Annotated in this window: 47 protein-coding genes and 2 tRNA genes; all 49 read right to left on the reverse strand. The window is 39.0% G+C overall.

All coding sequences use genetic code 11. The features are described 5' to 3' along the window. The coding region (locus M0Q46_03535) for a hypothetical protein (GenBank protein MCK9582681.1) at positions 1-456 on the reverse strand (456 nt) is incomplete at its 3' end. Next, positions 437-2,071 (reverse strand): CTP synthase, encoded by a 1,635-nt coding sequence (locus M0Q46_03540; protein ID MCK9582682.1) that lies wholly within the window; start codon positions 2,069-2,071, stop codon positions 437-439. The genes M0Q46_03535 and M0Q46_03540, both read right to left, overlap by 20 nt. Further along, on the reverse strand, positions 2,058-2,792 hold the full coding sequence (kdsB, locus tag M0Q46_03545; protein ID MCK9582683.1) for a 3-deoxy-manno-octulosonate cytidylyltransferase: 735 nt from the start codon (positions 2,790-2,792) through the stop codon (positions 2,058-2,060). The genes M0Q46_03540 and kdsB overlap by 14 nt, the downstream gene beginning before the upstream one ends. Further along, a complete protein-coding gene (gene rfaE1, locus M0Q46_03550) occupies positions 2,782-3,774 on the reverse strand; it encodes a D-glycero-beta-D-manno-heptose-7-phosphate kinase (GenBank protein ID MCK9582684.1) in 993 nt (330 codons plus the stop codon). Before rfaE1 ends, kdsB begins: the two co-directional genes overlap by 11 nt. A gap of 136 nt (positions 3,775-3,910) precedes the next feature. Then, positions 3,911-6,013, reverse strand: a complete 2,103-nt coding sequence (locus M0Q46_03555) for a glutamine synthetase III (GenBank protein MCK9582685.1) — start codon at positions 6,011-6,013, stop codon at positions 3,911-3,913. A gap of 265 nt (positions 6,014-6,278) precedes the next feature. Further along, positions 6,279-7,712: an HAD-IIIA family hydrolase gene (locus M0Q46_03560; GenBank protein MCK9582686.1), complete on the reverse strand. Its 1,434-nt coding sequence runs from the start codon at positions 7,710-7,712 to the stop codon at positions 6,279-6,281. Beyond that, entirely contained in the window at positions 7,667-8,707 is a 1,041-nt protein-coding gene (gene lpxK, locus M0Q46_03565; protein MCK9582687.1) for a tetraacyldisaccharide 4'-kinase, read from the reverse strand. The genes M0Q46_03560 and lpxK overlap by 46 nt, the downstream gene beginning before the upstream one ends. Then, positions 8,704-9,420, reverse strand: a complete 717-nt coding sequence (locus tag M0Q46_03570; GenBank protein MCK9582688.1) for a PIG-L family deacetylase — start codon at positions 9,418-9,420, stop codon at positions 8,704-8,706. The genes lpxK and M0Q46_03570 overlap by 4 nt, the downstream gene beginning before the upstream one ends. Beyond that, complete coding sequence (locus tag M0Q46_03575) at positions 9,404-10,342, reverse strand: glycosyltransferase family 9 protein (protein ID MCK9582689.1); 939 nt, start codon at positions 10,340-10,342, stop codon at positions 9,404-9,406. Before M0Q46_03575 ends, M0Q46_03570 begins: the two co-directional genes overlap by 17 nt. A gap of 31 nt (positions 10,343-10,373) precedes the next feature. Then, positions 10,374-11,366 carry a glycosyltransferase family 9 protein gene (locus M0Q46_03580; GenBank protein ID MCK9582690.1) on the reverse strand — a complete coding sequence of 331 codons (993 nt, stop codon included), beginning with the start codon at positions 11,364-11,366 and terminating at the stop codon, positions 10,374-10,376. A 4-nt stretch (positions 11,367-11,370) separates the two neighbouring features. Then, positions 11,371-13,062, reverse strand: coding sequence for a lipopolysaccharide heptosyltransferase II (gene waaF / locus M0Q46_03585; protein ID MCK9582691.1), 1,692 nt, complete (start codon positions 13,060-13,062; stop codon positions 11,371-11,373). Next, positions 13,059-14,318, reverse strand: a complete 1,260-nt coding sequence (locus M0Q46_03590; GenBank protein ID MCK9582692.1) for a hypothetical protein — start codon at positions 14,316-14,318, stop codon at positions 13,059-13,061. Before M0Q46_03590 ends, waaF begins: the two co-directional genes overlap by 4 nt. Positions 14,319-14,348: 30 nt before the next feature. Further along, positions 14,349-14,924 carry a hypothetical protein gene (locus M0Q46_03595; protein ID MCK9582693.1) on the reverse strand — a complete coding sequence of 192 codons (576 nt, stop codon included), beginning with the start codon at positions 14,922-14,924 and terminating at the stop codon, positions 14,349-14,351. Next, positions 14,925-15,854, reverse strand: coding sequence for a protein translocase subunit SecF (secF, locus tag M0Q46_03600; protein ID MCK9582694.1), 930 nt, complete (start codon positions 15,852-15,854; stop codon positions 14,925-14,927). It abuts the gene before it with no gap. Between the two features lie 32 nt (positions 15,855-15,886). Continuing rightward, the gene (gene secD, locus M0Q46_03605; GenBank protein MCK9582695.1) at positions 15,887-17,302 is read right to left on the reverse strand and encodes a protein translocase subunit SecD; all 1,416 of its coding nucleotides are present in this window, start codon (positions 17,300-17,302) and stop codon (positions 15,887-15,889) included. A gap of 14 nt (positions 17,303-17,316) precedes the next feature. Beyond that, complete coding sequence (locus M0Q46_03610; protein ID MCK9582696.1) at positions 17,317-17,997, reverse strand: HD domain-containing protein; 681 nt, start codon at positions 17,995-17,997, stop codon at positions 17,317-17,319. A 20-nt stretch (positions 17,998-18,017) separates the two neighbouring features. Further along, complete coding sequence (yajC, locus tag M0Q46_03615; GenBank protein ID MCK9582697.1) at positions 18,018-18,398, reverse strand: preprotein translocase subunit YajC; 381 nt, start codon at positions 18,396-18,398, stop codon at positions 18,018-18,020. 19 nt (positions 18,399-18,417) lie between these two features. After that, positions 18,418-19,548: a tRNA guanosine(34) transglycosylase Tgt gene (tgt, locus tag M0Q46_03620; GenBank protein ID MCK9582698.1), complete on the reverse strand. Its 1,131-nt coding sequence runs from the start codon at positions 19,546-19,548 to the stop codon at positions 18,418-18,420. Continuing rightward, the gene (locus M0Q46_03625) at positions 19,548-20,207 is read right to left on the reverse strand and encodes an HD domain-containing protein (protein ID MCK9582699.1); all 660 of its coding nucleotides are present in this window, start codon (positions 20,205-20,207) and stop codon (positions 19,548-19,550) included. Before M0Q46_03625 ends, tgt begins: the two co-directional genes overlap by 1 nt. A gap of 39 nt (positions 20,208-20,246) precedes the next feature. Beyond that, a complete protein-coding gene (gene queA, locus M0Q46_03630; GenBank protein ID MCK9582700.1) occupies positions 20,247-21,299 on the reverse strand; it encodes a tRNA preQ1(34) S-adenosylmethionine ribosyltransferase-isomerase QueA in 1,053 nt (350 codons plus the stop codon). Further along, positions 21,296-22,456: a SpoIID/LytB domain-containing protein gene (locus M0Q46_03635; protein ID MCK9582701.1), complete on the reverse strand. Its 1,161-nt coding sequence runs from the start codon at positions 22,454-22,456 to the stop codon at positions 21,296-21,298. Before M0Q46_03635 ends, queA begins: the two co-directional genes overlap by 4 nt. A 1-nt stretch (position 22,457) precedes the next feature. Further along, entirely contained in the window at positions 22,458-22,988 is a 531-nt protein-coding gene (locus M0Q46_03640) for an epoxyqueuosine reductase QueH (protein ID MCK9582702.1), read from the reverse strand. Next, a complete protein-coding gene (gene ruvB, locus M0Q46_03645; GenBank protein MCK9582703.1) occupies positions 22,989-24,011 on the reverse strand; it encodes a Holliday junction branch migration DNA helicase RuvB in 1,023 nt (340 codons plus the stop codon). It abuts the gene before it with no gap. Positions 24,012-24,015: 4 nt separating this feature from the next. Further along, entirely contained in the window at positions 24,016-24,627 is a 612-nt protein-coding gene (locus M0Q46_03650; protein ID MCK9582704.1) for a Holliday junction branch migration protein RuvA, read from the reverse strand. Next, positions 24,621-25,106 carry a crossover junction endodeoxyribonuclease RuvC gene (gene ruvC / locus M0Q46_03655; protein ID MCK9582705.1) on the reverse strand — a complete coding sequence of 162 codons (486 nt, stop codon included), beginning with the start codon at positions 25,104-25,106 and terminating at the stop codon, positions 24,621-24,623. The genes M0Q46_03650 and ruvC overlap by 7 nt, the downstream gene beginning before the upstream one ends. A 9-nt stretch (positions 25,107-25,115) precedes the next feature. Then, positions 25,116-25,874, reverse strand: coding sequence for a YebC/PmpR family DNA-binding transcriptional regulator (locus M0Q46_03660; protein ID MCK9582706.1), 759 nt, complete (start codon positions 25,872-25,874; stop codon positions 25,116-25,118). Positions 25,875-26,055: 181 nt separating this feature from the next. Next, positions 26,056-28,434: an O-antigen ligase family protein gene (locus M0Q46_03665; GenBank protein ID MCK9582707.1), complete on the reverse strand. Its 2,379-nt coding sequence runs from the start codon at positions 28,432-28,434 to the stop codon at positions 26,056-26,058. A 5-nt stretch (positions 28,435-28,439) separates the two neighbouring features. Further along, positions 28,440-30,686, reverse strand: coding sequence for an O-antigen ligase family protein (locus M0Q46_03670; GenBank protein ID MCK9582708.1), 2,247 nt, complete (start codon positions 30,684-30,686; stop codon positions 28,440-28,442). Between the two features lie 13 nt (positions 30,687-30,699). After that, complete coding sequence (locus tag M0Q46_03675; protein MCK9582709.1) at positions 30,700-31,677, reverse strand: hypothetical protein; 978 nt, start codon at positions 31,675-31,677, stop codon at positions 30,700-30,702. 208 nt (positions 31,678-31,885) lie between these two features. Continuing rightward, a tRNA-Thr gene (locus tag M0Q46_03680) sits at positions 31,886-31,959 on the reverse strand. A 10-nt stretch (positions 31,960-31,969) separates the two neighbouring features. Next, a tRNA-Val gene (locus tag M0Q46_03685) sits at positions 31,970-32,041 on the reverse strand. Between the two features lie 32 nt (positions 32,042-32,073). Beyond that, on the reverse strand, positions 32,074-33,375 hold the full coding sequence (purB, locus tag M0Q46_03690; protein ID MCK9582710.1) for an adenylosuccinate lyase: 1,302 nt from the start codon (positions 33,373-33,375) through the stop codon (positions 32,074-32,076). Then, the gene (purN, locus tag M0Q46_03695; protein MCK9582711.1) at positions 33,372-33,962 is read right to left on the reverse strand and encodes a phosphoribosylglycinamide formyltransferase; all 591 of its coding nucleotides are present in this window, start codon (positions 33,960-33,962) and stop codon (positions 33,372-33,374) included. Before purN ends, purB begins: the two co-directional genes overlap by 4 nt. Before the next feature lie 6 nt (positions 33,963-33,968). Beyond that, positions 33,969-34,928 carry a phosphoribosylformylglycinamidine cyclo-ligase gene (purM, locus tag M0Q46_03700; GenBank protein MCK9582712.1) on the reverse strand — a complete coding sequence of 320 codons (960 nt, stop codon included), beginning with the start codon at positions 34,926-34,928 and terminating at the stop codon, positions 33,969-33,971. A 17-nt stretch (positions 34,929-34,945) separates the two neighbouring features. Next, positions 34,946-35,524, reverse strand: a complete 579-nt coding sequence (gene pyrE, locus M0Q46_03705) for an orotate phosphoribosyltransferase (GenBank protein MCK9582713.1) — start codon at positions 35,522-35,524, stop codon at positions 34,946-34,948. After that, positions 35,525-36,169 (reverse strand): orotidine-5'-phosphate decarboxylase, encoded by a 645-nt coding sequence (gene pyrF, locus M0Q46_03710; GenBank protein MCK9582714.1) that lies wholly within the window; start codon positions 36,167-36,169, stop codon positions 35,525-35,527. Next, a complete protein-coding gene (locus M0Q46_03715; GenBank protein MCK9582715.1) occupies positions 36,166-37,059 on the reverse strand; it encodes a dihydroorotate dehydrogenase in 894 nt (297 codons plus the stop codon). Before M0Q46_03715 ends, pyrF begins: the two co-directional genes overlap by 4 nt. A 51-nt stretch (positions 37,060-37,110) precedes the next feature. After that, a complete protein-coding gene (locus tag M0Q46_03720) occupies positions 37,111-37,746 on the reverse strand; it encodes a dihydroorotate dehydrogenase electron transfer subunit (protein MCK9582716.1) in 636 nt (211 codons plus the stop codon). Between the two features lie 104 nt (positions 37,747-37,850). Continuing rightward, positions 37,851-39,140, reverse strand: a complete 1,290-nt coding sequence (locus M0Q46_03725) for a dihydroorotase (GenBank protein ID MCK9582717.1) — start codon at positions 39,138-39,140, stop codon at positions 37,851-37,853. Continuing rightward, complete coding sequence (locus M0Q46_03730) at positions 39,137-40,105, reverse strand: aspartate carbamoyltransferase catalytic subunit (GenBank protein ID MCK9582718.1); 969 nt, start codon at positions 40,103-40,105, stop codon at positions 39,137-39,139. Before M0Q46_03730 ends, M0Q46_03725 begins: the two co-directional genes overlap by 4 nt. Position 40,106: 1 nt before the next feature. Then, entirely contained in the window at positions 40,107-40,637 is a 531-nt protein-coding gene (pyrR, locus tag M0Q46_03735; GenBank protein ID MCK9582719.1) for a bifunctional pyr operon transcriptional regulator/uracil phosphoribosyltransferase PyrR, read from the reverse strand. Further along, positions 40,638-41,168 carry a 5-(carboxyamino)imidazole ribonucleotide mutase gene (gene purE, locus M0Q46_03740; protein MCK9582720.1) on the reverse strand — a complete coding sequence of 177 codons (531 nt, stop codon included), beginning with the start codon at positions 41,166-41,168 and terminating at the stop codon, positions 40,638-40,640. Positions 41,169-41,178: 10 nt separating this feature from the next. After that, on the reverse strand, positions 41,179-42,450 hold the full coding sequence (purD, locus tag M0Q46_03745) for a phosphoribosylamine--glycine ligase (GenBank protein MCK9582721.1): 1,272 nt from the start codon (positions 42,448-42,450) through the stop codon (positions 41,179-41,181). 30 nt (positions 42,451-42,480) lie between these two features. Continuing rightward, the gene (gene purF, locus M0Q46_03750; GenBank protein ID MCK9582722.1) at positions 42,481-43,827 is read right to left on the reverse strand and encodes an amidophosphoribosyltransferase; all 1,347 of its coding nucleotides are present in this window, start codon (positions 43,825-43,827) and stop codon (positions 42,481-42,483) included. 53 nt (positions 43,828-43,880) lie between these two features. Beyond that, positions 43,881-44,663 (reverse strand): phosphoribosylformylglycinamidine synthase I, encoded by a 783-nt coding sequence (purQ, locus tag M0Q46_03755; protein ID MCK9582723.1) that lies wholly within the window; start codon positions 44,661-44,663, stop codon positions 43,881-43,883. Between the two features lie 2 nt (positions 44,664-44,665). After that, entirely contained in the window at positions 44,666-47,083 is a 2,418-nt protein-coding gene (gene purL / locus M0Q46_03760; protein MCK9582724.1) for a phosphoribosylformylglycinamidine synthase subunit PurL, read from the reverse strand. Then, positions 47,080-47,547: a phosphoribosylformylglycinamidine synthase subunit PurS gene (locus M0Q46_03765; protein ID MCK9582725.1), complete on the reverse strand. Its 468-nt coding sequence runs from the start codon at positions 47,545-47,547 to the stop codon at positions 47,080-47,082. The genes purL and M0Q46_03765 overlap by 4 nt, the downstream gene beginning before the upstream one ends. After that, positions 47,537-48,433, reverse strand: coding sequence for a phosphoribosylaminoimidazolesuccinocarboxamide synthase (locus M0Q46_03770; GenBank protein ID MCK9582726.1), 897 nt, complete (start codon positions 48,431-48,433; stop codon positions 47,537-47,539). Before M0Q46_03770 ends, M0Q46_03765 begins: the two co-directional genes overlap by 11 nt. Positions 48,434-48,451: 18 nt before the next feature. Then, positions 48,452-49,489 (reverse strand): inorganic phosphate transporter, encoded by a 1,038-nt coding sequence (locus M0Q46_03775; protein ID MCK9582727.1) that lies wholly within the window; start codon positions 49,487-49,489, stop codon positions 48,452-48,454. Positions 49,490-49,601 lie beyond the last annotated feature (112 nt).

The raw sequence follows: 49,601 nt of genomic DNA on the forward strand, positions 1-49,601 counted from the left end.
ATTACCAATTTCAAATGGAGAAAGAAATTGCCCCTTTTTTATATTTACAATTTTTTTAGTTTTTGCGGCTGCCACAAGCAAGTCGGTCTGCCTGCAGAGAAATGCAGGTATCTGCAAAATATCTGCGACCTCGCAGGCCATTTGTACATCTAAACTTGAGTGAACATCGGTTAATATTGGCAATGAAAATTCTTTTTTTATTTTGGCAAGAATTGCAAGGCCCTTTTTTATGCCAGGTCCCCTAAATGAAGTTATAGCTGTGCGGTTTGCTTTGTCATAAGATGCTTTAAAAACAAGCTGTATTTTATTGTCTTGCGCAATTTTTGCAATCTTTTCTGCAATAGATATGGCAAATTTTTCGCTTTCAATTACACACGGGCCGGCAATAAGCACTATTTTCCCATTATTTGAAAACTCAACTGAGCTGTTGGCTATTTTAACTATTTTGTTTATCATATTTTTTTTCTTTTTCCTGGCGGATTTTAAGCGAAGCCGCCACAAAATCATTAAATAACGGATGCGGCCTTAATGGCCTTGAGAGAAACTCTGGGTGAAACTGCACACCAACAAACCACGGATGATTTGCAATTTCCACAATTTCCACAAGCTTCCGTTGTGGGTTCACGCCAGCTATTCTTAAACCTTTTTTACACATTGCAATTTTGAATTTATTGTTAAACTCATACCTGTGACGATGCCTTTCAATAATATTGTCTTTCTTATACGCTCTGCGGGCAAATGTATCTTTGATGACCTCACACTTATAGCCACCAAGACGCATTGTACCACCCATATTCTTTACATTTTCCTGATCAGCCATTATATGTATAACAGGATACTTTGTTTTTTTGTCAAACTCAGATGAGTTGGCACTTTTCCATCCAAGAACATTTCTTGCAAACTCAATTACGGCACATTGCATACCTAAGCATATTCCAAAAAACGGGATGTTGTTTTCTCGCGCAATTTGAATTGCTCTTATTTTACCTTCAATTCCCCTATCACCAAAACCACCTGGCACAAGTATGCCATCAACTGATTTTAATGACTCTTCAGCGTTTTCACTTTCTGCATCTATGTAGCGAATTTCTACATGTGTATCATTACCAACCCCACCATGCTTAAGCGCTTCCCAAATACTTTTGTAGGCGTCTTTTAACTCTGTGTACTTTCCTGCAACAGCAATGGTTGTTTTATGTTTTGGGAAACGGCACTTATAAACCATATCTTCCCATACCTTAAGTTTGCTGCTTTTTGCCTTAAGCCCAAGATATTCAAGTATTAGACCATCTAAATTTTGCGCCTGAAGCAACAGAGGAACTTCGTAAATTGAAGAGCCTACATCGCGTTCGTCAAAAACCGCACGGGTTTCAACATTGCAAAAAAGAGATATTTTATTTTTTAAATCATTGGTGAGCGCTTTTTCCATTCTGCAGATAAGTATTGAGGGTTCAATGCCTATTTCACGCAGTTTCATAACGCTGTGCTGTGTGGGTTTTGTTTTCATTTCCTCTGCGGCGCGTATATATGGAACAAGTGTTACATGCACATAAAGCACATTTTCACGCCCGCAGTCTAAACGAAGCTGCCTAATGGACTCTAAAAATGGCAGAGATTCTATATCGCCTACTGTGCCGCCAACTTCAACAATTACAACATCGTATCCATCTGAAACAAGGTGAATTCTTCTTTTTATTTCATTTGTTATATGTGGCACAACTTGTACTGTTTTGCCAAGGTAATCGCCGCGACGTTCCGCGTTTAAAACACTTTCGTAAACTTTACCAGAAGTTACATTATTGGTACAGTGTGTTTCCTGATCTATAAAACGCTCATAATGCCCAAGGTCAAGATCGGTTTCCGCGCCATCAACAGTTACAAAAACTTCTCCGTGTTGATAGGGCGACATTGTTCCTGGGTCAACATTTAGGTATGGGTCAAGTTTTAGAATGTTTACCTTCAAACCCCTTGCCTTAAGCAATACACCAATTGATGCGGCCGTAATACCTTTACCAAGTGAAGAAACCACCCCGCCGGTTACAAAAATGTATTTTGTTTTATAGTTTGCCATTTAACATCCCCTCAACTTTTAATATATCTTCAGGCGTGTCAACGCCAATAGAATCAGATTTAACCAGAACTACTTTTATTTTATAACCATTCTCCAAAGCTCTTAACTGTTCAAGAGATTCTGCTTTTTCGTAAGATGACTGAGATAAAGTTGTAAATGAATCTAAAAAACTTTTTTTATACCCGTAAATTCCTTGATGTTTAAGATAATTTATTTTAACTCCATCCCTATTAAACGGAATAACACTTCTTGAAAAATACAATGCAAAACCCTTTTTATCTATCACAACCTTAACAGTGTTTGGGCTTACTATCTCATGCTCCAAAACAGGATACGCGGCAGTAACAATATCTGCCTCTTTATCACATGCAAGCTCAAATGCAACCTTGTCAATTGTTTTTGGGTCTATGAGCGGTTCGTCGCCCTGAATGTTTACAAATAGTTTTGCACCGCCTATTTTATTTGCCGCCTGAGATATTCTATCAGTTCCCGTTTTACACTTACTTGAGGTCATTACAACCTTTGCGCCAAAACCAAGCGCTTTATCGGCAATTCGTTTATCATCGGTTGCAATGTAAACATCGCTAAGCTGACGGCTTTTGATAACCTGCCGCCATACCCGCTCTATCAGCGTTTTACCGGCAATAAGCGCTAACGGCTTTGCTAGTAATCGGGTAGATGCATAACGCGCTGGAATAATGCCAATTACTCTATTTTTCATTGAATTCATTAATTACTTTTTTAAGTTCTTGCACGGATGTTGTTGCAGTTCCAACCTTTGCCACAACTAAACCTGCGGCAAAGTTTGCAACTTCAGCCGATTCAGCCAAAGATAATCCTGTTGCAAGCGCCAGAGTAAATGTGGCTATAACCGTATCGCCGGCACCAGTAACATCAAAAACCTCTCTTGCCCGGGTTGGGATGTGTGTTGTTTTATTGTTTGGTTCAAAAAGCGTCATTCCCTTTTCACTGCGTGTTATTAGAACACTTTCAGATTTCAATGTTTTAAGTATTTTCTTTCCTAGCTCAATAATATCCTTATCTTGCGATACTTCTTTATACCGCATTCCTGCTATAGCTTCGGCTGTGTTTGGAGTTATGCAACTTACTCCCTTGTAATAAAGGAAGTGTTCTATCTTTGGGTCAACAGTTATTGGAATTTTATTTTTTTTGGCAAGTGTTATGGCTTTTTTCAGAACCGGAGCATTTATTACGCCTTTACCGTAGTCAGATATTATTACAGCATCAACTTCTTTTAAAACACTTGTAATTTTAGAAATTATTTCGTCTATGATTTTGTTTGAGAAATTCCCCTTAACTTCTTTATCAACTCGCACAATTTGTTGGTGAGATGCGATTATTCTGGTTTTTACTATTGTTGGCCTTGCGCTATCTTGCACAAGATATTTTGTGGAAATTCCTCTTTGAGAGAGTTCTTCTTTTAATAAATGCCCGTCTTGGTCTGCGCCGTAAACGCCTATTACTGACACTTGCGCGCCAAAAGCTGTTATGTTATTTGCCACATTGCCGGCACCGCCAAGTGCTCCGCTTTCTCTTTTAACTTCAACAACAGGAACAGGAGCCTCAGGAGATATTCTTGATACCTTTCCCCAAACAAAGCGATCAAGCATTAAATCGCCTATTACAAGAATCTTCTTTTGTGCAAATTTGTTGATTGCGGCAAGCAGCTTCTTTTTATCCATAACAACCTCAAAATAATAATTTATTTTTAGATTCTACCAAATTCTCAGTAAATTTTCCATTTATAGAAATAAAAAGAAGAGGCCCCTCTTTTGTGTTAAAAAGAGGGGCCTCTAAAAGTACTTTATTGCACCCCACTTACATTATAAATAACATTTCTGCATAAGTTGGCATTGGCCAAAGTTCTCTTGGCATTACACCTTCCAATGCATCAACTATTCTGCGCAATTCAATCATACCATCAACCATTTTAAGCGCGTCATGGCCGCCGTTAGCTCTTTCAAGCTTTTTAAGTTCTGTAATACCATTTTCAAACAACTCGCTAACTTCTGACAGTAAAGATTGTGTGTTTTCTATATTTTGACCAACACTTTTCATATTTGCTACTGCAAGTGCCAACTCATTTTGATACTTAACAACAGCAGGTATAATAAGAGTTTTTACCATGTCAATAGAAACACCAGTTTCAAACTTTATTATTTTTTCATACTGCTCTTTGTAAATCTCATAGCGAGAGTGCAACTCGACTTTTGAAAGAACTTTATATTTCTCAAACAACTCTATAGCAGATGGTTTCGCAAACTCTTCTAAGGCTGCTGGTGTATTTTTTAGGTTTGGCAAACCGCGTTCTTCTGCCTCTTTATGCCAATCCTCCGTATAGTTATCCCCGTTGAACAAAACTCTCTTGTGATTCTTAACTATCTTTTGAAGTATCTTTTGCAAAGCTTGGTTAAAGTTGGCTCCTTTTGTATTTGCCGCTTCAAGCTCCGTGCAAAGCTCATCTAAAGATTCAGCCATTATTGTGTTTAACACGATATTTGAACCAGAGCAGCTTTGATTTGAACCAACAGCACGGAACTCAAACTTATTTCCAGTAAAAGCAAATGGAGAAGTTCTGTTGCGGTCGGTAACATCACGATCAAGTTTTGGTAATGCAGTTACACCAACTTCTAAAGTGCCGCCTTCTTTTGATGTTTTTGCACCACCTTTTTCTATTTGCTCAATGATATCGGTGAGCTGTTCTCCAAGAAATATAGAAATGATTGCAGGTGGGGCTTCATTTGCACCAAGACGGTGATCATTACCGGCAGTTGCAACAGTAGCACGCAGTAAACCTGCATTTTTATCTATAGCTCTTATAAGAGCACAAATAACTGCAAGGAACTTTGCGTTTTCATGCGGGTTATCACCTGGGGTAAGCCAGTTTTTGCCATCAGCTCCGCAAATTGACCAGTTATTGTGTTTGCCAGAACCATTTATACCCGCAAATGGCTTTTCGTGCAGGAGACAGACAAAACCGTGCTTGTCCGCAACTTGGCGAAGAGTTTCCATTGTTAACATATTATGGTCTATTGCGTGATTTTGTTCTTCAAATATCGGAGCAATTTCGAACTGGGCTGGTGCAACTTCATTGTGCCTTGTTTTTGAAGGTATACCAAGCTTCCAAAGTTCGCGGTCCAACTCTTCCATAAAAGCAAGCACACGCGGTTTTATTGCACCAAAATAGTGGTCTTCCATTTGCTGATGTTTGGCCGGCCTTGCACCAAAAAGCGTTCTGCCTGTTTGAATAAGGTCTAAACGTTGCAAATAAAACTCTTTGTCAATAAGGAAGTACTCTTGTTCCGGTCCAAGTGTTGCATATGGTCTGATACCTTGTGACTTTACACCAAAAAGTTTTCCAACACGCAATAACTGTTTTGAAAGAGCATCTATTGAACGAAGCAGTGGTGTTTTTTTATCTAATGCTTCACCATTGTAAGAATAAAAAGCTGTTGGTATGCAAAGTACTGCACCAGTCTCGCTTTCTTTTACGAATGCCGGGCTGGTTGGATCCCATGCTGTGTATCCACGAGCTTCAAATGTTGCACGCAATCCGCCAGAAGGAAAACTTGAAGCATCCGGCTCACCCTGAATAAGTTCTTTGCCGGAAAACTTCATAACAACCCCGCCTTCGCCATCGGTAGAAATAAATGAATCGTGTTTTTCTGCCGTGGTGCCGGTTAGTGGCTGAAACCAGTGAGTAAAGTGTGTTGCACCCTTTGCTACTGCCCATTTTCTCATAGCTACAGCGACTTCATCGGCAATTTTACAGTCTATTGTACGGCCTTCTTTAATTGTTGCGGATAAAGATGCAAAAGTTTTTGGTGAAAGGTACTTATGCATATTCTTTAAACCAAAAACATTTTCACCATAAAGCTTTTCAATACCAGTTTTGGTATTAACATTTTTTGACTTCTTCATTTTATTTTCTCCTTACCCATACAAGCGATGGGCTTATTGCACCCAAAAAAAGTAAGCGCGCTGAAGATTACAAACAATTTTTGCAGTAACAACCAAAAACCAAAAATAAATTCGCCTTTGAACCTACTTATTCAAAACATGTTCATCATTGAACTTGTCTGAGCGGTTTTTGTTTTAACTGCTATCTAAATTAACTTATATTGTACAAATTTTTGGTATTATACATTATTTAATTGTAAATTTAGCGTAAGTAACCTGTTAAAAATTAGTTTGAATATTTTTCAAGTATGGCATAAATGGAGCCAATGGCTATCTTTGAACGCAATAAAACCGGCATTTTTCTGCTATCGGCAGTAAGCCAAACCCAAAGTTTTCCCTTTGCCTGAAATATGCCGGCATTCTCACGCACAGCAGGTATAACTACAAAGCACTCAAACTCGCCCGCGGTAACTTTAACTTTCTCCTTTTTTACAACTTCAACAGTTAACGGCCATGCACTATTACCTGTGTGAGCATCAATACTATAACTTTTGCCAACTTCAAGTTCTTTGGTTCTTAGATAATAAAGAGCCGAAAGCACATCTTGCACCCAAAGCGGTATATTGCCAGCTTTATTGGGCTCCTCAATACATGAAAACTTTCCATTTGGCTGATCGTAAATTGTGGTTTCATTTTTCTTATAGCCACCCTCAGAGATATGTGAGGCGAATTTAAGAGTGCATAAACTTTGAGTGTCTATCCAAGACTCATTTGTATCGCGCACTTTAAAAAATGTGTCAAAAAATGGGGCAGTATTTGCCTCGGTATAAATATGATATGCTTCTCTTTTGCTAACTTCGTCTACACCCATTACCTGCATTTTTGCTGAGCCGACATTTATAAACTTCCAATTAACCGAAAATTCTAATTTTTCATTTGAGCCAAAAGCGCTGTTTTTCTCGGTGCGCCAAATAAACTCTGTCGGCGCAATCTGCGTACTTATAACTTCTTGATCAACTTGAATATTTTCTATTGGAGCAGGCGGTATGTAGAGTGTGTTGCCATATTTTATTGTATAGCTTTTAGTTGATACATCAATACCAAATGAAGTTAACACAAAAAATGTAATCAACAATATTACGATTGAGCAATCTTTAACAATCCACTTTGCAGCACTAAGAATATTTTTTGTTATTTTATCAGGCTTTTGGACGCTGTTTTTTGACAGGGTGTTTTTATGTCCGTATTTACCATGCCCGCTTAGCACTAAAACCCCCTTTCCACCCATATTTTTTGCAAGCATAAAATCGGCAGGATGATCACCAATAACATAGGATTTTTTTAGGTTTATTTTGTGCTCTCTTTGAGCCCTTTTAACCATTGCAGTTTTTGGTTTTCTGCAAGAGCAATTATCATCTGGCCCGTGAGAGCAGTAATAAATACCATCAACCCAAGTCCCTTTTTGGGACAGTTTTTTTTCTAAGCTATCATGAATTTGTAAAAGTTTTTTTTCGCTAAAATAGCCCCTTGCTATACCAGATTGATTTGTAACAATAAAAATTTTAAACCCTTTGGTACGCAAAAGTTTAATCGCCTCAATGGCACCCTTTATAAATTTCAGATCTGCTATGCGCCGCAGGTAGTTTTTTTCTTGAATTAATGTTCCGTCCCTGTCTAAAAAGACGGCGGGGCTTTTATTAACTGTAGCATTTCTAACCAAAGTTCTTCTCCTTGTATAAATTCAAGCTTGATGCGAACTTCATAAAATCTTTCGGCGGATTTAGGGTCTAACCTTGCCAGAGCATCTTTTAGCCGTACGGCATCTTTTGAAGTTGTAACTACAGGTATTCTATCTACCGAAGTTGTAAGAATATCTACAAGCTCGCGCACCTTATACCAGTGATGGTCCCTAAAAGCAAAACGTTTTGCCACACTCATTTCAATTCCATGAAGTGTATCTATAAATGAACGGTTTTCGGCAATGGCACAAAGCGCTATTGCCTGACGGCCAAAAAACTTTCCAACAGGATAAATTGTGCCATCTACCACTCTTTTTATATCTGAAACAACATACTTGCAAAGCGCAATAGGACAATTGGCATACTTGGAAATTGTTGATTGCAAGCGTGCGACTTCTTCTGGTTCAACCTTGTCACAATTATTTATTACTACAAAAGAAGCTCGCTTAAATGCTTTAAGCCCCTCTCTAAGAATTCCGGCCGGAATCAGAAATCCATTACCAAAGGGGTTTAGCGCATTAACACAAACTATATCTACATTGCGCTTTAGTGCCCAGTGTTGAAAACCATCGTCTAGAATAAAAACATCTACAGGGTAATTTTTTAGCGCATAATCCGCGCCGCGCCGTCTATTGGGACTTGAAATAACCAACGCACCTGGAACTTGGCAGGCAAGCATAAAGGGTTCATCACCGCAAGAATCAACAGAACAACTTGCATCTTTTGGATCCGCCACAAAGATTTTTAAAGAACTTGATTTTCTGCCGTATCCCCTGCTTAAAACTGCAGGTAACATACCACGCTCAAGAATGTCTTTTGCAATCCGAGCAACAACCGGCGTTTTGCCTGAGCCGCCCCATGTTATATTGCCAACACTTATTACAGTTTTTGGAAGTGCATGCGCTTTTCTAGTCTTTTTAAGTAGCCAACTTAACGCAGTATATATCAACGAAAATGGTACCAAAAGTATATTCATAATTTTCCAAAAATCCTTTCTTGCATTGTGGCATACTCTTTTATTGTTGCAACAAAGTAAACTTCTGCATTCGTTATGCCACGGCCTTTTACGCAAGCCCAATACTTACTAATTCCATCGGCCATGGCAATATAATCTCTATCTTTTAACTGGCTTTTATAACAACCTATTGCGGACATTTTGCTATCCCAGTGTTTTGAGCAATCAATTAAAACATTCGGGTAAACAGGCAACCAAACGCCATAAGCATAAACAATAAAATCATATTTTTTAGCAAGTTTTGCCAGAGCACTTGCAGCGGCTCTGTGGTCTGAGTGGTTATCTAACCAAAATGGGGCAAAAACCACCTCTGGTTTTTGCTGTTTTATAACGTTTTCTATTGAATCACTAATTGTTTTTTGAGTATGCAAGGTGTCGGCAGAATGCTTCAAACTTATAACCTCATCAACACCAATAATTTTGCAGGCATTACTAGCTTCTTGCGCACGCTCGGGCATATCGCTTGTAAGAAATAAAACACTCGCTTTTCCACCGGAAGATGTGTGCTTTGTAATAGCGCCACCGCAAGCGATGGACTCGTCATCTTGGTGCGGAGCTATTACAAGAACATTTTTTACTGGGGGCCCATCTTGCACTGAAAATGAATACTTTAACGCAGGCTGAATTTTTTCATAATAAGAAAACAATTTAGTGTTCCTAAAAAACTTCTGCATTGTGCCCCCGGGCAAGTTTTATCTCTTTTAAAACCCTATCTGGCAATATTTTACTTAATGTATCCGCCTTTATTATTGTATGTTTTTTAAGTGGCATTGGGCCAATTTGAGCAGGGTCTGTTGGCCCAAACAAAGCAACAACTTTTTTACACATAGCAGCCGCAAGGTGCATAGCGCCTGAATCTACCCCACAAAAAAGAAAAGATGCATTAATTAAGGCCGCAAGCGATAGCACACCTTCCTGCGCCCAAAAAGCGTAAGCACCCGAGAGTGCGGCAAGTTGTTGCAGTTTTTCTTTTTCCCAGCTTGCCCCAACAAAAACAACGGGACAACATTGTTCCAAAATTTCTTTTGCAAGCTCAACCCAGTTTTCATCTGACCACTTTTTTTTTGCACGCCGTTTACTTGCACCCGGCGATAAAACAACAAAGTTGCCCTCGATCAATTTATTTTGACTAAGCCAAAGTGTACAAGAACTTTTATTGCTTTGAGGAATTTTAATAAGACCTGTATAATCGGCTGAAATATTAACTAAACCGGCCCCTTGCGCAAGCCGTGCGTTATTGCTAAGCGAAGGTACGCCAAGCTTTTGAGCTTTTTTATTTAATAAAAATGAAACTGACGCGGTGTTAAAACCAATTTTTTCTTTTGCTTTGCTTAATGCACAATAAAATGCTGTCTCAAAGGACTCCGAAAAACAGATTGCCTTGGTAAAGTTTTCTTTTCTTATTTTTTTTATAAGCGATGCTTTAGCTAAAAAACCGGAACTTGGCTTTACAAGTACTTCATCTACAAAACCAGTTGCCTTAAGCAATTCATTTAGGTTATTTTTTGCAACGCTTACAATTTTTGCATTTGGCCACTGTTTTCTTGCGGCCATTAGTGTCGGCAAAGAAAATAGCAAATCGCCTAATTGGTTCATATGAAAAAAAATTATCTTATCAGTACTCATATTATTTTAACTCACAATTACTTTCAATTGCACTTATAACCTCATTAGCAGTTATGCTGTTAATGCACTTAAAATCTTTACACTTTGCTCTACCGCGACAAGGCGAACAGGGAAGCATTTTATGCAAGATTACCGCATTTTTTGCAATAGGTGCAGTTTCATTAACATCTGATGCTCCAAAAAGCATAACGACCTTAACTCCAAGCGCGCTTGCCAGGTGCACAGGCCCCGTGTCGCCACCAAACACTAAAGAGCATTCTTTCAACAAATAGGCAAGCTCTGCAATTGTTGTTTGACCTTGTAAATTTATCACTCTGTCATTATTCAAAGCTAATTTATTATCTAAACCAAGCAAAATAACTTTTGTATTTTGAAATTTATTAAGTATTGAGTTTATTACAACTTCATAATTTTTCAAAGCCCAATTTTTGCCAATTCCTCTTGCAGATGTTACAACACCAATAATCTTTTGCTCGTTATTGCTTTTCAATGACGAAAATTTTTCTTGGCATAATTTAACAGTACTTTGGCTTAACGAAAGGCTAAACTGCGGCTTAAAACTTTTTTCTGTTAGGAACCTGACTGTTTCCAAATTTCTAATTACAGCATTTAACCCGGATTTTGCGCTGTACGCAAACACTTCTTTTACTAAAATATATGAAAACTCTTTCATGCCAGGCACGCCTATAACTTTTTTTGCTCCGCTAAGACGCGCAAGTAAAGCAGTTCTGAAAAGTCCCTGCAGATCTATGGCAACATCAAAGTCCATTTTGCGCAATTGAGATGCCACTGAAAAAAAATCTTTTAACCCACCATTCCGTTTCCAAATTACTTTATTGTCAATGTTTGCAAATAGCTCCACTACAGGGACAAATTTATCAAAAACCACCCAGCATATAGAACAATTTGGAAACGCTTGCTTTAGAGCTGTTGCGACCGGATTTGCCTGAACAATGTCGCCAAACGAACTTGGCTTTATAATTAATATATTCATTTGATTACTCAAACTCACCTTTAAGCACTTTTTTAAGAGCACCAAAAACATCGTCAACTTCAATAAGCCGCATACATTCAATACTTTTACATTTTCTGTTGCGGCACGGCTGGCACGAGATGTTCTTTCTAACTATAATTACTTTTTTACCGTATGGGCCTGTTCTATTTGGATCAGTCGGGCCAATTATAGCAACACTTGGTGTGCCTAGCGCCCTTGCAATGTGCATAGGTCCTGCCTCATTGCCAACAAATGCGACTGCCTTTGAAAGAACCGCCACCAACTGCTTCAAAGAAAACAATCCTGTTGTATCAAAAATTTTTGTTTTAGAGATGGCAATTATTTTTTCATTTAACCCTTTTTCGCAAGCTCCACCCTCTTTGCCGCCAATAAGAACTACTTGTGCAATTGATCCATTGTTAATCTCATCGCAAAGCTTTGCAAAACGCTCTTTTGGCCACCTTCTGGAAAGCCAGCCGCCGCCGGCAAAAAGCGCAACGAAGGGCTTTGCTAAATCTACACCACAATTTTTCAAAATTTCAGATGCGCTTTTTAGTGCGTCTTCATTTATGTTAAGTTCATACTCTGCATTATTATCTAAAGGGCAATCTAAATATTTTGCAACCGCCAAGTGGCGCACAACACAGTGAGAGGATTCAACTTCTGGTTTTATCTCTTTTGAAAAAACCCACGAAAGCTCTTTCATACCCCTGGTAGACGATGACGCGAGCTTAAACTTTGCGCCTGCAAGGCAAACCAGAAGAGCTGATTTAAAAAGCCCGTGAAAATCGATACTTAAATCAAAATTTTCAGCCCTTAACAACTTACGAAAATTTAGCATATATCTTATTGAGGCTTCGCCTCTGTTGAAAACAAAAAGTTTGTCTATTGCACTATGGCCTTCGATTAACTGTGCGCACCGCTCATCAACGGCCCATGCAATATAAGCATTTGGATAACGCTTTCTAATAGCGCATACTGCAGGCAAAGCAAATATTACATCGCCAAGGCGGCTTGGTTGAACTATTAAAATTTTTGGCCTTGGGTGATTGCTTAAATATTTAACTAAATCATGGCTCCAAAACGCTTCGTGCGTAAACTTTGAAAGTTCATTAGTTCTTTTTTCAAGCTCTAAACTCAGCTCTTCTGCGCTGCTGTCTTTAGCTGTATTTATTGGCATTCCATATGCAATAACAGCTTGTGAAAAAGGCAATGGCAATTCGTACTTATCCCATGCCTTTTGAAAAATAAAGTTGCTTTTTGAATAACTGCTAACAGGTAAAAGAATAGAACCTGTTTTAATTGCGGCTAAAGCAGCACCTGGCTTTGCCTTATACTGCGGCCCTCTTGGGCCATCAAGTGCAAAAGCAGCAGCAACTCCTGTTTTTACTTTTCTAATTAATTCAACTAAGGCTTTTTGCCCCCCTTTTGACGATGACCCGCGCACAGCAGAGTAACCACACTTGTGCAATATATCTGCTTGTAGTTGGCCATCTTTTGATAAGCTGCTCATTATGACAATGCCCTGTTTTCTGTGACAAAAAAATGGAATAAACTGCTCACCATGCCAAAAACCAAATACAATTTTGTTTCCTGCGTTTCTTATGGAGCCATTTGCGTCAACTACGTTGATACGCAACGATCTGCCTAAAGTGTTTATTACAAACCAACCAATAAATGCAAGTATGTTTTTCATTTTGTTTTAGTTGCAAGCTTTATCAGCTCTACGGCTTTATTCAAAGCGCCTCGTTGCAAATTTACAACATTGCGTGCCAACTGTCCCATCTTTTTTCTTAACTGCAAATTCAAAGACAGCTCCACCATGGTCTTTGTAAGCTCCAAACTTCCTCTAACACGCAAGGCGCCGCCAGCATCTATTAATAAATTTGCTTCGGGCAAAAAGTTTTCCATAGATTCTCCAAATAAAACAGCAACACCGTATGCTGCCGGCTCTATGGGGTTTTGCCCTCCTTTTTTAATTAATGAACCACCAACAAAAGCCAAGTCGGCTATGGAATATAGCTTTTGCAGTTCGCCAAACTTATCAAGAACAATTACAGGATATGGCGTGGCGATTTGGGCAAAATTTACATTGCTATATTTAATAAATGAAAGACCATTTTTATTTAGCAGTTCATAAATTGTATTGAGGTTCTCAAGGTGTCTTGGCGCAAAAACAAGTTTTAAATTATTGTTTTCTTTTAAAGCCGCAAGCCATGCGTTTAAAAAGATTTCTTCTTCACCATCTCGCACACTACCGGCTACCAAAACCACATCTTGAGCGTTAAAACCAAGCTCTTCCTTTTTTAAAGAAAAAGTTGAAAAATCTCTGTCGTATTTAATGTTCCCTGAAATTGAAGTTTTTTCTTTTGGCACACCCAATGAAATAAACCGTTCGCTATCGCTTGGGTAACGCGCCTGCAGGAAATCTATTTTTTCAAGAACTTTACGCCAAAAAAACGCGGTTTTACTGTAAATTGGAAATGATTTTTCTGAAAGGCGGGCATTAACCAGCAAAACCCGTGCGCCAATTTTTTTTGCGGCAAATATTATGCCCGGCCATAGCTCTGTTTCAACTATTATAAGCGCGGACGGCTTTAATTTTTTAACAAAGTTGTTTGCGACAAATGTAAAATCGGCAGGAGCAAGAGAAATACTTGAACAAATGGAGTTATTAAGCGCATAATTTTTGCCGGATATTGTAAGCGTAGTCAAGTGAATTGAATAGTTGTTTAAAGATTTTAGCAACGGTTCCACAGCTCTAACTTCGCCAAGCGAAGAGCAATGCACCCAAAGAACCTCTTTACCTTGCGTTAAATTAAAGCTTGGCGCACAAAAGCGTTCTTTTATTTGCGCAAAAAATGAGCCGGCTTTAACTTTCGTACTCAAAAGAAGGAAAAAGGCGGCTGGAATAAAAAGAAGAAAAAGAATAAGGTTGTATAAAAAAAGCATTTAACCTGCAAAGCGCGCAACATTTAGCGCTTATTTATTTTTTCTTTTTTTGTTTTGGGTCCAAAAATATAAACCAAAGGAAGAAAACATTGGCACAACACCAGAATTTTGCGAAAAACTAACACCTATCTTTGCTACCGGCAACACCTGACAAAGCACCTCAATATCTGCAACATCCGCTATAATTACTTTTTGCGAAAGCTCACACTCTTCATCTTTTGCTTCATCGTTAATTAAACGACCGATGAAGTTTACACTTTGTTCAAGCGCCTCAACACCTACGCAATGTGTTATACCCAAAAGCATATTTTCATTTCTGTCTTGGGCAACTTTAACTTCACTTTCAAAATCACCGCCGATTGTAACGGCAAAAACAGTGGCAGCTATCCACTTATCGGGTGCGCTAAAAACAAGCTTTAAAGGCAGTTTATCTTTTTGAAATGTGCTGTATATTGAAGCAGGCGTTATTATTTTTTGCAAACGCTCGCTTTGTGTTTGTACCGCACTTTGCACCTGAAGCGTAACTTCAATTTTTGAGGTTTTTTTTAAAAGCCGCAAAATTTCTTTTTCACGTAAATTTATACGAAAATTTTTTATTTTATTCATTTACCTTTTGCTTTTGTATGAAAGTGCCGCCTTAGCTCTTTTTCTTTTTGAAATTTCCCACTCATAAATCATAGGGCTTGCAATAAATATTGTAGAATAAGAACCGATTGTAACACCTATTAAAAGCGCTAAAGAAAAATCGTGCAAAACTTCGCCTCCAAAGAAAAACAACACAATAACAACAAAAAAAACAGTTAAATTTGTTATTATTGATCTTGAAAGGGTTTCATTTACACTTATATCTATAACAGAACCTAAGTCTTCTTTTGGCTTTAGGCGTAAATTTTCTCTTATGCGGTCAAAAATAACTATGGTGTCATTAATGGAATAACCAGCAAGTGTTAAAAGAGCGGCAACAATTGTAAGGTTTATTTCTTTATTTAGTATTGAAAAAATACCAAAGGTAATAAATACATCATGAACAAGTGCAATCACACCAGCTGTACCCCAAACACCTGAGCTAAACCTAAAAGCAACATAAATAATTATGCCTAAAAACGAAAGTAATATAGCGAGCGTCGCCTGTTTAACGAGATGTTTCCCAACCGTTGCGCCGACAAACTCTGTGCGTTCAAGCGTAATTGTTCTATCTGGGAACTTTTGAGCCAAAATACCTTTAACTTTAGCGGCAAACTCATCGGGGTTTTGTTCGGTTTTCTTGGCTCTTAAAATAATAGAAGAAGTACCAGAGCTTTGCATATCTATACCAGAGATTCCGCTATCATTTAGAGTTTTTCTGACAATGTTAAAATCAATTGCTTTATCAAAAGAAAATTGCACCAAAATTCCACCCCTAAAATCAATACCGTAGTTTGGGCCGCCTCTTAAAATTAACGAAACAATGCCTGCAAGAATTAATAGAAGCGAAACTGCAAAAAAGAAATACCTCTTTGATATGAATCCTATGTTTGTTTTACCAATTAAATGCACTTTCCCCTCCCTCTAAGATTATTATTATTTGTTTAAATCTTTATGTCTGTCATTATGTTTTCAGCAAAAAGTACATCATATATAACTCTTGTAACTACTATTGAGGTGAACATACCAACTATTAAACCTATTGTTAAAGAAACAGCAAAACCTTTGATAGGCCCTGTGCCAAATTGAAACAAGCAAACAGAAGCGACAAGTGTTGTAACATTAGCATCTAAAATTGCTGAAAACGCCTTTTGATAACCAGCATCAACGGCGACTCTGGGCGTTTTTCCAGCAGCAAGCTCTTCCCTCATACGCTCCAAAATAAGCACATTGGCATCTACCGCCATGCCAAGCGTGAGCACAATACCGGCAATACCAGGCAATGTTAGCGTAAAGTGAAAATAAGCCATAACACCAAGCAAGAAAAGTAGGTTTAAAATAAGCGCGAAATTGGCTATTAAACCTGAAGTTCTATAATAGATGAACATAAACAATAAAACAACAAAAAGACCAACAAGACAAGATGTAAGACCTGCCTTTATTGAGTCATCACCCAGAGATGGCCCTACAGTGCGCTCTTCTATTATTCTAACTGGAGCGGGGAGGGCACCGGCACGAAGTACCATTGCTAAAAATCTTGCATCTTCTGAAGTGAAATTACCCTCTATTATTGCTTTGCCGTCAGGAATTTTTGAACGAATTACAGGAGCCGACTGAACAACACCGTCAAGCACTATTGCAAGCCGCTTCTCTATGCTTCTTTCTGTTACAGCGGCAAATATCTTTGCGCCATCGTTGTTAAACTCAATATTTACATATGGGTAACCATACTCGCCACCAAACTGCACCTTTGCGTTTACAAGATACGCGCCTGTTAACTCTGCTGAAGATTTAAGCAAGTAATAGCTATCTTCTTTACCTGCAAAAACCGCAAAACCGGCGGGAACCATTGAGGAAATTTCAGGATATTTATCTATATCAGCAATTGTTGCATTTTTTTCTCTAAGTTTGCTTACTATTTCGCTGACAACCGGGTCATCACTTACAAGGCGAAACTCAAGCAATGCGGTTTTGCCTATAAGCTCTTTTGCTCTTGATGGGTCTTTTATACCTGGTAATTGAACCACTATCCAACGGTCGCCCTGTTTTGTAATTAACGGCTCCGCAACACCAAACTGGTCAACTCTGTTTCTGATAATTTCAATGGCTCTGCTAACTGCATCACTAACATCTACATTTGCATCAAGCTTTGTGGCATCAAGCTCTAAAAGCAAGTGGCTTCCACCTCTTAGATCAAGACCTAAGTTTAGTGTTTTAAAAACCATCTTGTCGCGCATTTTCTCTTTTTGTTCCCTCTCTTGTGGAGTTAGTGTGTTCCACTCCCATGTAGGGTAGAGAAAGTAAATTGAAAGACCTACAAGCGCTACCGTCAACCAAAGCTTCCAGTTAATTTTTTGCATCTCTAAAACTCTCCTTAAAGTAATTTCTTTTGGTTTATTATTATTTCAAACACACAGTTTAAAAACTTTGCCGAACGACGGCATATTATCATTCTTGACATAAATATTTCAAAGTACTCCATAACCTGAGAAATTTTTGTATCTATAGTTAACTCAAGTGTAATTGCCATTCTTTTTTTATCTACATTAACAAAAGACCTCTCGGCGGCGAAGTTCACCCTGTCGTGTATATCAAAACTTATTAAATTTGGGTTTCTAACTCTTGTTTTATGAACATCTGACTTATCGGCAATTATTAGCGCTGCCGCTACAGGGTTTACAGGGTCGCCTATTTCTTCTTCATGGTTGCCAATCGCGGAAATTACAATAGCAATTTCTTCTGCGGTGGCGCCAAGCTCTTTTAATATGCGCATAGCTATCAAAGCCGAAGACTGGCCATGATCTTGCCTGTTTACCACATTACCCACATCGTGCAGATAACCGGCTATGCCGGCAAGTTCCTGTAAATGCTCGGGATAATCAAGGCACGAAAGTATATTGTGCGCAACACTAGCAACCAAGCCGACATGCCTAAAACCATGTTCGGTATATCCAATGGCACCAAGATATTCATTTGCCGCAGAAATAAAATTATTTACAAGCGGGTGTGCTTTTACTTTTTGGAGTGTTATGCCTGATTTTTCTGACAACACCATTAATCACTCTTTATCACAGATTATTTTATTTCGGCGCTTTGCTCAACTTGTGGTTCAACTATTACCGTGCTTACGGAGTTTTTTGATATTTCTATCTTTACACCTTCGGCAATTGTAACCTCAAATCTGTCAGTTTTCACCTGACTAATCGTGGCATATATACCGCCACTTGTTATTATCTTGTCATTTCTTTTTATTGAATTTAACATATTCTGATGTTCTTTTGCTTTTTTCTGAGATGGTCTGATAAGAAATAAATAGAAAATTGCAATGATAAGAACCATCGGCAAGAAATTTGCCACAATGTTTGAATTTGCGCCATCAGCCGCATATAGTGGCATACAAACGATACCTAACATAACAAGTGAAGCACTAACTTTTAGCAGGTTTGACTTTAACATACTTTCCTCCAGTAGTTTTTTATTTTTTGAAGTACTTTGCGTAAAACTCTTTTTTTTGTTCAAAAAAAGTGTCGTTTTCTATTGATTTCCTAATAACTTTTGCCAAGTTTACCATAAAATACAAGTTGTGTAAAGACATTAAACGAAGAGCAAGAAGCTCCTGAGCTTTAAATAAATGGTTTAAATATGCTCTTGAGTAATTTTTGCAAGCAAAGCAGGGACACTCGGGGTCTAATGGCCCAAAATCACTTTGAAACTCTGCATTTTTTATGTTTACCTTGCCACCACTTGTAAATGCCTGACCGTTTCTGCCGTTTCTTGTTGGCAAAACACAGTCAAACATATCTATGCCGCGTTCAATTGCTTCCCAGAGATCTTCTGGCATTCCAACACCCATTAAGTAGTGTGCTTTTTCTTCGGGCAACATTGGCACCGTTGCATCTAATGTCGCGTGCATCTCTTCTTTTGGCTCGCCTACCGATAGACCACCTATGGCATACCCGCTAAAACCAATATCAATTGTTTTTTGCGCGCTATATTTGCGCAGGTGTTTAAAAACCGAACCCTGCACAATGCCAAACAACATCTGCCTTTCATAACTGCTCGTAGTTTCTTCAAAGCGGTTTTTGCACCGCTCGGCCCAAAGTAAACTTAAGTCAACAGAATTTTTTGCGTACTCTTCTTTGCATGGGTACTCTACACACTCGTCAAAACACATTATTATATCCGCGCCAATTTTGCGCTGAATATCTACTGAGCTCTCAGGGCTTATAAAATGTTTTGAACCGTCAATATGTGATTGAAAATGCACACCTTCGTCTGTAATTTTCCTTAGCATTGCCAAACTAAAAAGTTGAAAACCGCCAGAATCGGTTAGCATTGGCTTTTGCCAACCAATGAACTTATGTATGCCACCAGCTTTTTTGATTAAATCAACACCTGGTTTTAGGTATATATGGTAAGAGTTTGCCAAAATAATTTGTGCGCCAAGGTCACTTAACTCCTGTTGTGATACCGACTTAACACTGCCCTGCGTGCCAACCGGCATAAAAACTGGAGTTTCTATTATACCTCTTGTAGTGTAAAGTGTGCCCGCGCGCGCAAGGCACTTTGAAGATTTTTTTATAATTGTAAAATTGCCCATTTGCATTAGTAAAATTTATCCTTGTTTATGTAAAGTTCAAAAGCGCAATTTAAAGCTGCGCTGGCCTTGATACAAAAATTTGTTCTCGGAAGAAATATCTCAAAGTAATCCATAACCGGACAGATATTAGTGTCTATTGTTAACTCAAGGGCTATTGTTTTTTTGTCTTTTTCCACTCTTAAAAAAGCATTGCGGCAGGCATAATTTACCCTGCTGTGCGTATCAAGCAACAACTGCTCGCTTACACGCACTCTGGTGCGGTGTACATCGGTTTTATCGGCAAGAATCAATGCGGCAGCAATGGCAGATACAGGGTTTGTGCTTTTGTCTTCGTGTGTACCTATGGCGGTTATTATTGGGAAAATATATTCGTATGGAAACTGCATTCTTTGAAGAATGTCTAAAACTATCATTGCACCAGTTTGAGCATGATCATTTGCCGATACTGCGTTGCCAATATCGTGCATATAAGCGGCAATTTTCGCAAGCAGTTGGTCTTGCTCGCTGTAACCAAGATACTTTAATACATTGCCGGCAATGTTTGCGCTTAACTTCGCATGGCGTAAACCGTGCTCTTTATATCCAATTGCGGCAAAGTTTTTATCGGCAGTGTTTAAGTAGGCACTTACTTCGTCATCTTTTTCAAACAATTCAAAATTTAACACTTAGTTATCGCCCCATAATATTTTTAGTTAAAATTCGGGTTAAACAATTAACATTGCATCGCCGTAAGAATAAAATCTGTATTTTTCTTCTATTGCCGATTTATATGCGGCTAAAAGCTTTTGCCTGCCCAAAAAGGCGCTTGCCAAAAACATAGGCGTTGAAGCCGGCAGGTGAAAGTTTGTTATCAACGCATCCGCACACTTAAACTTATAACCAGGAAATATAAAAAGATCCGTTTTTTTATTACCAGCAACTACTACACCTTGCTCATTGCAAAACGATTCAAGAGCTCTTGTTGCCGTAGTGCCGACTGAAAACACCCTGCCGCCGAGATTTTTAGAACTGTTTATTTCTTGCGCGCTTTGAGTGCTTATTTCAGCATACTCGGGCAACATTTTATGTTCTCTTACATTGTTAGTTACGACAGGTTTAAATGTTCCCCAGCCAACATGCAAAACTATCTCAACTACTTTTACACCATGTTGCTTTATTTCATCTATCAAAAGCTTTGTAAAGTGCAAGCCCGCAGTTGGCGCGGCAATTGAACCACACACAGAGGCATAGACAGTTTGGTACCTGTCCTTATCGCAGACATCAGTTGCAATTGCATCTTTTCTTTTTATATACGGCGGTAGCGGCATTTCACCAAAATTTTCAAGCATGTTAATGATATTTTCAGATTTAATTTCAAGCAGATACTCGCCATTTTCTGCTTTCCCAGCAACTTTTGCTTTCAACCCGCCATTAAAATGAAGTGTTTTGCCAACATCTATTGATGGCTTTAGAAGCGCCCTAAAAAAACCATCAGTACCTGCTGAAAAATCTAAAAAAAGAGCTTCTGCTTTGCCACCACTTTCTTTTTTACCTTTAAGCCTGGCAGGAAATACTTTTGTTTTGTTTAATACAAGGCAATCACCTTTTGAAAAATAATCTTTTATAGATGAAAAATGGCTGTGTTGTAACATTCCTGTAGTTTTATTTACAACAAGTAAACGCGAGTTATCACGCTTTTGTGCCGGCTTTTGCGCAATAAGCTGTGGCGGCAACAAATAATCATATGAATCAAGAATTAAATCTGCGGGATCTATCATTTTCTTTTTTCCAAATTTGTTCCCGGGTAGTAAAAATGCAATATCTCGCGGTAGTTATAGTTTTCTTTTGCCATAACTTTTGCCCCATCCTGCGACAAACCAACCCCATGTCCCCAGCCCTTGCCTCTAAACTCAAAAGCATCATCCATACGCACTATTTCATCAATCAATGTACTTTTTATTTGCCAAGGGCTTACAGCCATCCTAAACTTTGAGCCTTGAATAAGCAATATGCCGTTAGAATGATATATTTTTATATTTAACGCCCGGCCTGATGAATTTTTACCCTCTACTTTTATTTTTTCAATTGTTCCAACTTTATAGCCTGAAGAGTTAAGTTTATTTTCAAGCTCATCCTTTGATATCTTTGTTTCCCAAACTTTATAAGAACCGCCTTTTTTGGAAAACTTATCTGGTTTGCCTTTTAAATAGTTGGGAGGGTTTTTGACTGATGACCAAACATTACTTATGTTTTCAGTATATCCACCGCTATCTGCATGAAAAAAAGTATCGGCAAGTTTGCCATTAAATGTAAGAACTTCATTTGCCGTCTCATTAACAGCTTGGTCTGACTCAGGGGTGTGCGCGCTTTTTCCGCCATAAACTTGTGAGCCAACATCTGCGCTTAAATCGTACCCTTTCTTTGAGAAACTGCCTAGGTTTCTTAAAGCGTATGTGCGGCTTATAACTGCCTGCGCTTTAAGTGCCTCTATTGGCCAACCTTTGCCCATTTCTTTTGGCAAAACACCTTTTAAGTATTCATCAATTTCCAACTCGTTAATTAAAAGAATTTTGTTGTCGGTAACTTTAAACAACATTGTGCCTGTGTAATCCTTTGAATTAATTCCAATAGTCTGCGAATTATTTAATGTTTTCAAAAGAATAGATTTTTCAAAACTATACTCACCAAAAACAATTTTTTGACCTTTAAGTGAAACATCGTAGACACCGGCAGGCATTTTTTTGTTGCTAGGTCCAGAAGTGAGTTCGCAACTATCGTTAAGCTCTACTTTTATTGTTTTGTCCGTAGAAAATAAACCAACCCTTACATTTTGAGCGCAAAGTATACTAATTGCGCAAAAAAACGAGAATATAATTATTAACCCGGATTTTGCAATAAGGTTTTGTAAATATTGGATTAATGTTTTCTTTGCCATCTTATTTTGCACTTCCAAAACGCTCCGCGTAAGAAAATTCACAACCGCAATACTTTTGAATATAAAGCCCAAGAGAGCGCGCGTAATTTTTACCTTCATAAAACGCTGGCCGGAAATCTTTGTAGTAAAACTCAACATCATTTTCACTAGCAGCACAATTTGCCGCCTCTATTATCAAATCATGTTTTTGATACGGGCTTACAAGTAATGTGGTACTAAAATAATCAAAACCAAGCTGGCGCGCTTTTTGCGCTGTTTTATTTAAACGAAATTTATAACATGCAAAACATCTATTTTCACAACCAAGCACGAAACTTTTCCAATTCTCGTAACTTTGCTCTTTCTCGTAAATAACTGAAAAGTTTTGTGCTTTTGAGAACGCTTTGAGAGCACCCTTGCGGCTTTGATACTCTTGAGATGGGTAAATGTTTGGGTTAAACCAATATCCATTAAATTCACATTGGCCTTGCACCATAGTTAAAACACCGCTAAAACAGGGTGCGCAACACTGGTGAAATAACACTTTTTTCATTTAGAGTAGTTTTTCCTGCGAATTTTGCGGTGGGTTTAAACCAAGGTGTTTGTAAGCATTTGAGGTAACAACTCTACCCCTGGGAGTTCTTGCAAGGAAACCAGCTTTTATTAGATATGGTTCGTAAACATCAGTTACTGTGTCTACCTCTTCAGATACAGACACGGCAATGGTATCAACTCCAACAGGGCCGCCTGAAAACTTTTCAATTATTGCTTTTAATATGCGCCTGTCCATAAGGTCTAAACCAGCCGAGTCAACCTCTAAGCACTCAAGAGATGTTGCAGCAAGCTCTTGTGTAATTAGACCATTATTTTTCACCTCGGCAAAGTCGCGCACACGTTTTAACAAACGGTTTGCAATTCTTGGCGTGCCTCTTGAGCGCTTTGCAATTTCCGTAATTCCGCCACCTTGAATTTCAACTTTTAAAATACTGGCAGACCTTTTAATAATTGTGGCAAGCTCAGTATCGCTGTAAAACTCTAAATGGCTTACTATGCCAAAGCGGTCGCGCAATGGGCTTGAAAGCAAACCCGCCCTTGTTGTTGCACCAACTAAGGTAAACCTTGGAACTGGCAGTTTAATTGTTTTTGCCGATGGGCCTTGCCCGATTATTATGTCTAACTCAAAATCTTCCATGGCAGGGTATAAGGCCTCTTCTACTAGGTGGTTCATTCTGTGAATTTCATCTATAAAAAAAATATCACCTTCGCAGAGGTTTGTAAGAATTGCGGCAAGATCGCCAACACGCTCAAGCACTGGCCCAGATGTTGAACGCAGGTTTGAACCCATTTCCCGGGATATAATGTTTGCGAGGGTTGTTTTACCAAGGCCGGGAGGTGCATAAAAAAGACAATGATCAAGTGCCTGCCCCCTTTTTTTTGCAGCATCAATAAAAACTTTTAAGTTTGCTTTTAATTTATCTTGTCCAATAAACTCTTCAAGAGTTTGCGGGCGCAAAGAGTTTTCAAAATTTTTCTCTTCAATATCTATTGGTTCTTGGTTGATTATTTCATTTTCCATAGTTTTATAAGTTTTTAAGCGATAATTTTATTAGTTGTGCGGCAGTTAAATCTTTTGTAGTACTTTGCGTCATAAGTTTTTCAAGCACATCTCTTGATGCGGCCTCGCGGTATCCAAGCGCCACAAGCCCTGCCAGGGCCTCTGCCATAGGCCCACCTAAAAATGAATCTTCCCACTTTTCTTTTCCGCTGTAATTAAATTCGCCTATTTTATCTTTCAGCGCCGCTATAATTTTTTCAGCAGTTTTTTTTGTAAAACCAAAAACACTGCAAAGCATATTTACATCTTTGCGCACCACAGCTCTTTTAAAATCTGGCAGCGACTTAATAACTTTATCAAAATAATCTAACGCTTTTTTTGCGCCTGCACCAGGAACTTCTTCTTTTAGCAGCAAAAAAATACCGCGTTCTTCATCTGATGTAAAGCCGTATAGCTTTGTAGTGCCTGAATACATTGCAACCGATTCTACAACGAACAACTTAACTTCATGACCAACTGGCCCGAGCTTTTGCGAAACAGAAATAGGAACTAACAGTTCATAACCCACACCTGCGGCTTCAAGAACCACTTTGTCCAAACTTTTTTCCTCAATAATACCGTGTATATGATTTAACATTTTATTGCCTGTGAAGTGTTTAAGTGACAAATAGCCATTGCAAGCGCGTCTGCCGCGTCATCTGGTTTTGGAATTTGAGGCAAACCAAGCACAAGTTTAACCATATGCTGCATCTGGTTTTTATCTGCTGCCCCATATCCGGTAAGCGCAATTTTTATGTGTTTTGGATTGTACTCAAAAACAGGAACATTATGTTCTGCCGCGGCAAGCAAAATAACCCCTCGCGACTGCGCTACTGCGGCAACTGTTCTTGCCTGTTTTGAAAAAAACAACTCCTCTATAGCAATTACTTCCGGCTTATTTTTTTCTATTATATTGCACAGAGTTGTGTGAATTTCTTTAAGCCTTTGAGGTAATTTTTGCGATGGACTTGTAACAACACAACCGTAATCAAGCATTGACATTAATCCGCGGGGCGATTTTGAAACAACACCCCAGCCGGTCATGCTTAGGCCTGGGTCTACTCCAAGTACTATCATAGGCACTCATCACTTCTTATTTTCAATTGCTTCCAACTCTTCTTTTGTTATGTCAAAATTTGAGAAAACATTTTTTACATCTTCATGTTCTTCAAGGTTTTCCATAAGATTAAGCATATTTTTTGCATCTTTTCCGGTTACTTTAACATAGGTTTGTGGTAGCATAGATAACTCTGAAATGCTAATAGCGATGCCGGATTTTTCAACACCAGCTTTTACTTTTTCAAAATCTTGCGGGCTGGTAAAAATTTCATAAACTTCCGGATCATCGGTTGCGAAATCGTCTGCTCCAAGCTCTAAAGCGAGTGTCATAAGTTTTTCTTCATCTGCTTTATCTTTTTCAATAGATATATAACCCTTTTGAGAAAACATCCATCCTACACAACCATTTTCACCAAGGTTTCCGTTACTCTCTGAAAACATATTTCTTATTTCTGAAGCTGTACGGTTTTTATTATCAGTTGTTACTTCAACCATTATCGCAACACCGCCTGGCCCGTATCCTTCATACATTATTTCTTCATAGATAACACCAGGAATTTCCCCGGTGCCCCTTTGAATGGCCTTTTTTACATTGTCCGCAGGCATATTGGCTTCTTTTGCCAAATCAACAACCTTTCTTAGACGCGCATTATTCTCTATGCTTCCACCGCCAGAGCGGGCGGCCACAGAAATTTCTCTGATTATCCTTGTAAAAACCTTCCCGCGTTTTGCATCAATTATTGCTTTTTTGTGTTTTATTCCTGACCATTTTGAATGTCCTGACATCTTTGCTCCCTTTACTCACTTTTTATATAAATTTTATTTACTCATTTGATAAAATTATTTTTTAAGCTTCTATGTTTTGCGTTATTTATATATAATTATACCGCCTAAGTCAAAGTGAGCTAAAAGTATTATTATGAAATAATTATTTGACTTAAACATAAGTTTTGCAAAACCAAATTAACTACTTCCCATTGCCATTTGCGTTTTTAAGCATCTGCCTTATCCTATCTGCTTTTTCAACTGCATCTTTATTATTCGGGTTTGTTTTTACAACATTTTCTATTTCTTTTAGTGCTTCTTGAAAGTTGCCAATTTTTGCAAGAGCAACTGATAGGTTTGTTCTTGCAAGTTCGTTTGAAACATCCTTTGAAAGAAGTAATTTATATTGGCTAATTGCCTCTGAAACTTTACCCAATGTATAGTATATATTTGCAAGATAAAAACGCACTTTTAAACTTTCAGGAGAAGCACTTAAAAACTCCTCACACATTATTTTTGCCTGATCCCAATGTCCCAAATTAACGGCCTCTTCAATTTTCTTTATTTTTATGGCTCTGCTAATTGTTTCTTTGTCAGTCATACCTGCCTTTGCAAGCACACTTGAATAACTTGCCGATAACTGCTCATCATCCGGGTATTTGTTAATTAGTTCTTTTAGTGTTTCTGCAGCCTCTTTGTTGCGGCCCTGCCGTGTTAAAAAAACAGAGAGGTTTTGCAACGCCTGCTTTGAGCCATCAGAAATCAATGCATACTGTTTATACAGTTCAACACCAGCACTTTCATAAACTGGTGAAGAAATAAATATGCCGCCAAGAGCATTATAACCCTCAAAAAGCATTGGGTTTATACGCAAAGCGCTTGTATAGGCATTCATCGCTTCTTTGTCTTTGCCCTGTTGTTTAAACACTATTCCTTCATTGTAATATATTTCATCGTATCCAGCGTTTGCATTTAATGAGGCATTATACATTCCAAGTGCTTTTTCTTTTAAGCCAAGCATTGCATAAGTGTTTGCAAGCTCATAATTATTGTTTACATCAGTTTTTTGATACGAGTATGCTTTTTCAAGCAATGGCAGTGCCTGAGCAAAAGCGCCCCTTTGTGAGAACTGATAACCCTGAAAATAATTTATTTCACCAATAAAACCAGAAGCAAAGCGCAGCAATAATGATACGCAAAGAACTATAAAAATAATCAGCATAACTTTTTGCCAATTTTTATTTGTTTTCTCTTTTTTAAAATTCTCGGCTTTTGTTATTGAAGTTAAAAGCCCTGCATTCCACCAATAAAGAAACGCTGGCACGGCAAAATGTAGCGACACATTGAGCATATTATCTGCAAGCATACCAGCAAGAGATGAAAGAAGACCGATTGCAACAAATTTTTTCTGGCCTTGAGTATTTTTGATTATTGAAATACCAAACGAAAATAATGCAACAAGAAACCACAAATAAACCCCAAGCCCCAGAAAACCACTTTGCGATAAAATTTCTAAAAATTCATTGTGCGCGTTGTTTGCGTGTGTTCTAAATGTTTTATAGGCATCAATAAATAGATGTCTGCCCTGATAATATGGAAAGAAAAGCTCGAAACACCCAAAACCAACACCTAAAACAGGTTTTTCAACTGCCATGTTCCACGCACACGACCAAATAAGCTGACGCTGTGTTATGGAACCGTAATACTTGACATGTGAAGTTTTTGCCTCGGTTAAGCGGTCAAATATTGCCGAGCTATAAGCTGGGCCATTTCCCCTTGGCCAGAGAATGCCAACAACCAAAACTAATCCGAAAAACACTATTAGAAATTTTAGGTTCTTTTTGAACACTTCCCTTTCAAAGTAAATTAAAAGCATTACAAGTGTCACCATTGAAACCGCAAAACCAATCCAAGAAGAACGGGTAAGCGTACACAAAAGAGCACCTAAATAAATAATAGACAAAAGTAAATAAATAAGTTTGTTTGAGGTATCTTTTGATTTAAATATGTTTACAACCGCTATAGGTAAAACTAAAACGAGATACGATGAGAAGAAATTAGGGTTACCAAATGTAGAAACACACCGGTTACCAAATGGATTTAGCGTTTGAGACCAGAAAAGCTCTATGCCAAAATACTGCAGTATTCCATAGACAGATGCAAAAAATGCAACAAGAAAAACTGTGTTTTGTAAAAAATTTCGGTTTTTATCGGTTACAAAGTGCCTGGCCGCATAATAAACCAGAAACATATTTGAAAAAATAAATATCCAACGTTTAAGACCTTCATTTAATACCGATAAACCAATATTCGGCTGAGAATAATTGCAAATTAAAGAAACAAGCCAGCTTAAACTGATAACCGAGAAAAAAGTAATAAATGGCAGGTCAACGGGTGTTTTTTGAAACTCAAGATTGTTTTTTTTGATAGCTTCACTGGCACGCAAGGCCCACAACAAAAGCACTATAGCTTCCAGTAAAATTATCTGAAAGTAATAGGGGTTGCGCGTTAATGCAGTAAAAAAAATAAGCGGAGGAACTGCAATTAAAGCAAAAAGTAGTGCAGAGTATATTGCCTGCATTTTAATCACTTAAGCCCAAAAACCTTTTTTACATCCGGGTCATCGGGGTTAGCTTTCCTTAACTCTTCCCATAGCGCGCGGGCGCTGGCCATATCACCTGAGTTTGCATAAAGTATTGCCAAATTTTTTGTTATGTTTAAATGTCCGGGCACAAGTTCAAGGCCCTTTTTGTAATACTCTTTTGCTTTTGGTGCATTACCTGTACCAAACATTAAATTACCTAAATACATATAAGTTTCGGCATACTCTGCCAACCTTCTTTTGCTCCAGTTTTCTACCCATGCGTTGTGTGGCGGAGCTTTTAATTTTTCAGGGTAGTTTATGTGCTCAAGATATGCTTCTTCGGCTTTTTTGACATCACCAAGCTGCAAGTAGATATAAGCAATTCTGTAATAATTCACAGAGAATATCGGGTCTATTTCTTTATAACGATTTAATTCGTAAAGTGCTTTATTGTAAAGCTCTTTAAGTTTATTTTGATGTTCCTGCATTGCAACGGTATCCCCTTTTGCGCGAGCTTCTTCTACCCTTCGTTTTTCGTCTTCGGCCCACTTAATATAAATTAACCCTGCCTGATGGCGCGACTGCACATAGTTTGGCGCAAGTTTCCAGACATCTTCGTACTTTTTAATGGCGTTGTTGCCGTCTTCTGCGACCCAGCGGTCGTTATAGACATTGCCCATAAAGTAGTGTGCCATAATAAAAGATGGGTTTTCCTTTACCACTGTACTATAACTTGCCAAAGCTTTGTCCCACTGGCCTTGTTTTGAGTAGAAAATACCAAGGTTATGTTTCATATCTGCGTCAAAATAACCGTAAAATATCTTAACAAAAAAAGCCACTGCTATAATTATAATTATCTGAACAACCCTGCGGGCAGAAAGAGGTAGAAGAGTTTTTGGGTTTGGCGACGGTGGCGGTGTTTTAGCACTTAGAGGATTGTGAATACACAAACTGCCAATGATGCCTATTAACAACCACAAGAAAATGCCCGATGAAACAAAACGCAAAGAAACACACACCATATTATGCGAAAGCTGTGCTATTAAAGAAGAAAGAATACCAAGCTGATAATATGCCCGGATATCTAAATATTTTTTTAGCGGGTCCTGTTCGCTGAAAGCTCTGAGGTTTTTAAAAGATATAAAAAGAAATGTTCCAAGCAGCCAAAGGAAAATACCAAAACCAATGTAGCCCTCATCATACCAAACCTCAAGGTACTCATCCTCTGGGTGGTCGCTTTCAGTGTTATGCTTGGCTTCTATAAAGAATATCTGAGGCCTTCTAAAGGCAGGATAAGTAACATAATAAGAGCCGATCCCCGTGCCAATCCATGGGTTTGTATTTATCATTTCCCATGTAGAAATCCATGTAAAAATTCTAAATGAACCACTGTCAGTGCGTTCTCTTAGGTTTTCCTTTATACCAAAATAGGCTACAGCCATTGAAACAATCATAGCTCCTATAATTACATACTTCAGCCATTTCTTTTTTGTCCTTAAGAAAAAAATAACCAATAAAAACGCAAAAGCAACAAGGCCTACGGCAAAACCAAGCCATGCACCCTTTGAGCCGGTTTGTACAACGCAAAAAGCCGTCATAAACCATAAAAATAAATATATGGGCTGGCGTCTTCTAAAGAACATAGCAAGAATTATCGGACTCATAACTACGAGGAAGTCGCCAAAAAAGTTTGGGTTTCCAAATGTTGAAAATATTCTAGTGCCAAATGCCATACGCCAAACAAACGGGTCAAGACCTTTTTCAAGCCCTGCAAAATATTTTGCATCCAAATACTGAATAATGCCGTAAAATGTGGCAACAAATGTTGCCCAAAATAAAACCTTAAACAAAATCGAAAACTTCTGGTCGCTGTCAAACTCCTTTATTACAATCAAGGCAATAAAAATGTAAATAATACGCTTCACAAGCTCATTCCAGCTTGCGTAAAAGAAATACGAGTGCGAAAAAGAAAACACCCCTGAAAGCAAGAAAGCAACCAAAGGCAATATAATTATAAGGTTCTTATTTACAAACTCCAAAAAATCTTCTTCAAGCAGTTTTATCATCCACACACCTATAAAAATAGTACCAAGAATTTGTACTAGTGTTATTTTAATTTGGGCCGAATCGTATGTACGAAGGTAAAACGCGATTGACACCAAAAAATAAAAAAAAGGCAAACCCCACGCGAGAACTTTTTCACTAACCAACCTAATTAAAGCTGAAATTTTTTCTTCCGCGATAGCCATCTTAATTGCTCCGTTAATAAATTATTTTATTTTTAGTTTGCGCGATATACTTTCTATCTTTTAGCGCATCTATGTTTTCTTTTCCAAAATTGAACGATAATGCTAAGCGGTGAGTTTGCCCCAAATCGCCATTACTAAGCCATGCGTAATCAAAACTAACTTGCCCAATATATACACCAAAACCGGCGCTTAGGCCGTTTATACCGTCTATTTTGTTATTGTTAAGCAAGTATCTGTAACCACCGCGCAGCCAAAACGCATCATCTGCCTTAATTTCTAAGGAAACCTTTGCCTCGTTATTTCCATCAATGCACATTGCACTGCCTGCCGAAAGCCACATTGGCTCATCTACCTGTGAAGCATAGTTTAAGTATAGGGTTGAGGGCAAATCAAAGCCCTTAAGCGCCGGGCCAATATCACTAAAGCCAAAATTAAGTTGAGAGTTTGTATTTTTGGGGTAATAAAATAAAGAACCGCTAAGTGATGTGCCACATGTTGAATTTGAATCTATAACTTCATTAATACCCTTTAGTGCAAAACCAAAGCTAAACTCACTTGATGTTGCATATCCGTATGCTGCCTGCACATAGGCATCATAAAAATCAAAAGATGAAAGTTCTTTATAATTGCTTGCAGCTGTCGGGTCATAAACAACTTTAGTAAGCCCCTGAGTACTAAGATGCGCAAGGCTAAGAGAGTAACCAGAATTTTTACCAAAATAATTGGAAAAACTAAAAATACCAAAACCAAGTTCTTGCGCCAACATAGAGTAATCGGCACTGATTTTTATTTTTTTTTGCCATGGCAAGAATGCAGGGCTGGAAAATGGCAAAACATTAGAAACATAATAATCCATGCCTGCAAGCGCAGCGGAACGGGTATTACTTGGAAGCTTAAGGAATGAAAAAACAGTCGTACCACTTGTGGCGCCGTAAGCGCTTAACGCAGTAGAAACGAGAAATACAACTAAGATTATTTTTTTAACCCGCATTTTGCAATAGGTTTGTACGGTGTTGGACCCCGAAGGGGAAGAACCGAGACGAAAGAGACGGAGACAGTTTTGACGCAAAAACCGCAGATAATGGTGATTCCATTGGCAAGGGTTTTGCGGAAAAAAATGTCCCGTATCTTTTGACGAATTCCAAATTTTATTGCAAAATTCAGGTTTAATCAAGGTTTCCCCAAGGTAAATTAACCAAAGCCAAGGAAGGGATTTGAACCCTCGACCTGCAGTTTACGAAACTGCTGCTCTAGCCAGCTGAGCTACCTTGGCAAAAAAAATATGGGCAATGCAGGGCTCGAACCTGCGGCCCCTTCCTTGTAAGGGAAGTGCTCTTCCGCTGAGCTAATTGCCCGTACTATCTTTTTGGGTTTTTGATTATACAAATTAGGAATGTTTTTTCAAAGTTCTTTTGAAAATATAATCAACATTTGCAAGGTGTTTTTCAAGCGAAAAACACTTTTTTATTTCATCTTTTGTTAGTAGCTTTGTTATTTGTGTGTCGCTTGCAACCACATCGGCCAAGGATTTTTTTGACTCTCTTGCCTCAAAAGCCGCTCGTTGCATTATTTTATACGCATCTTCCCTGCTTTTGCCTTTATCTACAATTGCAAGCAAAAGTGCCCCTGAAAAAATAGTGTCTTCAGATTTTTTTAGATTTGAAAGCATGTTCTGCGGATACACTCTTAAGTCGGAAAGCATATAATTTGTTCTATACAACATATAATCAAGAGCTATTGCGGCATCTGGCAAGATAATCCTTTCTGCCGATGAATGGCTTATGTCTCTTTCATGCCAAAGCGCTATATTTTCAAGACCTGTTGCAACATAGCCTCTCAGCAGGCGTGCCAAACCGCAGATGTTTTCTGAAATTATCGGGTTACGCTTGTGCGGCATTGCGGACGATCCTTTCTGACCTTCACTAAATGGCTCTTCAGCCTCAAGCACTTCGGTTCTTTGTAAGTGGCGAATTTCAAGTGCAATCCTTTCAAGCAAACTGCCAACAATGGCTATACGGCAAAGGTAAACAGCATGCCTGTCGCGCGGAACAATCTGTGTAGAAACTGGTTCTGCCTTTAAGCCCATTTTTTTGCAAACATACTCTTCAACTTTTGGATTTAAGTGAGCAAATGTTCCAACAGCGCCGGAAATTTTACCATAAGATACATAATCTTTTGTTGTTTCTATAATTGAACGCGCCCTGAGCATTTGTGAGTACCAACCAAGTACCTTTAAACCAAAAGTTGTTGGTTCTGCGTGTACGCCGTGCGTTCTGCCCATTGTAGGAGTAAATTTATATTTGATTGCAAGTTTTTTTGTTGTGGCCGTTAAAGCGTCAATTCCTTTCAGTAAAAGGTCGCAGCTCTTTGCAAGTTGCACCCCAAGTGCCGTGTCAAGCACATCAGAAGAAGTCATGCCAAGGTGCAAAAACCTCGCCTTTGGCCCAACACTTTGCGCTATTTGAGTAAGAAAAGAAATAACATCGTGTTTAACGGTTTTTTCAATTTCGGCAATTTTGTTTACATCTATTTTTGCCTTGCGACGAATTTCTTTTACGACACTCATCGGCACAATAGAATCTTTTGCCATTGCCTCTGCCGCAAGCAGTTCAACTTCAAGCATAATTTTAAATCTGTTTTCATCTGACCAAATGGCGGACATTTCAGGCCTGCTGTAGCGGGGAATCATTTATCCTCCAGAATAATTTTTATAGCTTTTGGGTATAAATCATGTTCTACTTTTAAAACTCTTTGCGCCAATGTCTGCGGCGTGTCATTTACAAGCACCGGCACTTCAATTTGTGCTACTATTTTGCCGTGATCGTAGTGTTCATCTACCAAATGCACAGTTGCGCCACTTTTGCTTTCTTTTGCCGCAATTACCGCCTCATGCACAAGGCGGCCATGCATTCCTTTGCCTCCGAACTTAGGCAAGAGGGCCGGGTGAATATTTAAAATTTTGCCTTTAAACACATTTATTAAATTTGTTTCAATTTTTTGCATAAAGCCGGCAAGACACACTAAATCAACTTTATACTTCATCAGTTCCTGTAAAATGGCATCAGAAAACTCAAGAGAAGTTGTAAACTTTTTCCTGTCTACAAAAACTCCGGCTATGTTATTGTTTTTTGCTCTTTGTAATGCATAAGCATCGGATTTATTTGATATTACAACATAAACCTGAGCAATGTCTTTTAAAACTCCATTTTTACAAGCTTCTATTATTGCCTCTAAATTACTGCCGCCACCGGAGACAAGCACACCTATTCTTTTCATTATTTTTTATAAAAGCTCCACGCTTTTTTTGCCGGAGACAACTTTCCCAATTATCTTTGAACCTTTTAAATATTTGCAAACTTGTGCAGCTTTATCAGCTTTTACAATTACAACCATACCAATTCCCATATTGAGCGTACGGTAAATATCTTTTTGCGGCACATTGCCTTTCTGCTCTACAAGTTTAAATATTGCCGGTACTTTCCATGATTTTTTATCTATTACAACTTTACAATTTTGTGGAAGTATTCTTTCTATTTTATCGTAAAAGCTGCCGCCGGTTATATGCGCAATTCCACTTACTGTTTTGGCACCGCCAAACTTGCTAAGCAAACCAAGAATTTCTTTTACATATATTTTTGTTGGAGCAAATAAAGCTTTGGAGTGTTTTTTTAACTCGGCTTCCGAAAATACTTTTCTTATTAAAGAATATCCATTAGAGTGCGGTCCTGATGAAGGCATCCCAAGCAGCACATCACCCGGTTTTATGTTTTTACCGCTTATCTCTTTGCCTTTTTCCACAACACCAACACAAAAGCCGGCAAGGTCGTACTCGCCATCTTTGTAAAAACCAGGCATTTCGGCTGTTTCACCACCGATTAGCGCGCAAGCTGAAATATCACAACCCTTTTTTATACCTAAAATAACCTGCTCGCTAAGGTTTACATCAAGCTTACCGCAGGCAAAATAATCAAGAAAAAATAATGGTTTTGCACCAACACAAATAATATCATTAACATTCATTGCCACAAGGTCAATACCAACTGTATTATGTTTGTTAAGCAAAAATGCAATTTTAAGTTTTGTTCCAACGCCGTCAGTTGAACTGACAAGGTTGTACTTTGTTTTCTCAAGCGGAAACAAACCGCCAAAGCCGCCAATTTTCGGGAGTTTCTTTTTAATTCTTTTCACAAGTTCGTTGCCGGCATCAATATTTACACCAGATTGTTTGTAGGTTATCTGCATTTTTTCCTCAAATAAAATTATTTTCTACTTCCGGGTTTTATAGGTGTGTTACCAGCTTTGCACATAGGACAATCTTCCGCCTTGTAACTTTTTACATCTAAACTTAGCAAAGATACTAACGGCACTCCAAAATTAACCTTGCCGCCGCTACGGTCAACCAAAGAGGCACAGCATACAACAATACCGCCAAGCCCAGAAACAACTTCAATAACTTCTCTTGTGGAAAGACCTGTTGTAACTACATCTTCTACTACAAGAACTCTCTCGTCTTTTGCAATAGAAAAACCACGCCTCAAAACAAGTTTACCTTCCACTCGCTCGCAAAATATGGCTCTTTTATTTAATGCTCTGCCCATCTCTTGACCTATTACAATGCCTCCAAGCGCAGGAGAGATAACCAAGTCAATATCTTCTTTTATTGCCGCTTTAATTTTTTGCGCGATGCCTTGCGCAAGCACAGAGGCATCAGCCGGGTGCTGGAGTATTAAAGCCGATTGAAAATAAGTATCTGAATGCAAACCACTAGAAAGTAAAAAATGCCCGGAAAGTAGTGCGTTTTTTTCTTCAAATAATTTTTTAACTTTTATAGCGTCCACTTATTCCCCCAATTCTTTTGCAATTTTTTCTGCGGCAAAAGCAGGGTTTTGAGCTTCTATTATTGGCCTGCCAACAACTATAAAATCTGCACCGGCACTAATTGCCGCCGATGGCGTTGCAACTCTTACTTGATCATCTTTTTTGTCGTCTGAAAATCTAATACCCGGTGTAACCACTTCAAAAGTTTTGCCGCAACAATTTTTTATTGCCGCAATCTCAAGCGGTGACGCTATTACGCCATCTACACCCGCACTCTTTGCAAGGCAAGCCCTTGCAATAACTTCTTGAGGGTCACTTGCCTGACTTGTAAGCACGGTTACTGCCCAAAGCTTTGGCCTGCCCTCAACTGATGCGGCCTCTTTTAGCATATCAATCCCGCCACAAGAGTGCAGTGTTAAACTATAAACCCCAAGCTCTTTTGCCGATTGAACCGAACGGCGAACCGTCGCAGGAATATCGTGAAACTTAAGATCTAAAAATACTTTTTTATTTAACGAGTGAATCCCATCAATTATTTTATGTCCTGAGTTTAAAAATAAAATCGGACCAACTTTAAAAACATCTACAAAATTAGAGAGTTCTTTAACCATTGCTATGACCTTGTCGTATTCATAAATATCAAGAGCCACAATCAGCTTTTTCATACTTTTACCTGCCCAATTATCTCTTTTACAGAACGAATTTTATTTATTTTTAAATATGTCTCAATTCCGTCTGAAATATCTGCGGCGGCGCTTGGGTTTATAAAAGTTGCACTACCAACACAGACAGCACTCGCACCCGCAAGCATAAACTCTATGGCATCTTCACCGCTCATTATTCCACCGCCGCCAATTATTGGAGCATGAGTTTCCTTATAAACTTCCCAAACCGCCCGTATGGCAAGTGGTTTAATTGCAGGGCCCGATAATCCGCCTGTAATTGTTGATAGTTTTGGCTTGCGGGTTTTAATATCAATTGCCATGGCCGGGAATGTATTTACAAGCGATATTACGCTTGCACCCGCATTCATTGCGTTTGCGGCAACTCCAGCAATATCTGAAAGCTGTGGAGAAAGTTTTACAATAATTGGCACGCAAGATAACTTAGCGCACTTACGCACAATCTCTCGCACCAAATTTTCATCTTGGCATATAATCTTTTTTTTGAGATTCGGGCATGATAGGTTTAACTCTATTGCGGAAAGCCAGCTTATGCGTTTTAGGCGCGATACAATTTCAACATAATCATTTGCACTTTTGCCGGCAACACTTACAATTACCGGAATCCTTAGTTTTTTTAGCTCCGGCAATTTTTCTGAAATAAACTTATCTATGCCAATATTTTGAAGACCTATCGTATTTAAAAGACCACTTGTGCATTCAGCTATGCGTGGCAGCGGGTTGCCTTCCCTTGGTTCAAGCGTAACCGTCTTAGTTATTATGCCACCAAGTTTTTTGTAGTCAAGCAGATCACTCAGCTCACTTCCGTAACCGAAAGTTCCTGATGCAACTAAAACTGGCCCTTTTAATTTAACTGTTCCAACATTTATCATCTTAATTTAGCAACCTTTTTGTGTTTCTGATACTATCTGTGGATATAATTATCAATATAATCCTTGGATTATACTGCTAATTTCAAACACCGGGCCGTCGGCGCAAACGCGCTTGTACTCGCCATTTATTTTAACTACGCACCCTTGGCAAACACCAGTACCACAGGCCATTTTTTCTTCAAGTGAGGCATACCCGTTTACTCTATTTTTTTTGCAAATTTCTGCAACTTTACTAATCATGGCATTGGGTCCACAAGTAAACACAATTGGGTTTTTATAATCGGTTAACATTTCCATAAATATGTCCGTCACAAAACCTTTTGTTCCAACCGAGCCATTTTCTGTAGCTACAAACACTTCACATCCAATTTTTTTAAAGAAATCAATTTGTATTATATCTTTTGCCGTTTTTGTTCCATAAAAAACTATGCTTTTTGTTTTAAGTTTTGAGGCAAGAAAAGAAAGTGACGCAACCCCAGTGCCGCCAGCTACAAGTATTGGAGTTTTGCCTTTCATATTGGAAAATAAATAAGCATTGCCAAGCGGGCCAAGCACACTAAGTTTTTGACCCACTTTAAGTTCTGCGAGAGAATTTGTGCCAGCACCAACAATTCTGTAGATAAACTCTACTGCTCCATCATTTGCAAGCGAAACGCTTAATGGCCGGCGTAAAAAAACCCCGGGCACTTTTATCTGACAAAATTGTCCGGGAAGACATTGCCGGGATAACTCTTTTGCATCAAAAACTATTTTCCAATATCCCTGAGCGATACAGCTATTGCGCCGTATGGTTAATAAATAATCCCTTCTTTGTGTGACCAGACTATCTTACCCCCAACTATAGTGTATGCGGCAACTCCCTTTAATTTTTTGCCCAAATAAGGGGAGTTGGAACTTTTTGATATAAAGCTGTTTGCGATAAAAACCTTTGAAGGGTCGATTATTGTTATATCAGCCCTTTTACCTTTAGATAATGAACCCCTATCAGTTAAAGCAAATATCTTTGCCGGGTTAGCTGTGAACTTTGCAATTAATTGTTTTAACGAAAGTATTTTTTTATCAACAAGGTACATTAACGACAACGAAAGCATTGTTTCTAATCCTATTATTCCAAAAGGCGCAATGTCAAACTCGCGGCTTTTTTCTTCCCGGCTATGTGGCGCGTGGTCTGAAGCTATACAATCAATTGTGCCATCTGCAAGCCCTGCCTTAATTGCCACTACATCTGCCGCGGTACGAAGCGGCGGGTTCATTTTTGTACTTGTGCTATAACCTTTTACGGCTTCATCTGTTAAAGAAAAATAATGAGGGCATGTTTCTGCCGTAACATTTATTTTTTTCTTTTTTGCCTGCCGAACAATGTCAACAGAGCCGGCGGTAGATATGTGAGCCACATGCAAATACCCACCTGTAAGTTGAGCAAGCATAACATCGCGGCTGACCATTATCTCTTCGGCCTGAGGCGGTATGCCGCGCAAGCCAAGCAACGTTGATGTGAAACCCTCATTCATCACGCCATTCTTTGCCAAATTTTTATCTTCACAATGAGCAATTACCGGTAAGTTAAACATTTTTGCGTATTCAAGCGCCCTGCGCATAACAAGTGAGTTTGAAACCGGGCTGCCATCATCTGAAATTGCAACAACACCGGCCTTTTTTAGAACACCTATTTCGGCAAGTTCTTCGCCGGCAGAACCGCGCGTTATACAACCAATCGGATGAACATTTACAAGCCCTTCTTTTTGAGCTTTTAATAAAATAAACTCAACCGCGGGTGCATTATCAAGCGCCGGCTTTGTGTTTGGCATACAAAGAACTGTCGTAAAACCGCCCTTTGCCGCCGCACAAGTACCGGTCGCGATTGTTTCTGCTTCTTCCCTGCCGGGTTCCCTTAAATGCGTGTGAACATCTATTAATCCAGGCGCAACTATAAGGTTTGTAGCATCTATTATTTTATCTGCAATAACTTTTATGTTTTTTGCAACCGCGACTATTTTGCCGTCTTCAATTAACACATCGGCTTGTTTGTCAAAGTTGTTTGCCGGGTCTATTACGCGGCCACCTTTTATTAGTGTCTTCATTGTGCCGCCTCCAAAACTGATGCCTTGCCATTTTGTTTTTTGCTTCCAAGCAGGTATAAAATTGCCATACGCACCGCTATGCCGTTTGTCACCTGTTCCCTTATTACTGCATTTGGGCTATCTGCGACTTCTGAGGAAATTTCTATGCCTCTATTCATTGGGCCAGGGTGCATTATAAGCACATCGGGCTTTGCCATACGCAAGCGTTGGGCATTCATTTGGTAAAGTTCAACATACTCGTGTATTGACGGGAACATATTTTCCTGCTGACGCTCAAGCTGTATTCTTAAAATGTTTACTACATCAACACCTTCCAATGCTTCATCTATGTTGTAGAACACTTTTACTCCAAGCTTTTCTATACCTTTTGGGATAAGTGTCGGTGGGCCTGCTACACTCACTTTTGCCCCAAGCTTAGTGAGTGCCCAAATATTTGACTTTGCCACTCTACTGTGCAAAATATCACCCACCAGTAGTACAGTCAAGCCCTCAATTTTATTTTTTTTATCACGCATTGTGTAAGCATCAAGTAACCCTTGAGAAGGGTGTTCGTGAAAACCGTCACCGGCATTTATTATTGAAGCGTTTAGGTTTTTGGCAAGTATCGCAGGCGCACCCGCCAAATTGTGCCTGATTATTATTATATCGGCCTTCATTGCCTCCATAGTTTTGCCCGTATCTATAAGGCTTTCCCCTTTTACTACGCTTGATGAGGATACAGCTATGCTTACAACATCGGCTGAGAGGCGTTTTGAGGCGATTTCAAAAGATGTGCGGGTTCTGGTGGATGGTTCGTAAAACAGGTTTACTACAGTTTTACCTCTAAGGGCGGGAACTTTTTTGATGGAACGGGTGAAGAGGTTTTTAAATGGTTTGGCGGTGTTTAAAATTAATTCAATTTCGCTTTTGTCTAAAAATTCAATACCAAGTAAATCTTTGCTTTTTAACCCAGAGATTTTTTCCATTTTAATCCTTTAAAAGAATTACTCTGTCGGCTCCGTCAAGCTCGCTAACTTCAAGCTTAACCTTGTCAGTTGGTTTTGTAACAATTGCCATACCAATAAAGTCGGGTGCTATGGGTAACTCCCTGTTACCTCGATCAACCAATACCGCAAGTGCTATGCTTTTGGGCCTGCCAAAATCCATTATGCCATCAAGCGCGGCACGTACAGTTCTGCCTGTAAAGAGAACATCGTCAACCAGGATTATTTTTTTATCTGAAACCTCAAATGGCAGGTCGGTTTCTTTTATAGCCCGTGTGGCCGATGTTGTGGCAACATCATCACGGTAAAGTGTTGTATCTATAAACCCAAAAGGGATTTTTGTTTTATTTGTGGTATTTAACAACTCAGCGATTCGTTTTGCCAGGTACTTGCCTCTTGTTTGAATACCTACAATCGCCAGCAAGCTTAGGTCTTTGTTTGCTTTTGCAATTTGCACGGCAAGAGCTTTAAGAATTTTTGTAATTTCGGTTTTGCCAGCAATTATTTTTTCCATTTATTTTGTGTTTTGTTCAACAAACTTTGCTATGCCAACTTTTTGTAATTTTGCATTTTTTTCGTTTACGTTATTGGCCAATTTTTTTCTGTATAAAATAAGCTTTTGCAGAATTTCGTTATCTTTAATGGCAAGTATTTGCGCGGCAAGAATGCCGGCATTTACAGCACCTGCTTTACCTATGGCTACGGTTGCAACCGGAATACCCTGAGGCATTTGAACTATTGAAAACAGCGCGTCTTGTCCGCCAAGCGCTTTGCTTTCAATTGGCAACCCTATTACGGGTTTTAATGTTTTTGAGGCAACCACACCGGGCAACGCCGCAGCCATACCTGCCGCAGCAATAAATACATCAGCACCGGCATTTTCACAATCTTTCACATACTTTATTACTTTATCGGGTGTTCTATGCGCTGAAGCCACAGCTATGCTGTATGCAATGCTTAATTCTTCCAAAATTTTTGTAGTGTTAACAATTATTGGCAGGTCTGAGTCGGAACCAACTACTATTGCAACTTTTATTTTCTTCATATTTTCACCCTTACAGCGCTTTTTTTGCTATGTCTTTTCTGTAATGCATACCTTCAAAACTAATTTTTTCTACTGCTTCATAAACTTTTTTTATAGCACTTTTTATGTTCTCAGCTATGGCCGTTACCCCAAGAACCCTGCCACCTGAGGTTAGCAAAACGCCATTTGCTTCTTTTGTTCCGGCATGAAAGATTAGAATGTCATCTTGTTTTGATGCATTATCAAGGCCATTAATTACCCGGCCTGTTGTGTACTCACCCGGGTAACCAGCGCTTGATAGTACAACACATACTACCGATTTATTATACCAATCTATGTTTATTTTGTCTAATTGATTTTCATTGATTTTCTGGGCTATTTCAACAAAATCTGTTTTTAATAATGGCAATAGTGCCTGTGTTTCCGGGTCGCCAAAACGACAGTTAAACTCAAGAACCGATGGCTCAGAATTATTTATCATCAAGCCAATGTATAAAACACCTTTATAATTTATGCCATCTTTGCGCAAACCGTCAAGCACAGGTTTTATAATTAATCTTTCAGTTTTTTTCTTTAACTCATTTGTGAAAATCGGTGCAGGGCAATACGCCCCCATACCGCCTGTGTTTGGGCCCTGGTCATTGTCAAAAACTCTTTTGTGGTCTTGAGAAGCGGGCATTATAGAGTAGTTTTTGCCATCGGTGAATATTAAAACCGATACCTCTTCCCCATTTAAGAATTCCTCTATTACAATTTCTTTACCTGCTACGCCAAAAGCTTTGCCACTTAAAAACTCTCCTGCAATCTCTTTTGCATTCTTTGAGTTTTCACATATTACAACACCCTTACCGGCGGCAAGGCCGCTCGCTTTTATAACAATTTTGTCGCTTTCCGGAAAACTATCTAAAAAAACTTCCGCATTTTCTATATTTGTAAACACACCATATTTTGCGGTGGGCACTTTATATTTTTGCATAAAGTTTTTTGAAAATGCCTTGCTGCCTTCAAACATTGCCGCAGCTTTATTTGCCCCAAAAACTTTTAAGCCTAAGCTTTCAAAATAATCGGTAAGACCATTTACCAAAGGGACTTCAGGCCCTACAACGGTTAAGCCGATATTGTTTTCCTTCGCAAAATTGCCAAGAGCATAAAAATTGTCGGTTTTTATATCTACGCATTGAGCAATTTTTGCAATACCCGGATTACCTGGAATACAAAAAATTTTATCCACTTTTTTGCTTTGGTTTATTTTCCAGACAAGAGCATGCTCCCTTGCTCCGGAACCTATTACCAACACTTTCATATGAGATCCTTTATTTTGGGTTATGGCTGATTACTTCACCTTGTATTTACCGGTGAAGCATGCTGTGCAGAAGTCATGCGAGGGCATCTTTGTGGCATTTAACAAACCCTCAACGCTAAGATAGTGAAGTGAGTTTACATTAAGATATTTTCTTGTTTCTTCAATTGTTTTTTGTGCCGCTATAAGCTGGTCTTTATCTGGTGTGTCTATTCCGTAGTAGCAAGGCCCTATTATTGGCGGAGAACTTATTGCCAGGTGCACTTGCTTTGCGCCCGCATCACGAATCATTTTTACAAGTTTGCGCATTGTTGTGCCACGCACTATAGAGTCGTCTACAACTACAACACTTTTTCCCTTTAATATATCGCGCACGGGGTTGTACTTTATTTTTGCTCCAAAATCGCGAATATGCTGGCTTGGTTCTATAAATGTTCTGCCTATGTAATGATTTCTTATTAAACCCAACTCAAAAGGAACTCCTGATTCTTTGCTAAAGCCGATGGCAGCACTTTTTGCCGAGTCGGGTACTGGTATGACTATATCGGCTTTAAAACCTTTCGCAAGCCACTCTCTTGCAAGCACCGCGCCTAATTCTCTGCGCACTGTGTGAACACTTTTGCCAAAAATTGTGCTGTCTGGCCTTGAAAAATATATAAACTCAAATATACAAAGTGCTTTTTGCGAAACGGTTTTTGCAAACTTTATTGAATGCAGGCCATCTTTATCAATAACAAGCATTTCGCCCGGCTCAATATCGCGAACATACTTTGCACCAATTAAATCAAAAGCACAGGTTTCCGATGCCACAACCCAGCCGTTGCCAAACTTTCCAAGGCAAAGAGGCCTAAAACCCCAAGGGTCGCGAACCGCCACAAGCTTTTGCGGTGTCATAAAAAGCATTGAGTAAGCACCGCGAACCTTTGTTAAAGCATACTCTATGGCCTTTTCAAATGGTTTGTCGTTTGCGTGAGCAATTAAATGTAACACGACTTCGCTGTCTGATGTGGACTGAAATATAGAACCCTTTGCTTCAAGCTTAACTCTCCATTCATCGGCATTTACAAGGTTGCCGTTATGAGCAAGGGCAAGTTGGCCTTTTGCATATTTAATCAAAAGCGGTTGGCCGTTTTTTATTGAACTAACTCCAGTGGTGGAATAACGCACATGGCCTATTGCCATTCTTCCACGTAACTTTCCAAGATTGTCGGCATTAAAAATAGCCGCAACCTCTCCCATTTGCACCTCGGAGCTTATGCTTTCGCCATCACTTACAGCTATACCGGCACTTTCCTGTCCGCGATGCTGAATTGCATAAAGGCCAAGATAGGCTATTTTTGATGCTTCTGGATGGTTAAATACGCCAAATATTCCGCACATAGAGTTTTTGTTATTACTTAAATTTTCACTAATTGCAACCACGCGGCTAAGTATTATTTTACATAATTTACGGCATTTATGAAAATTTGCAAGCCATCGCCATGCCCGCCTTTGGCACCAACGCCTTTTCTGGAAGGGTGCTGAATTTTCCAAATGTATCTTTCAGGGTGAGGCATAAGGCCAAAAACATTGCCTTTTTTATTGCATATACCGGCAATGGCATTTTGTGAACCATTTGGGTTAAGCGGGAATTTATCTGTTGGTGCTACACCGTCGCTATACCTTAAAACCACCTGATTATTTTTTTCAAGTTCTTCAAGTGTAAGTTTGTTTGCAGCAACAAACTTGCCTTCACCGTGGGCTACAGGCAATTCAATAAATTCGGGCAGATCTTTTGTCCAGATGCAGAGGGTTTTCTTTTGCGCTTTTTGCAGTTTTACCCAACGGCACTCAAACTTATCAGAATCGTTAAAAGTAAGTGTGGTGCTTTGCGAAAATGTTTTTTCATCTGGCAACAGTCCCATTTTAACAAGCACTTGAAAACCATTACAGATACCGATTATTGGTTTACCCAAAAAAGCAAACTCTCTTATTTGCGCCCCCAGTTTATTTTTTACTTCATTTGCAAGAATTTTACCGGAGGCAATATCATCGCCGTAGGAAAACCCACCTGGTATGGCTAACAGCTGATAGTTGCTAAGTTTTTCCTTGCCAGAAATCAGGTCATTTATATGCACCCTCACAGTAGTTGAGCCGGCAAGTTCAAATGCCATTTTCGTTTCGTAATCACAGTTTGTTCCGGCGGTTCTAATTATAAGTGTCCTTGGTTTTGCCATAATTACCACTTTATTCCTTCGCTCCAAACTTTGTAAAGCATTCCAATATTTTCTTTTATTAATATCGTGCCATCGCGTTTCTGCCTAAAGATAAAATCTGAGGTTTTGCTAACTTCACCAAGATGAACAACACTCAAATCCTTAAAATGTTTCTCAAACGCTTTAATTTTTCCTTTATCCACTTCAACAATAAAACGGCTGTTTGATTCTGAAAATAAAGTCGACTCTATGCCAAGCCCTTGACTAAGCAAACAAGATATATCGGCGTTTACACCTTTTTTGCCTGCAAAAGCCATTTCAGCTAACGCAACCGCCAATCCGCCCTCACTGCAATCGTGGCAGGATGCAAGCATACCCTTTGAAGTTGACTCAAAAACTCTTTTCATAATCGCAAGCGATTTTTTTGCGTCAACTTTTGGCAACATACCGCCTTTTATGCCGTTTTCTTTGTAATAATGCGAGCCACCAAGTTCATCTTTTGTTTCACCTATTAAATAAATTGCATTTCCAACACATTTTAAATCCATAGTTAGAGTTTTACGCACATCTTCAACTATTGCAATTGCCGATATAAGCAATGATGGCGGGATGGAATAATGCTTGTCGCCAACCTTATATTCGTTATGCAATGAATCTTTGCCAGATATAAATGGAGCACCATATAGCTTTGAAAAATCGTAGCATGCCTGCGCCGCACGAACAAGAGAACCAAGCACTTCTTTTTTATACGGGTTCCCCCAGCAAAAGTTATCAAGTATGGCTACCTTTTGTGGGTTTGCCCCAACGCAAACCGCATTTCTAAGTGCCTCATCTATTGCAGAAGCCGCCATCCAGTATGAGTCAATCTTTCCAAACTCAGGGTTCATACCGTTTGAAATTGCTATGCCGCGATGCTTTGCGGCACTTTCAATACCGTCAATTGTGTACGGCCAAATTACAGCGGCATCGCCCGGGCCTTGCTTTGTTATATCTGATCCATGCAAAGGTTTAACAACGCTTTGCCCTTGAACCTCATGGTCATACTGTCTTATTATCCAATCTCGCGAACAGATGTTTAAAGAAGCAAGCAGTTTTTTTAAATCGGCACCGTAGTTTTTATTTTTATCATTTCTTGCTTTTAGTGCTTTTTCTTCTTTTACCTGCCAAAAAGCAATGTTTGTTTGTTTTGGTACACCCTTGTGCAAAAACTTCATCGACATATCGCAAACAAGTTCATTTTTATAAATTAACTTCAGGCATTTATCGTTTGTAAACTCTCCAATAAAATTGGCCTCAACATTTTCAGCCCTAAACACCTCTAATATTTTCTCTTTATTTTTTTTAGGAACAGAAAGCACCATTCTTTCCTGTGCTTCTGAAACCCAAATTTCCCACGGGCGAAGACCGGCGTATTTAAGAGGCACTTTGTCTAAATAAACCTTAACTCCACACTCTTCGCCCAGTTCACCAACCGCGCTAGAAAGACCTCCAGCACCGCAGTCAGTAACGGCACTATAAAGTTCTAAATCGCGCGCTTTTAACATTGTATCCATAACTTTCTTTTCAACAATGGGGTTGCCTATTTGCACGGCGGTAACATCGGAATCTTGATCAAGCTTAATTGAAGAAAATGTTGCGCCATGTATGCCATCTCTACCCGTTCTACCGCCAACAACAAGCACAAGCTCACCAGGGCTTACTTTTTTAAACACATATTTTTTTGGAATTATGCCAACTGTACCGCAATAAACAAGTGGGTTTGATGTATAACCATTGTCAAAATAAACAGCACCGTTTACTGTCGGTATGCCCATTCTGTTGCCATAATCGCGCACACCGGAGATAACACCTTTTGCAATTCTTTTTGGGTGCAGCATACCTTTTGGCAGTTTTGACCACGGATAATCCGGCCGGCCAAAACAAAAAACATCTGTGTTGGCAAGCGGCTTTGCGCCAAGGCCTACGCCTAAAATATCGCGTATTACACCTCCAACTCCGGTTGCGGCACCACCGTATGGTTCAAGCGCAGATGGGTGATTGTGAGTTTCAACTTTAAAAGCAACTCCAAAATTTTTATCAAACTCTATTACGCCTGCGTTATCTTTAAAAACAGAAATACACCATTTATAATTTAACTCATTTGTCGCCTTAAATACAGTTTCTTTGAGCAGGTTTTTGTATCTCTTTTTCTTTATTTTTCCACCACTTACCTCGGTGTAATCAACCGTTCCTGCAAGCGTTTTGTGTTTACAATGCTCACTCCATGTTTGCGCGAGTGTTTCAAGCTCTACATCGGTTGGGTTTCTTTTTTTAGAAGCAAAGTACGTCTTTATCGCCTTCATTTCTTCAAGTGAGAGTGAAAGGCAGTTTTTTTTGCTCAATGCCATAAGTTGTTTATCTGAAGCTTCCAAGAGGTTAACTATCGTTTTGTTTTCGTTCATACAAACTCGTATCTGTGGATTATGGTGTTTGCAAGCAGTCGCTCGCATATTAGTTTAATTGTTGGCTCTTTAACTTCTAATGAAAAAACATATTTATGACCGGTTTTTACTGTTATGTTTTTTTCTATGCCAAGGTCTTTTATAGCTTTTGCAACACTTTGCGCAACCGTATCGGTTACGCCGGATTTTAGCCAAATTTCAAGGCCGTTTACTTTTGCCGATTTTTGAGCAATAGGCTGCTCATAAGTTATTTTGTACTCTTGTGTTACCGGGTCTATTAACAACTCCGAAACACATTTGCGCACTTCATGTTGGCTGATATCACCTTCAAGCGCATACAGCTGAGTGTAACTTACATTTTTTGGCGTATGGCTTAAACCTATTTCCGCTGTAGCGTGGCGCACTGCGGCACCATGTTTATCGGTAAATCCTTTTTTATTGCGTATCTCAATTTTACATTTCATTTTTAAATTTATTCCCTGTTATTTTTTCATACGCTTCTATGTATTTTGAACGCGTTTTGCTTACCACTTCTTCGGGCAAAGAGGGCACCGGCGGCTGTTTATTCCACTTAATGCTTTCTAAATAGTCACGCACAAACTGCTTGTCTAAACTATCTTGAGCAAAACCCTCGCGATATTTTTCTCTTTCCCAGAAACGCGAAGAATCTGGGGTGAGAATTTCATCTATTATTATTACCGTGCCATCAACTATGCCAAACTCAAACTTTGTATCGGCAATAATTATACCGCGTTCTTGTGCATAAGCACTTGCTTTTGCGTAAACAAGAAGTGAAAGCTCTTTTATTTTTGCGGCAAGCTCAGGGCCAATGCGACGAACAGTTTCATCAAAAGTGATATTTTCGTCGTGTTTGCCACCTTCTTCTTTGCTTGATGGGGTGAATATTGGGTTGGGTAGTTTTGAAGATTCTTTTAAACCACTTGGCAACTTTATACCGCAAACTGTGCCACTATTTTTATACTCTTTCCATCCAGAGCCGGCAAGATAGCCGCGCACTATGCACTCAACATCAATTCTTTTTGCACGCTTGACAAGCATAGAACGGTCACGCAACTCTTGTATTTTTTTAAGCTTTGTTGGAAATTGTTCAAAATCGCCTGTAATTAAGTGGTTTGGAACTACGCTTTGCAATAAATCAAACCAAAAAAGTGAAAGCTTGTGCAATATCTTACCCTTATCGGGTATTGTAGTCGGTAAAACATAATCAAAAGCGGATATTCTATCGGATGCAACAATGAGGAAGTCCTTATCAAACTCGTAAAGCTCACGCACCTTGCCGCGATGAAATAGCTTTAAGCCAATATTTGTATTTTGCAAATTGCCACTCATCTTATATAACCTTTTAAATCATTTAAATATCAAAAGTATTAGGCGCACAAATATAGCGCTAATTATTGCAACTACCGGCATTGTTAATACCCAAGCATAAAGTATTTTAAGACCGGTTGCCCACTTAACGGCTTTAACCCTTTTTGCTACTCCAACACCAACAATGCTGCCGGTCATTGTATGAGTGGTACTTATGGGAAGCCCCAAAAGTGAAGCACCTTCAATTACCGCAGCTGCAGAAAGCTCTGCTGAAGCACCTTCAATTGGCCTTAAATGCGAAAGTCTGCTGCCAAGTGTTTTAATTACTGCGCGGCCACCAATTGCTGTGCCTGCTGCCATTGTACAGGCACAAGCAAGCATAACCCAAATTGGCACATGCACACTTTTAAAATCTGTTGTGCCAAAATAGCCTGCCGAAAAAAGTAAAAGTGTAATTACACCCATAACCTTTTGCGCATCATTTTGGCCATGCATAAGCGACATTGCAGAAGAAGTAAATATCTGCATTATTGAGGAGAAAATTTTTACCTTAATAGGCCTAAATAACGAAGCAACAGCATAGGCACCTTTAAGTATTGTGTGACCAAGTAAAACACCTAATATAGGTGATAAAAGCAGTGCGATAAAAATTTGGATAATACCTGATGCCATAAGCACTTTTACCCCAAATACGGCCACCGATGCCCCAATAAGCCCACCAATAAGTGCATGCGAACCAGAAACTGGCAAACCATTAAAAACCGTGTAGACCTCCCAAATTATGGACGCGAGCATCGCTGAAAAAATTATATATACTCCAATGTCACCGCTGATTATTGAGGGGTTAACAATACCGCCACCAACCATTTTGGCAACTTTTGTACTCATTAATGCACCTGAAAAATTAAAAACCGCAGAAAGTGCTATGGCAACACTTGGGGTAAGCACCCTCGTAGAAATTGCGGTGGCAACAGCATTTGCGGTGTCATGCCAACCGTTTGCAAAATCAAATGCAAGCGCGGTAAATATAACTATCCAAATAAAAAGCGGAATATGTGGTATAAAAAAACAATGCATATTTTTTCCTTATCCGAGTTTAACTATATTTAAAAATCATTGACTCTATGTTCATTGCGGTTTGGTTGCATTTATCTAAAGCGCGCTCCATTTCTTCAATAATTTCCTTAAA

Source organism: Endomicrobiales bacterium, assembly GCA_023228045.1.
Lineage (GTDB): Bacteria > Elusimicrobiota > Endomicrobiia > Endomicrobiales > JALOBY01 > JALOBY01.

Excerpts from the sequence above, each read along its gene's own strand:
- yajC (MCK9582697.1), bottom strand. The coding sequence starts at position 18,398 with ATGTTAAAGTCAAACCTGCTAAAAGTTAGTGCTTCACTTGTTATGTTA.
- M0Q46_03540 (MCK9582682.1), bottom strand. The coding sequence starts at position 2,071 with ATGGCAAACTATAAAACAAAATACATTTTTGTAACCGGCGGGGTGGTT.
- kdsB (MCK9582683.1), bottom strand. The coding sequence starts at position 2,792 with ATGAAAAATAGAGTAATTGGCATTATTCCAGCGCGTTATGCATCTACC.
- pyrF (MCK9582714.1), bottom strand. The coding sequence starts at position 36,169 with ATGAAAAAGCTGATTGTGGCTCTTGATATTTATGAATACGACAAGGTC.
- ruvB (MCK9582703.1), bottom strand. The coding sequence starts at position 24,011 with ATGGAAAATGAAATAATCAACCAAGAACCAATAGATATTGAAGAGAAA.
- rfaE1 (MCK9582684.1), bottom strand. The coding sequence starts at position 3,774 with ATGGATAAAAAGAAGCTGCTTGCCGCAATCAACAAATTTGCACAAAAG.
- M0Q46_03580 (MCK9582690.1), bottom strand. The coding sequence starts at position 11,366 with ATGAATATATTAATTATAAAGCCAAGTTCGTTTGGCGACATTGTTCAG.
- M0Q46_03670 (MCK9582708.1), bottom strand. The coding sequence starts at position 30,686 with ATGGCTATCGCGGAAGAAAAAATTTCAGCTTTAATTAGGTTGGTTAGT.
- M0Q46_03555 (MCK9582685.1), bottom strand. The coding sequence starts at position 6,013 with ATGAAGAAGTCAAAAAATGTTAATACCAAAACTGGTATTGAAAAGCTT.
- M0Q46_03610 (MCK9582696.1), bottom strand. The coding sequence starts at position 17,997 with ATGGTGTTGTCAGAAAAATCAGGCATAACACTCCAAAAAGTAAAAGCA.
- lpxK (MCK9582687.1), bottom strand. The coding sequence starts at position 8,707 with ATGAATATACTTTTGGTACCATTTTCGTTGATATATACTGCGTTAAGT.
- ruvC (MCK9582705.1), bottom strand. The coding sequence starts at position 25,106 with ATGATAGTACTTGGAGTAGACCCAGGCCTAAGCATGACCGGCTGGGGT.
- M0Q46_03775 (MCK9582727.1), bottom strand. The coding sequence starts at position 49,489 with ATGCATTGTTTTTTTATACCACATATTCCGCTTTTTATTTGGATAGTT.
- purE (MCK9582720.1), bottom strand. The coding sequence starts at position 41,168 with ATGAAGAAAATAAAAGTTGCAATAGTAGTTGGTTCCGACTCAGACCTG.
- purB (MCK9582710.1), bottom strand. The coding sequence starts at position 33,375 with ATGATTCCCCGCTACAGCAGGCCTGAAATGTCCGCCATTTGGTCAGAT.
- M0Q46_03660 (MCK9582706.1), bottom strand. The coding sequence starts at position 25,874 with ATGTCAGGACATTCAAAATGGTCAGGAATAAAACACAAAAAAGCAATA.
- purL (MCK9582724.1), bottom strand. The coding sequence starts at position 47,083 with ATGAACGAAAACAAAACGATAGTTAACCTCTTGGAAGCTTCAGATAAA.
- M0Q46_03730 (MCK9582718.1), bottom strand. The coding sequence starts at position 40,105 with ATGGAAAAAATCTCTGGGTTAAAAAGCAAAGATTTACTTGGTATTGAA.
- M0Q46_03590 (MCK9582692.1), bottom strand. The coding sequence starts at position 14,318 with ATGCTTTTTTTATACAACCTTATTCTTTTTCTTCTTTTTATTCCAGCC.
- M0Q46_03650 (MCK9582704.1), bottom strand. The coding sequence starts at position 24,627 with ATGTTAAATCATATACACGGTATTATTGAGGAAAAAAGTTTGGACAAA.
- waaF (MCK9582691.1), bottom strand. The coding sequence starts at position 13,062 with ATGAAAAACATACTTGCATTTATTGGTTGGTTTGTAATAAACACTTTA.
- purN (MCK9582711.1), bottom strand. The coding sequence starts at position 33,962 with ATGAAAAGAATAGGTGTGCTTGTCTCCGGTGGCGGCAGTAATTTAGAG.
- M0Q46_03765 (MCK9582725.1), bottom strand. The coding sequence starts at position 47,547 with ATGAAATGTAAAATTGAGATACGCAATAAAAAAGGATTTACCGATAAA.
- tgt (MCK9582698.1), bottom strand. The coding sequence starts at position 19,548 with ATGCAAATGGGCAATTTTACAATTATAAAAAAATCTTCAAAGTGCCTT.
- purD (MCK9582721.1), bottom strand. The coding sequence starts at position 42,450 with ATGAAAGTGTTGGTAATAGGTTCCGGAGCAAGGGAGCATGCTCTTGTC.
- M0Q46_03715 (MCK9582715.1), bottom strand. The coding sequence starts at position 37,059 with ATGATAAATGTTGGAACAGTTAAATTAAAAGGGCCAGTTTTAGTTGCA.
- M0Q46_03640 (MCK9582702.1), bottom strand. The coding sequence starts at position 22,988 with ATGAAAAAAGTGTTATTTCACCAGTGTTGCGCACCCTGTTTTAGCGGT.
- purM (MCK9582712.1), bottom strand. The coding sequence starts at position 34,928 with ATGCAGATAACCTACAAACAATCTGGTGTAAATATTGATGCCGGCAAC.
- M0Q46_03595 (MCK9582693.1), bottom strand. The coding sequence starts at position 14,924 with ATGAATAAAATAAAAAATTTTCGTATAAATTTACGTGAAAAAGAAATT.
- M0Q46_03570 (MCK9582688.1), bottom strand. The coding sequence starts at position 9,420 with ATGCAGAAGTTTTTTAGGAACACTAAATTGTTTTCTTATTATGAAAAA.
- M0Q46_03635 (MCK9582701.1), bottom strand. The coding sequence starts at position 22,456 with ATGGCAAAGAAAACATTAATCCAATATTTACAAAACCTTATTGCAAAA.
- secD (MCK9582695.1), bottom strand. The coding sequence starts at position 17,302 with ATGCAAAAAATTAACTGGAAGCTTTGGTTGACGGTAGCGCTTGTAGGT.
- M0Q46_03675 (MCK9582709.1), bottom strand. The coding sequence starts at position 31,677 with ATGCGGGTTAAAAAAATAATCTTAGTTGTATTTCTCGTTTCTACTGCG.
- M0Q46_03575 (MCK9582689.1), bottom strand. The coding sequence starts at position 10,342 with ATGAACCAATTAGGCGATTTGCTATTTTCTTTGCCGACACTAATGGCC.
- pyrR (MCK9582719.1), bottom strand. The coding sequence starts at position 40,637 with ATGGAAAAAATAATTGCTGGCAAAACCGAAATTACAAAAATTCTTAAA.
- M0Q46_03665 (MCK9582707.1), bottom strand. The coding sequence starts at position 28,434 with ATGCAGGCAATATACTCTGCACTACTTTTTGCTTTAATTGCAGTTCCT.
- purQ (MCK9582723.1), bottom strand. The coding sequence starts at position 44,663 with ATGGCAAAACCAAGGACACTTATAATTAGAACCGCCGGAACAAACTGT.
- queA (MCK9582700.1), bottom strand. The coding sequence starts at position 21,299 with ATGATAGATCCCGCAGATTTAATTCTTGATTCATATGATTATTTGTTG.
- M0Q46_03725 (MCK9582717.1), bottom strand. The coding sequence starts at position 39,140 with ATGAAGACACTAATAAAAGGTGGCCGCGTAATAGACCCGGCAAACAAC.
- purF (MCK9582722.1), bottom strand. The coding sequence starts at position 43,827 with ATGTGCGGAATATTTGGCGTATTTAACCATCCAGAAGCATCAAAAATA.
- M0Q46_03770 (MCK9582726.1), bottom strand. The coding sequence starts at position 48,433 with ATGAGTGGCAATTTGCAAAATACAAATATTGGCTTAAAGCTATTTCAT.